Below are 57,671 nucleotides of genomic sequence, written 5' to 3'. Positions count from 1 at the left end.
CCGATGCCGATGGTGGCGAAGACGATGTGGAAGCCGAGGGCCATGCCCATGAGGGCGCGAGACGAGTTTACGGTGTCGAACAAGCGTTGCCCCCGAAGAGCGCGGTTGTTTGGATATGATAAGGGCGAGCCTTCGGAGCCGCAATGGCGGTTGCCACCAGCGCTCGCCTTACTATCAATATATCACGCCTGTCCAGCACCCCGACGGTTTGTCGCCCACGCGCGTCCGCTGCCGCTTTCGCAAGCGAACGCCTCTGTTCCCACCCGCCCGCCCACAAGGTCTCTCGGGAATCAGGGGGATACCCCCTGAAGCCCCCACTACCGGCAGGCAGACCCGTCAGGAAGGGCTTCGCCCTGCCTGCACTCTCCCGAGCATGCCTTGGAAAGAAGACAACGCTTCGGGCCTCGCCCGAGGCGTCTACCGCCTACTTCTTCGGCGCCTCGGGTCGCTGGACGCCTTCGCCGAAGCCCACGGCTGCACGCACGACACGGCCCATCGCGTTGTGCTGCCCGTGATAGCGGAACATCGCCCCCAAACCCATGATCTCCAGGTCGGTGTTCAGCACTTCCTTGTTCTCCAGCAGCCCGTGCGGCGGCACCTCCGCGATCTCGTCCGCCAGCTGGTCGACGGTCGCTTCGAGCTGGTCGGGCGGCACCGCCAGGCTCGCGAGGCCCCAGTCGGCGGCCTGCGCCCCGCTTATCGAGCGCCCGCTGAACAGCAGGTAGCGCGCCCGCTTCGGCCCGATGATCATCTGCCACAGGGGCATGCTGCTGACGCCGCCCCAGCGCTGCGCCGGGTGCCCGACAATCGCGTTCTCGGCAGCGACGGTGATGTCGCAGACGAGCTGGAGGTAGCAGCCGGCGGCGAGGCAGTGCCCGTGTACCTGCGCTATCGTCGCCTTCGGGAAGTTCCAGATGCGCATGTAGCGGGCCTCGATGGCGCGGAGGGTCATCAGGCTGTTCTTGAGGTCCCAGCGTTCGTGCCCCTTCGGGACGCTGATGTAGTAGCTGCCGCTGAGGTCGTAGCCTGAGCAGAACGAGGGGCCGTTCCCCTTCAGCACCACCACGTTCACGGAGTCGTCGGCCTCGGCGTGGTTGAAGGCGGCGTCGAGGTCGTCCAGGAGCTGGTAGTTGAGGGCGTTCCGCTTTTCGGGGCGGTTCATGATGATGTAGCCCACCTTGCCGCGGGTCTCGTAGTCGACGGTCTCGAAGTGCTTGCCCATGTGTGTCTCCTTCCATAGGGATGCGACGGCGAACTGCTGGTCTGTCTGTAGCACCGTTCCATCCGGCGGTCAAGCCGTGGCGGCAAAGAGCGAATTGCGTTTCCCCTGTTGCGGACAACGTTTAGTTGTGCTAGTTTCCAGCAGGTTTGAGTAAGTAGTTTCAGTTAGGGGACTCTACCTAGGGAGGATTCGTTTCCTCCCCGTGTTTCCTTCCGTAATCTATTGCGCGCTTCTGCTGATTTGTGATAAAAGGAACATGGAGATTGTGACAGAATGAACAAAGGGGGATTCTCCATCGTTTAGAGCGGCAGCAGGCGACTTGCCGCAGTGTTTGCACTAGCCATGATCGTGGAGGGTAGCTATGACGACACTGACCAGACGAGGTTTTCTTAAGCTTTCTGCCGCCGGCGGTGGAAGTCTCCTCCTCGCAGGCAGTCTGGGACTGGCGGAAGCCGAGGAATTCCCTCTCCATAAGAAGATCGGAGAGGGGTTCACCATCTGCCCTTACTGCTCCTGCGGCTGCGGCCTCATCATCGCCACCGACGAAGAAGGCCACGTGATCAACTCCGAGGGCGACCCCGACCACATCATGAACCGCGGCGCCCTCGACCCCAAGTCGATCGCAGTGCGCCAGCTTTCGACGAGCCCCCTGCGGCTTCGCCAGCCCATGTACAGGGCCCCCGGCTCCGACACGTGGGAGCCGAAGACCTGGGAATGGACGATAGCCGCGATCGCTGAGCGGATCAAGAAGACGCGCGACGAGACCTGGGTATCGACCGTCAAGGTCGAAGACAAGGATGTCGCCGTCAACCGCACCGAAGGCCTTGCCTGGCTGGGCGGCGCCGCCAACAACAACGAGGACTGCTACCTCTCGTCGAAGCTGGCGCGCGCCCTGGGGGTTGTCTATCTAGAACACCAGGCCCGTATATGACACTCGGCCACGGTGGCCGGTCTCGGCCCCTCATTTGGCCGCGGTGCCATGACCAACGACTGGGCGGACGCGAAGAACTCAGACTGCATCCTGGTAATCGGCGCCAACCCCGCTGAGAACCACCCCGCCTCCATGCTCTGGATCAACACGGCGCGGGACAACCGGGGTGCAAAGCTGATTGTGGTCGACCCGCGCTTCACGCGCACGGCCGCCACAGCCGACCTGTACGCCCCCATCCGCTCGGGGACGGACATCGTCTTCTTCGGCGCCTTGATGAATTACATTATTCAGAACAAGCTCTACAACGAGGAATACGTCAAGTACTACACCAATGCCCTCACCCTCATAAACCCCGACTTCAAGGGCCCCGCCGACCTGGACGGCCTCTTCTCCGGCTATGACGCCGAGAAGCGCAGCTACGACACCAAGAGCTGGCAGTACCAGACAGAGAAGAAGACCGTCACGGTGAAGGAGAAGGATCCCGAGACCGGAGTGGAGCGGGACGTCCAGAAAGAGGTCAGCGTCATCAAGCAGGCGACGAGCCTCGACGACCCCAACTGCGTGTTCGCGCACCTGACAAGACACTACTCGCGCTACACGCCGGAGATGGTCGAGCGCGTGTGCGGCACGCCGCAGGACAAGTTCCTGCAGGTGGCGGAGATGTACTCCGCGACCGGCGCCGTCGACAAGAGCGGGACGATCTACTACGCGATGGGCCAGACGCAGCACACGGTGGGTACCCAGAACGTGCGCGCCATGGCGATGATACAGCTTTTGCTGGGCAACATCGGAATGCCCGGCGGCGGCGTGAACGCCCTCCGCGGCGAGTCCAACGTGCAGGGCTCCACCGACATGGGGCTCCTCTTCCACCTCCTGCCCGCGTATCTCGCCAGCCCCACAGACAAGGACGTGGACTACGCGGCCTACTCAAAGACGTTCGCCAAGACGAGCTACTGGGACAACGGCCCCAAGTTCTTCGCCAGCATGATGAAGGCCTGGTTCGGGGCTGCCGCGACTAAGGAGAACGGCTACGCCTACGACTACCTCCCCAAGAGGAGCGGAAACTACTCCTGGATTGCGCTATTCGAGGCCATGTACGCCGGGAAGATAAAGGGCTGCTTCGCGATGGGGCAAAACCCGGCGGTCGGTGGCCCCAACGCCCGGCTGGAGCGCAAAGCGCTGGAGAAGCTTGACTGGCTCGTCGTCGCCGACCTCTTCGAGACGGAGACGGCGTGCTTCTGGCGCGGCCCCGAGGCCAACCCCGCCGACATCCAGACCGAGGTCTTCGTGTTGCCGGCGGCGGACGCTGTAGAGAAAGCGGGGAGCATCGCCACCAGCGGACGGCGCATCCAGTGGCGGCCCAAAATAGCCAACGTCCCCGGCGAGGCGAAGGAGGACCTCTGGATCCTCACGCAACTCGCGAACGCCCTCAAGGAGCTCTATAAGGGCTCGACGGAGGCAAAAGACCGGCCGATACTCGACCTCGTTTGGGACTACGGCGACCCGCCGGACGTGGAGAAGGTGGCGCAGGAGATAAACGGCTATGCTCTCGAGGACGTGAAGGACTCGACAGGCAAGGTGCTGGTGGAGAAAGGAAAGCTCATCCCCGGCTTCGCGACGATCGCCAGCGCCGCCGAACCCGGCGCAATTGCCTGCGGGTGCTGGATATTCTCCGGTTACTTCGCTGACGCGGACGACGGCGACGGCAACAAGATGCCCGCAGCCAAGCGCCGCGGCCAAAAAGACCCCGGCGAGATGGGCTTCTACCCCTACTGGGGCTTCACCTGGCCCGCCAACCGCCGCATACTCTACAACCGCGCCTCCGCCCGCCCCGACGGCACACCCTGGTCGGAAGAGAAGAAGGTCATCTGGTGGGACCCCGAGGCCGACTCGGGGACGAAGGACGCCCAGGGCAACCCCGTCCTCGGCAAGTGGGTGGGCTACGACGTGCCGGACTACGCGCCGACGAAGAAGCCGACCGCGAAGGCCGACCCGGCGAAGACGGGCCTCGCCGCCCAGTCGGGGACCGACCCGTTTATCATGCGGCCCGACGGCAAGGGCGGCCTGTTCGCTACCGCCGGCTGCGTCGACGGCCCCTTCCCCGAACACTACGAGGCGCTGGAATCGCCCGTCGCCAACCCTGTGTCCAGTGTCCAGACCAACCCGACGATCAAGATCTGGGATACGGATAAGGATGCGGAAATCGGCGACGCCGTAGGCACCCCGGATAAGTACCCGATCATCTGCAGCACCTACCGTCTCGTCGAGCACTGGCAGGCGGGCGCCATGTCCCGCACGCTGCCGTGGCTCGCCGAGACCCAACCGGAGATGTTCCTCGAGATAAGCAAGGAACTGGCGGAGGAGAAGGGAATAAAGAACGGCGACAAGGTCATCGTAAGCTCGGCCCGCGGGGAGATCGAGATGGTCGCCATGGTGACCGCCCGCTGGAAGCCGATGATGATCGACGGCAAGGTCGTCCACGAGGTCGGCATGCCCTGGCACTGGGGCTGGCAGGGCATCGCCACCGGCCCATCGGCTAACGAGCTGACGCCACACGTCGGCGACGCGAACACAATGATACCGGAGTACAAGGCGTTCCTCGTCGACGTGAGGAAGGCCTAGGGATAGCGGCAGGCGTTTCCGGAAGGATGGAGGGCTCAAATGGCAAAGTACGGACTCCTGGTCGATGAAACGAGGTGCACCGGCTGCCGCGGTTGCCAGGTAGCGTGCAAGCAGTGGAACGACTTACCGGGAGAAGAAACCCACCAGAGCGGCGAGTATACCAACCCGCCCTCTCTCAACGCCAACACCTGGCTCATAATCGATTTCAAAGAGGTCGAGGTTGACGGCGAGCTGAAGTGGAGCTTCCTTAACCGCCGCTGCATGCACTGCGAGCACCCGGCCTGCGTCTCGGCGTGCCCCGTGGGGGCGCTGAAAAAGCAGAACGACGGCCCCGTCACCTGGGACGGAGGGAAGTGTATCGGCTGCCGCTACTGCATGGTCGCCTGCCCCTTCAACATCCCGACGTTCACCTGGGATGAAGGACTCTTCGACGGCGGCACGAAGATCCGCAAATGCAACCTCTGCATCGACCGCATAAGCAACGGCCTGGAGCCTGCCTGCGTCAAGACGTGCCCCTCGGGCGCTTTGAGCTTCGGCACCCACGAGGAGATGGTCGCTCTCGCTGAAGAGCGCCTGGCCAAGAATCCCGAGAAGTACTACAAGGACCAGGGCATATACGGTTTGAAGGACGCTGGAGGGACCACCGTCCTCTATATCTCGCACATTCCTTTCGACATGATGGGGCTTCCCACTGTGCGTGAAGAGGCGATACCCGACGTGAGCGAGACGATCATGAAGAGCACGCCGATCGTCGCCGTTACCTGGGCCGGCATCCTCGCCGGCCTCTGGTGGGTGTTCGGGCGGCGAAACGCCATGATGAGCGGGAAGAAAACGGATAGCGGCGGGAAGGAGGATTAGTCAATGAGCGTCAGGGAGCAGAGTCTGGTCCGTACGTTATTCACGCCGGGTCACCTTATCCTCCTGGGGCTGATAGGCCTCGGCCTGGTTACGGCGATCGTCCGCTACGCCTACGGCATCGGAGCGATCAGTAACCTCAGCGACGACTACCCCTGGGGACTGTGGATCAGCTTCGACCTGCTGTGCGGCGTGGCGCTGGCAGCAGGCGCCTTCGTAACCGCCTCCGCCGTCTACATCTTCGGCCGCGAAGAGTTCCGCCCTATTCTTCGCCCGGCAATCCTCACCGGGTTCTTGGGCTACCTGATGGTCATATTCGCGCTGCTGGTAGACCTCGGTCACCCGGAGCGCATCTGGTACCTGATCATATTCTGGAACCCGCACTCAGTTATGTTCGAGGTAGGTTGGTGCGTGATGCTCTACACGGCGGTCCTGGCGATGGAGTTCAGCCCGCTCGTGTGGGAGAAGTTGCAGTGGTCGCCACTGCTGCGCCTGATCCGGAACATCACCGTCGTGCTCGTCATCCTGGGGACCGTTCTCTCCACACTCCATCAGTCTTCTCTCGGATCGCTGTTCAGCATCGTCCCCGATAATCTCAACGGCCTCTGGTACACACCGCTGTTGCCGGCGATGTTCTTCTTCACCGCAGTCGCGGTCGGCCCGGCCATGGTGATCTTCGAGTCAGTGATAAGCGGAAAGGTCTTCAAGCGGGCGCTTGAAACGGACATCCTCGGCAAGCTGGCCCTGGCCATCCCGCTGGCGTTCGCTGTCTACCTGCCGATGAAGTTCATTGACATCGCGGTCGCGGGAGATGCCGACCTCCTGTTCAAGGCCAACCTGTCTTCGGCCATCTTCTGGCTGGAGATCATCGGAGGAGTCGTCGTTCCCGGCGCTCTCATCCTGCTGCCCAGCGTGAGGCAGAGCTCGGGATGGCTGTTCGGCGTGGCGACGATGGTCATCGCGGGGGTCGTGCTAAACCGGTTCAACGTCAGCCTCATCGGCCTCGAGAGGCCCGAGGGCGCGTTCTATTTGCCGCATGTGCTCGAGTTCGTGATCACGATATCGATAGTCTCCGCCGGCGTGCTGGCCTACAGCCTTGTGGCGCGCTTCCTGCCGCTGTTCCCGAAGGAGCACTTGATCCAAGAGGGCGCAGCAGCGCAAAGTGGAATAAGGGCAACATCGGAGGCAACCGGGACGTACGTGCATCTGGAGCTTGAGCCTGAGAATGGTTAGTTATGACGAGATTCTGGAGGCTCTAAGGAAAGGGGCCGAGGAACAGCCACAACTCGCCGAGACGATAGACCTGTACGCAAAGATAGTAGAAGCGCAGGCCGCGACAGCCGCGGGTGAGGGCGTTTCGTCTCTGGAGCGCAAGGAGGCAGTGGCCCGCCTTAGCCAGGGCGAACCGCTGCTGTCGCCGGAGACGCTGCGGATCGACCCCAAGGCCTTCGCCGACCTCTGCAGCCGGGTCGGTTTCACCCTGGCGCAATGCCGGCGCGAGCTCGTGAAGCCGCTGGCGCGCATCCACGCCTGGCTTCGTGAGCATACCGACGAGATCGAACAGTTGGCCAAAGACTATCTGCGAGAGGGCCACGTCCGCAGAGGCGAAGAGACAGGGCTGGAGTCGAACCTCCTCTCTTTCATTTTTAACAACTCGCTGCGCCCTTTCCTGCGCCCGGTTGCCGAGGAGTACTCGGAGGTCATCAACGACAGCCTCTGGTACCGCGAACGCTGCCCTATCTGCGGCGGGGAGCCCGACCTGGCGGCGCTGGAGCGAAACTCCGGGCGGAGGCGTCTTCTCTGTTCACGCTGCGACTTCGAGTGGGGCTACGTGCGGGTCGCCTGTCCGTTCTGTCGCAACGCCGAGCCGGCGACCCTCGGCTACTACCCCAGCGACGACAGGGTCTACCGGCTTAGCGTATGCGACCGCTGCCAGCGCTACCTGAAGACGATCGATCTTCGCGAGGCTAAGGGAGAGCGGTTGCTACCCGTCGAGCGCGTGCTGACGATCGGGATGGACTTCGCGGCGCAGAAGGCAGGGTACAAAGCAGGTTGAAATGCTGGTAATACGTAACGGCTTTACCTATCTTCGCTATCAAGGAGAGCAGCGCGAAGTCGAGCACAAGCGCATGATAGGTGAGGCTGCCTGCTCGCTTGTGGTGAACGATCAGAAGTGGGTGACTTTTCTCTGCACCCCCACCGAGATCGACCATCTGGCTATCGGCTTTCTGTTCAATGCCGGCGTTATCAGCTCTATCGATGACGTGACAGAGCTAAAGGTCCTGGGCGGCGAGGATGACCTTCAGGTCCTGGTCGAGATCCGGCTCGCGCATGACACGCCCCTGCCGTCCCGGCCCACGCTGACCAGCGGGTGCAGCGGCGGTCTCACCTTCTGGGACATTGCCGCCACCCGGGAACCACTGCAGTCGACGCGCACTGTCACCCCCGCTCAGGTCTACGACGCGATGGGGCAACTTCTCGCGCTGAACGCCGGCCTCCACCGCGATGTGGGGGGCTTCCACAGCGCCGCCCTCAGCGATGGGGAGCGCCTGCTGCTGGCAGCGCACGACGTTGGACGTCACAACACTCTCGATAAGATCGCCGGAGCATCCCTGGCGACTGGAGTCTCCACCCGCGACCGCCTTCTCGTCAGCACCGGCCGCATTTCAACAGAGATGCTGGCCAAGGCCGCGCGCATGGAGACGCCCATCGTTATCTCTCGCAACTCGCCCACCGGTTTAGCGACGCATCTCGCCCGCTCCTGGAACGTCACCCTCGTCGGCTACGTCCGCGGCCATTCGATGCACGTCTACACGGTGCCTGAGCGCATAGAGTCCTAAACCTCTCTTGGACAGTTGAGCGAGGGGCCTGGGAACAACGGTGGGAAAAGGCCGTCGGGATGCTCCGGCAATTTATCGCCGGGGCGACTCAATCAAGGGGGGCAGCTAGGAAGCGGAACGGGCGCCCTTTTCCACGCCCGACTCGACGCGCCGCTCCCGCTCGTGCGCTTCCACCGGCATTTCTACGGTGACGACTGCGCCCTCGCCGGGACGTGATTTCAGCTCCAGGCGGCCTCCGAGGAGGCGCGCCCTCTCTTCCATGCCCGCCAGCCCAAGTTTGCCCTGCTTGGCGAGATCGCCCGTTCTTTCGGGGATGCTAAAGCCTTTGCCGTCGTCGCTTACGGAGATTCTCACGGAGCTCCTCCGGAATTCCACGAGGAGGTGGGCGTGCGTCGCCTCGGAGTGCTTCCAGACGTTCCGCAGCGCTTCCTGCGCGATCCGGAACGCGAGCAGCTCCACCTCCGGCAACAGGCGGCGCTCCTTCCCCGTCACTTTCATATCGACGCTGATACCGGACCGCTTCTGCATGTCGGCGGTCAGCCATTGCAGCGCCGGCAGCAGGCCCAGGTCGTCGAGCACCGAGGGGCGAAGGTCCTGGCTGAAGCGACGCACCCCGTCCAGAATTTCATCGATGCGGTCCTGTATTTCTTCCACCTTGCGGAGCGCACGCGGCGACTTTTCGATGGAGGCCAGCCTGTCCAGCTCGCGCGATAGGGCCACCAGCTCCTGGGCCGTATCGTCATGCAACTCGCGGGCGATGCGCTTTCGCTCCTCTTCCTGCGCCCTTGTCGCCTCCTGCAGATAGAACCGCAGGTTCTCCTCCAGGCGCTTTTCTTCGGTGACGTCGCGAGCTATGTGCTGAAAGCCGCGGGGGCGCTCGCCGTCGGTGATGAGGCTTGTGGTGAGCTTGACGTAGGCCAGCGAGCCGTCCTTGCGGATGAACTGCTGGTCATACGCTTTGTCGATTACTTCTCCCCGAAGAAGGCGCCGCTTGACCTCCCTCGCCACCTTCATCCCTTCCGGGGTCAGGAATTCGCGCACGTTCTTGGCAGTCAACTCGTCCTCGGTGTAGGCTCCGAGCCTGATGCCGGCGGCGTTGGTCATCACGATGTTGCCTTCCAGGTCCTGGATTATTATGGCGTCGTGAGCGTTCTCGAAGAGCTCGCGATAGGCCTTTTCGGAGCTTCGCAGGGCGTCGGCCGTCTCCCTCTGCTTCTGGTAGAGGCGCGCGTTCTCCAGGGCGACGCCGATGACGTTCCCCAGGGCAAGCAGGAGGTCGACTTCGCGCTTGGGGAAACGACGGAATCGGTTGCTCCCGACTGCGAACGTTCCCAGCACTTTCCCTTTCGATTTGATGGGGACGATGATTCCTACGGCTATCGATTCCTCCGCCGCGGACCGTTCCCGGAGTACCCGGCTGGCGCCCGGTCCCCCGATGAGAAGTGGTTCGCCGGTCAGGGCAACCTGCCCGTTCAACCCTTCGCCCAGCGCCAGCCCATGGAATTCGGCTGTTACCTTCGGCGATAGGCCTTCCTGCCGCTCCAGTACCAGGTCACCCGTCTCTTCGTGGCGGAGGAAGGCCAGGAAGATATCAACGTCCATCACCTCTCTGATCTTCGATGCCGCGCGCGCCAGTATCTCGCCTATCTCCAGCGACTCGGAGACGATGACGGAAACGCTGTTGATTGCCGCCAGCTCGGCCTCCCTCTTTCTTATGGTCTCAAGCTGCGATTCGAGTTGCTCCTGAGCTGCCATAAGATGGGAAAGAGCCCTCTCCCGCCGCCTGTGTTCCTGCTGGTAGGATTCAAACCAGATGTTGACGAGGACCCCGAAGACAGCGATACCTGCCGTCTCGAGGGAGGCATCGACACGGTATTCGGATATCCAGATATCACGGGGAAGCATGATGGCTACGGACACGAAGGTCACGAACATGCCGGCGCGCATCCCGAAGACAACGCCGGCATACATGATGGGCAGCAGGAAGAGCACGCGCTCGAGGGCATGTCTCTCCGTCCCCAGCAATGATTCCGGCGCGCGGTCGCCGATGAACAGGAGTTGCTGCGGGTACTGGAGGATGGTGACGATCAACAGCATGCACGCGACGATGTAGAAGTGCTTGCTGCCGATGAGCATCCTGGCGGTTCTAAACATCGGAGTGGTCGGCACCCTTCTGCCCTACCCGATTCTCAGTCTTCGTCCAGGGTAAGCCAGCCCTTTTTCAGCGCGAGGAGGACGGCTTCCGTGCGGGAGCCGACGCCCAGCTTGTTGAAGATGTTGCCGAGATGGGCCTGGACGGTGCGAATGCTCAGCGAGAGGTCGCCCGCGATATCCTTGTTGCTCTTTCCCTTGCCCGCCAGCCGCAGCACTTCCAGCTCGCGCTCGCTGAGGACTTCCCTCCCTGGCTCTTCAGCGACGATGGGGCCGCGAGCATCCCGGAAACGCTCCACGACTTTGCGCGCTATCTGGGGGTGAAGCACCGACTCCCCTCTCTGCACGGCGCGAACGGCATTTATGAGCTCGCTGCGACGAACGTTCTTCAGCAAGTAGCCAGCCGCCCCCGCTTCCAGCAGGGCAAAGATGTACTGCTCGTTGTCGTAGGCGGTGAGGATCAGGACGGCGGTTGTGGGAAGCTCCTGTTTGATCAGCTTCGTCGCTTCGATGCCGTTCACTTTGGGCATTGCGATGTCCATGATGACGACGTCGGGCCGGGAGCGCTTTGAGAGCTCGACCGCCTCCTCACCGTCTCCCGCTTCCGCCACGACCTCCATGTCGGGCTCCCGCTGTATCAACTCTCGGGTCCCTTCGCGCACTACCACATGGTCCTCGGCAAGCAGAACGCGAATCTTTTCCACGTAACTTCCTCCCTTTGCCTCGCTGACAACAGGATACCACTTTGGAAAGCGGCACAACACGGGGATTTCGCCGAGCGAGAACACCGGAGACCTAGTTGATTTCGCTTAGCGGGCCAGCAAGCGCTAGGTACATCTCTAGTTCAAAGATTCGCCTTATCTCAGATGGCAGCATTTTGGCCCGGGGCTATTCTGAAGCTGGAAACGGGAACGGAAAGGAACGGGACGATGGCACTGCTGAAAGAAAGAACAACCGGTCACGAAGAGCAGACGTTCGAGGGAAAGGGGGGAAAGACGATGCGTATCCTGGTACCGGTCGACGGAACGAGAGAGTGCGAGGAGGCGGTACCCCTGGCGGCGAGGATGGCCGAGTCCCTGGGTGCCGACATCTACCTGGTCCGGCTGGTCGAGGTGATTGACGCCTTCAGCCCCTACCGATACGACCCCGACGTCGTGAAGATCGTGGGTGAGACGAGGGAGTACCTCCACGACCTGGTCACGCGCTGGGAGCTGCCGGTGGAGAAGACTCAGTGCCTGGTCCAGCACACCGACAACGCTGCAAAGGAGCTGGTTGCCATCGCCAAGGCGCAGGAGATCGACCTGATCGTGATGGCGACGCACGGGAAGAAGGGGCTCAGGCGCCTCTTCCAGGGTAGCGTCTCTGACGAGGTCATCAAGACCAGGGCCTGCCCGGTGATGGTCGTTCCTCCCGCTGCGACCGTCGGAGCCCGCCACTGGTACGAGCGGCTCCCGGTCCCCGGTCGCGGCGAGCGGGCGAGAGCTCAGGCGACGCGCTAGCAGGCGGCCCCTACGGCCGCCTGCTAGCCCCGGCGGAAGAACGAAGACGACGAGACGAAACAAAACGAACGGTTACTTTTTAAAGCGGATAATCGCTCGACATACCGAAGGACAAGCGAATGGCTAATTACAGATTCGACGAGGCGCAGCTGGCCCCGTTCATCGCTTCCCTCTCCAAACACTACCAGGTCTTCGCCCCCGTACGGAGCGATGTGGTGCGCTTGCAGGAGGTGACGTCGGGCGCCAACATCGACCTGAGCGAGAACATCTACATACCGCCCAAGGAACTGTTCTTTCCGCAGAGCGACCCCCTCTTCCACTTCGATGGACAGAAGATGTCACTGCCGGCGGTAGCGGTCGCCCCGCGGGTGCTCTTTGGCATCCGGCGCTGCGACCTGAACGCCATCACCCATCAGGACATGCTCTACTGCCAGGCGCGCAGGGACCCGTCGTACGCGGCGCGGCGCGAGGCCACAGTCCTCATCGGCTATCACTGCGCTGAGCCGCCGAGCCCTTACTGCTTCTGCGGCAGCGTCGGGCTCAAGGACTGCCAGGACCTGATGTTCGTGCCGCGAGAGGGCTACTTCCTGGTGGAGACGGGGTCGGAGAAGGGCGAGGAGCTTGTGCACCGGTTCCCGCGCTACTTCCAGCCGACTTCGGAGAGGCTGCGCGATGAGGACCGCCGCACGCCCGGGACGGAACGGCTGGCTACCGATAATATCGCTCCGTTCTTCAATGACGAGCGGTGGGAGGAAGGGGTGCGGAATTGCCTATCCTGCGGCGCCTGCACAACTCTCTGCCCCAACTGCTACTGCTACGAGATAGGTGATGAGGTGGAGCTGGGCGACCTGAACCGCGGGACAAGGTGCCGCTACTGGTCAAGCTGCCAGTTGCGGGAGTTCACGCGGGTCGCCGGCGACCACATCTTCCGGAACGACCGGAGCGATCGCTTCCGCCACCGCATCTACCACCAGATGGAGTACTTCCGTGAGCGGTACGGCGTCACCCTCTGCACCGGCTGCGGCCGCTGCATCGCCTACTGCCCGACGCGGATCGATTGGGTGGACATAGTGAACCGGATGGTAAGCCATGCGCACTAGTGAAAAGGTACTGATCCCGATAGCGACAAAGGTACTGAGCGCCGTGAGGGAGACGCCGGACGGCGTTACCCTGACCCTCGATCTCCGCCTGGGGCACAGTCCGGGCCAGTTCCTGCAACTGTCCGTGGTGGGGATAGGCGAAGCGCCGATCTCCATCGCCTCCTGGGGCGGGGATACCACAACGGTGCACGTCAGAGAGGTGGGCAACGTGACGCGGGCGCTGGCCGCCTGCCGCGCCGGCGACACTCTCTACGCCCGCGGCCCCTACGGCAACGGCTTCCCCATGGATGCGACGTGGCGGCAGAGCCTCGTCCTGGTTGGCGGCGGCTGCGGAGTGGCGCCGGTGAGGGGCGTCATCCAGTACATACTGGCGCACCGCGGCGACTACGAAGACGTCGTCGCCTTCCTCGGCTACCGCAACCCCGCCGAGCTGCTGTTCCAGGCCGAGATCGAGCGCTGGCGCCGGGACATTGACCTGCACATCTCATTCGACAACATGGACGGCGGCTGCGATTTCGCCGCCACGCAGGGCTTCGTCACCGACCTGGTCCGTCAGAAAGAGATACCCGGCGGAGGCAGCACGGCCTTTCTTTGCGGCCCGCCCATCATGATGACCGTGGCGAGCAGGGTGCTAATGGAGAAGGGCATGCCGGAAGACAGGATATGGCTCTCGATGGAGCGGCTGATGTACTGCGGACTCGGTGAGTGCTGTCACTGCATGATAGGCGGGAAATACACCTGCGTGGACGGACCCGTGTTCCGGCTGGACACGATAAAGGAGCACATCCATGAGTGAGAGACAAATCGCCGTGGCGAAGAAGTTGAGAGTGGGCTTCTACGGCATCACCGGGTGCGCCGGCTGCCTCGAGTCCGTCATCTTCAACGAAGACGAGATCGTCGGCATCTTCAATCTCGTGGACGTGCAGGCATTTCCGTTCATCAAGGGCGCTAACTCACACGAGGACCTCGACGTGGCCTTCATGGAGGGCCTCGTCGCCTCGCCGCGGGACCTGGAGACGCTGAAAGAAGTGCGGAAGAACGCGCGCGTCCTGGTCGCCCTCGGGACGTGCGCCAACACGGGGTGCATCCCCGCCTACCGCCACTACACGCCGCTCGAGAACTACGAGCACCTGATAAAGGAAAAGGAAGACGACATCAAGGACGTGCCCCCTTCCCCCATCGACACGCACGTCCCGGTCGATTTCGCCATCCCCGGCTGCCCGCCGAACGGCAAGGAGATACTGGAGGTCATCAAGGCAGTAGCCGCGGGCAAGACGCCGCGTCCCTACACGGCTCCCGTCTGCATCGAGTGCCGGCGCAAGGGGAACTACTGCCTGCTCGAGTTGGGCAAGCCGTGCCTGGGCCCGATAACGCGCGGCGGCTGCGGAGCGGTCTGCCCCAGCGGCGGCTTCGAGTGCTGGGGCTGCCGGGGCCAGACGGAGGATGCCAACCTGCCGGCGTTCATCGAGTTGCTGGAGCAGAAAGGCTTTAGCTGGGACTTCATCAAGCGGCGCCTACGGACGTTCGTGGGACAGAAGACGCCGGACCTGGAGCCGCTTCGCAGAGCGCTTGAAGTGGAGAAGGTGTAATGAGCACGCAGATAGACCTTGAGGAACTGACGAAGATCGAGGGGCACGCTACCCTCAGGCTGCGGGTCGATGACGGACGGGTCGAACACCTGGAGATACGCTCGCTGGAAGGCAGCCGCTACTTCGAGGGGATCCTGCGCGGACGCCTGTACAGCGAAGCTTCGGAGATAGCGACGCGCATATGCGGCATCTGTAGCTGCGCCCACTGCCTGGCAGCCCATCAGGCCATCGAGAACGCGCTCGGCATCGTCCCCAGCGCGCAGACGCACGAGCTGCGGCGGCTCCTCAATCTCGGCGAAAGTATCCGCAGTCACGCAGCGCACCTGTATTTCCTGGCACTGCCCGACTATCTCGGCGTGCCGTCCACACTCTCGATTGCGCTCGAGCAGCGGGGGGCAGTTGAGAGGGCCATCCAGCTCATGAAGCTGGGGAACGACATGGTGCGGTTGCTGGCGGGGCGAGATATACATCCCGTGTCGGTGACTGTCGGCGGTCACCTGAAGATACCGACGCAGGAGCAACTAACGGGCATTCGAGAGCGGCTGGAGCAGCTCCGGCCGGCCGCCGTGGCGACGGCTGAGCTCTTCAACAGCCTCCCCTATCCCGAGTTGCACGTCAAGCTGGAACGCTTCTCGCTTTACAGCGACAGCGAGTACGCGCTAATAGCGGGCTCCATACGAAGCGATGAGCATGAATTCGAGCAGCGGGACTACGGGAAGTTTGTGAGCGAGTACCATTCGCCGGAGCAGACGGCGAACTTCGTGGTGCGCGAAGGGCACGCGTACATGGTGGGCGCCCTCTCGCGGCTGGCGAACAGCAAAGAGTTGTTGTCATCGGATGCGGCGGCGCTGCTGCGGGCGGGCCCCGTGCCCCAGGGTCTGGACAACCCGTTCTTGATCAACCCGGCGCAGGCCATCGAGCTGGTGCAGAACTTCGATGACGCGCTGGCGATCCTCTCGAACTTGCGGCCAGAGCCGGAGCCTCCGCCGGAGATATGGGTGCAGGCGGGGCACGGCATCGCCGCCGTTGAAGCGCCGCGCGGGGTGCTCTGGCACGAGTACGAGCTGGACGACACGGGCCACATCCTGCACGCGAACATCATCACTCCCACGGCGCAAAACCTGCGGGCGATGGAGGAAAGTCTCGCAGCGCTGTTGCCGGAGGTTGTGCATGAGGGGAAGGAGGCGGTGGTCGCCGCAGCGGAGAAGCTAATCAGGGCTTACGACCCGTGCCTCTCCTGCGCGGTGCACTTCTTGAATGTTGAATGGCTGTGATGACCCTCCACATCGCAGTCTTTTCCTGACGACGGCGGCCAGGTGAATTCGGCACCTGGCCGCTGTTTATCCTCTTTCGGGGTTCGACTTCAAGAGAGGGCGTCCGGCTTCGTGTCGTCGGGGCCCATGGCGAGCTTGTCGCGGGCGATTGCATCTGCTAGTATGACGAATGGTCGGGGTGTAGCGCAGCCCGGTAGCGCACCTGAATGGGGTTCAGGAGGTCGTGGGTTCAAATCCCACCGCCCCGACCATGAAGCAATCAGAAGGTCGGTTTCGAGGCTAACAGGCCGCGGAGCCGACCGTTTTTGTTCAGGTAGGACGGCAAAACCGACCTCCTGAATGAACAGGTCTCCCGGTCACGCCGCATCACACTTCATCACAGCCCATCACAGGGCCTGCTCGCTTCGCCCCCAGGCGTCGCATCTCGCCAGGAAGCCGTGATATAATGGTCATGATGACCGATTCGCGGGAGGTGCTCAGGTGACCAAGAAGATAAGCGCCGCCTACGGGTCGGGTGAGGATTGAAACGCCCCCTGTTGCCAGGGGTCTGTCCAATCGCCGCCGTTGCACCCGGCCTACGGGTCGGGTGAGGATTGAAACTTCAGGACTTGCGACGCGGCACCCGCACGCCCACTTTTCCGCGGCTCCGCGTCGAATCACCTTATCGGTTCGCGCCCGTAATTCCGCGCTCGTCTGAAGATGACCGCCCCAGCCGTCTGGTCAGCGCCTGCCAAGACGCAAGGCGGCTCCAGCAAGAACGAGGGCCGTTAGAGCAGCGGCCATAATGCCGACCCAGGTAGATGGGTGAGCGTGCCGCGGCCCCGGCGCAGCAACATGAGCGACTTCTTTCGCCGCCGGCTCGGCAATGCCGCCCACCGGCGGCCCGGCAAGCTCCACACGGGTATACGGGCTCGATAAATACGTCTGCCAGCCATCCACGACAAGGCCGTGGTTGGAAAAGAACTCGATGCTCGAGGCGGCCGGGTCAACGGGGATAGTGGCCTTCCACGCCCCCGCTTCGGCGTCGAATGTCATGTCCATCCAGTCCCCATCGGCGATCTTTTTCCACAAGAACGGCGCTGAGCCGCCCGGGGCGCGGTCGTAGATCCAGAACACGCGCCCGCTTTCGGGCTGCGGGCCGCTGTTGAAGGCGACGGTTATATGGAGCTGTTCGCCGACGAGCCGATGGCTTGATGCCGGGGGCTCCAGCATTGGACTGCCGTCAAAGAAATGCGTGACGAGAAGGGCGTACAGGTTTGTAACGTCGGTCTCGGCGGCGGGGTGCGGAGTCTGCGAGTGTCCACCGTTGGGCTGGTAATAAACAGGGATATGCGGATGTCGCTGGGCGCCCCACAGGATATCATAGGCGACATAGTCATGGGTTCCAGGCTGAAAGAGCACGTCGGCGCCCCGGTCCGTTATGTCGTCCCAATTCTCGGAGACAAAGAACTCAGCGGCTGTGCTGACTCCAATCTCGCGGATCTCTTCCCATGTCCAGCCCGCATCGAGGGCCAGGGTGTGGAGGTCCCTGCCTGAGGTGCCCCACGAGTTCTGCACATACCATTGCCGGCTGTGCTCGCCCGGGTCGATCTCGCCGGCGTCGAGCGCGTCGAAGAACCAGTCGTTGGCAGCGGTTACCGCGTCCATCGTCGCCTGGTCGTACAGGCGCAGAGGAGACGCGTAAGCCGGCGAAACACTCGAACAGATGGCCGTGAAGCGGTCATCGTGGATCAAAGCAGCCGCGGGCGCGAAGCCGTTTTTCGATCCCCCCGATGCTGCTATTTTGCCCACCTCGAAATACTCGGATTCAGCGTAGGCGGCGGTAGCCGCCCGCATTAGCGTCATCGGCCATATCCAGTAGACGCTGTAGCGAGCGTTATGGGTCTGGAGAAAGCGGTCGCTCATCTCCTGAGCGAGTTGCGCGCCGCCGGGCAGAGACTCGAGGGGTTGCACCACGGTGTGAACCAGACCCACGCCTCCTGCGAGTAGTGTCGCGCTGACGCCACCGATGGCAACATCACCGCCGAAGCTGTCGTACTCGTGACCACCGGTGATCCAGAACCCTTTCGCCCTTCCGGTCAGCGGCACTACCAGCCGCACCGGCACGCGGTAGTCCTGGCCCGGCCACCATTCCGCCACTCTGATCTCGATCAGCTTTTGCCTGCTCACCCCAGTGACCGTGTCGACGTGCCAGTCCTGCAGCACTACGACGTCAAGTGTGCTCTCCTCAAGAAACTCCGCCGGGTCGAATAAAGGCGGGTTGCTGGACTCGGCAATGCCCCGGCCGCCGCCGTCAAGCGAGCCAACCGGAACAGACGGAGCAAAGAGCGCAACGCTGGCTCCGGCGAAGGCAACCAGAAGGGCTATCCTGCGGGCGACACCTATTGATGGCATGACCGGAGTATAGTGGACACGCGGCAAGCCCGCAACGCGCCTCGCGCCGAGCCCCATCGCTACCCCCAACCGTCCGGCCGATGTCGTCCTGCGCGACCCTACGGCCGGACTACGTCGATCTCGATGAGGTCCACGGACGCTTCCTCGCGTGAACCCATCGTCCCGAAATCGCACGTCAAGAGACGCAGCGTGTGCTTCCCCTCCGACAACCCCGAGGCCACAACGAGCCGGTAATCCTCGACGAACGTGAAGCCCGCTGAAAAGCGTCCCTCCCGCTGCACCCGCTCGATGAGGCCGAAGCCCAGCGTGTGCGTCTCGCGAAAACGGGCGTCGCCGAGGACGAGCGACACCTTGTAAAAGCTGAGCGCGGGCGGCTTGACGGCCTGCCAGTACAGCCTCAGATGAAGGGTACCGCCCGCGGCCACCCGCTCTCGATCGATGTCAAAGCCGAGGAAGCGTACGCCGTCCATCTCCACGCCGACCGCGTGCTGCGGGTGCGCCTCCCCCAGGACAAACGGCGGGGGCTCAGTCTGGGCCCGATAGAGCGTGAGCGGGCGTCCACCCAACCAGGAGACATGGCGCGACGGCGCCGCCAGCACGGGCACGTACCACAGGTCCTGCGGCAAGAGCGCCTGCCCCTCCAGCCCCTTCGTCGAATGCCTGATTACCTCGGGCGCCGCCACAAGGTAGAGCGGACGGCCATCAAGCGCGGCCGCCGTAAAGGCATCAGGCGCTTCAAGCTGCGGGATGTCGACGCTCGGGCGCGGGTTGCTCGTCAAGTAGTGATGGAACAGGTCGAAGCCGGGAACGCCGGGCCGGCCGAGCAGGACGCTGTTCTCCGGCACGGCGCGGATCACCTCCTGATAGAAGTCTTTCACCGTCGTATCGCCTGAGCGGTCGTTTTGCGACCAGCCGCCGCTGACCTGGAGCGTCAGCGGGACAGCGAACAGCGCGCAGAAGGAGAGCGATAAAACGGCACGAGTCGCGGAGCGTCGCGGCACGACACCCGCCGTCGCTGTGAAAAGCCGGCGGACGCCGAACGCGACGAACACTGCGAACAGCAGGTGCGCGGGAATGAAGAAGACCGCGATATCGGGCACGTTGTACTGCGTGAAGTAGGCGATCTCCACCAGGTACGCTATGCCTAGGAAGCAGAACGCCTTCCTTTGCCGCCGGAGCATCTCCCACGCTCCGGCAAGCGCCAGCCCGCAGCCGACGATGCCGAAGTTCTCGCTCACCAGGCCGGCGTAAGTTGATAGCCTGTCGGGTAGCGCCGAGAGCGGAAACGCGAAACGGTCTTCGGAGAAGACGTTGAACACGTATGCGTAGATGCTGCCGGGATCGTCCGGTTTGTAGCGGAGCATCAGCTCATCGTTCAGGGTGTCGGCGCGTAGGGGCAGCCAGACGAACTGGCAGGCGGCCAGCGCGAACAGCCCCGCGCCCGCCAGCAGCGTCCGCGGGTCGAGGGGGCGAAGGCGACGCAGCAGGAAGACGTAGACCGCCAGCGCGGGCGCCAGCGCCAGGTTCGAGAGGTGCGTCCCCAGACTGAGCCCGAAGACCAGGCAGCCTCCACAGAAAAGCAAGCGGGCGGCGGTGTCCCGGCCCCCAGAGCCCATGCCGCGGCGAAGACGCTCGCCCCATCTCAGGAACAGGAAAACGGTCAGCGCGAACATGAAGGCGTTCGCCGCGTAGACTTCGGTGATGACGGCCTGCGACCACAACGCCGGCGAGAACGAGAAGAGAAGGGCGGCGAAAAGCGCGATCGGACGGTTCCTCGCCAGAAGAACAACGATGGCATACAGTAATGCGCACGCGCCGGCAGCTCCCGTCGCCGACATGAGGTTCATTCGGTAGGCCACGTCGCCGACGGGCACAAGCGTGAAGAGCTTTCCGAGCCAGGTGTAGAACGGGTAGCCGGGCGAGTGCAGGAGCCCCAGTTGATGGGGGACAGTCGCAAGCTCGTTGCCGTCCAGGCTGGCGTAGGTGAGGCCGGGAGCGAGCGTGAGATTATAGACAGCGAAGCTGACGGCGAAGACCGCGCCGGCAAGCACCCAGTCCCGCGCGCGGGCGGAAACGAGGGTAGCGGGCAGAACGCGCGAAAGACGGGCGCGGACTCCTTCTGCGGCGGCGGTCTCGATTACGGCGCTCATCACTCCTGAGCCTGAGCGTCCCGCCGGCGTCTGGCGCGAGGCGGTCGGCCGATCTGCTTCCCTGCGGCCGGGTACGTCGCTGATCAGCTTCGGCAGGAACGGGCCGCGTCTACCTGCGTCCTTTCACCTATTCGCGCCGGCTTCTCCCCTATAACTGACCGCTTGCCGACGGACGGTCGATGGCCTCTCAACGGGATAGAAGGCGGACAAGCGGATGCGGGAAGTCGCATGGGGAGACCGCCCGATGCATGGGGAGCCGGTGGGACGGAATCAGGGGAAACGCCTATCTTTGCAGTCCCGTGACCGGCCGATAGCTCTGGAGAGCGCAAAGTAAGGAGGCTTTGCTCTGTCCTCTCACTCCCCTGACCTCACCCGAGCGACAGCCGAGGAGCGGCAACTCGCCGGAGGCAGTCCCGGCACGGCGTCTTCCCTCCTCTCACGCGTCGTAGCGTCGCGGCGCGCTGCCACTTGCATACTTGCCGTGCTCCTCTTCGGCTTCGTTACCGCCGGCATGCTCGCCTGGTGGGACGTGGCCGATATGTACCACGCCCGTCAGGAGCGGCGCAGCCCCCGCGGGCCGCACGAGGACTACGTCGTCTTCTATTCGGCGGGACGCCTCGTGCGCGAGGGCCACGGCTGGCTGCTCTACGACGTGCCGACGGTCGCCGACGCCGAGGTGCGGTCGATGGGACGGGGCGTGGGCGGGACAGGCGTGCTTGCCTACTTCAACCCTCCGTTCGTCGCCGCCGCCTTCGCGCCGCTTTCCGCCCTCCCCATCGAGTGGGCCGCCGTACTCATCGGTATCAGTTGCACAGCCCTGGCGCTGGCGTCCGCGTTGGCTCTGGAGCGGCTGCTCGCCCTGGAGAGCCGCCGTCAGCGCCTGTTCTTCTGGCTCTGGTTCCTCTCGCTGCACTCCGTGACTTGGTGTGTCCTGCACGGGCAGCTCTCGCTGCTGATGATGATGGGATGGCTCTTCTTCATCGTCTTCCAGATGAAAGGGCGCGAGTCTCTCTCCGGTGCGGCGCTGGCGCTGCTACTGGTGAAGCCGCAGATGGCCGTGCTGCCGCTGGCGCTGCTGCTGTGGAAACGGCGCTGGCAAACGCTGGCCACGTTTGCCGCCATCGCCTGGTGTCTCGCCATGGTGTCTATCGCCGTGGCCGGCGTCTCGGTCGTCTTCGAGTACCCGCGCTTTCTCATCGAGAGCATGGGCTGGGAGGGCAAGTGGGGCGTGACGCCGCAGGGCATGTTCGGGTGGAGCGGGTTCGCGTCCCGCTTCCTGGACAATGGCAGCGCGGGACACCTGACACTGACTTGGACGCTGGACGCCGTCACGCTGCTGGGGGCGCTGTTCTGCTTGCGGGGCAGGTGGGAGCCTGCAAGGCCGCGCTTCCTCCTCCAGTGCGCGGCGCTGATTCTGGCGTCGCTTCTGCTGAACCCGCACCTCTACATGCAGGACCTGACGATGATGGCGCTGGCGGTCGTCCTGGGTGTGGCCTTCGCGCGACGCACGGGACAGGGGCTCCACCTCTGGATTGGGCTGGCGCTGTTGACGTGGGTCGCGCAGCTCTGGGGGTTGCGCCTTCTCGACGACGCCGGGGTGAACGTTCTCACGCCGACACTGGCGCTGCTGCTCGTCGCGGCGGCCGTCTCGTTGGAGAAAAGGCCGGTGGTTGCCGCGTCGCGGGGCGCCCGGCCGGAGAGCGGCAGGCCCGTCGAGGTGAATCTTGTGCTCATCCTGCAGGCGGCCTACGTCGCCTTTATCGTCGCCGCGTGCGTCGTCCGAAACACATTCCTGATGCCGGACGTCATCTTCCTGCTGCTGCTGCTCGGCTTCGTGTGGGGGCGACGGCGGATGCAGTTCGCCCGCGATTTCGCGCCCTTCGTCCTGCTGCTGCTGTCGTACGACGCGCTGCGCGGGTTCGCCGACGACCTCGCGGCGAACGTCCACATCGATTATCCGATCACGCTGGAGCGGCTCCTCTTTTTCGGACGCGTCCCGACGCAGATATTGCAGCGCTGGCTCTCCGATGAAGGGGTGACGCACTGGTACGACTCGGCGGCGGCGCTGATGCACGCGGCGCACTTCGTCGTGCCGCTGGCGTTCGCGGCGCTCATCTGGCAGTACCGGCGCGGACAGTACTGGCGGTTCATAACGGCGCTGCTCCTGCTGTCGTACGCCGGCTTCATCACTTACCTGCTGTTGCCGACGGCGCCGCCGTGGTGGGCGAGCGCGAACGGCCATCTCGAGGGGGTGAGGATCGTCCACCTGTCGTCGCACACCGCCTTCCTCTACGACAAGGTGAGCCCGAATTCGGTGGCGGCGATGCCGTCGCTGCACGCGGCCTACCCCTGGCTCTTCTTCCTGTTCGCCTGCCGGCTGTGGGGTAAGCGGGGCTGGCCTGTCGTCCTGTATCCGCTCACGGTGTTCTTCAGCAGCGTTTATCTGGGGCACCACTACGTGGTCGACATCATCGGCGGGGTCATCTACGCGAGCGTGGCGTATGCAGTGCTCTGCCCTATTGGCGACTACCTCGCCCGAAATAGGTGGTCACCCTTATTCCGCCTCATAAGGGTCAGGCCCAGAATAAGAGGCCTGGAGCCGGCGGGCGGCGAGGCGATCGGCGCGACAGCGAGGGTCGCCGAGGAGCGGGTGACCGCGCAGGGAAGGAGCCCGTAGGAATGCACGATCCCGGCGGCAAGTTACCGTTGACACGCATCGAGGTGGCGCTGTTCCTTGCGATCGCGGCGCTGGCGCTCCTGCTGCGGTTCTGGCAGCTCGACGCCCGCACCTTCCACGGCGACGAGGCGGTGCACGCTGGGTTCGCCTGGCAGCTTGCCGACGGCCGCGGCTACGAGCACAATCCGCTGACGCACGGGCCGTTCCAGTTCTTCGCCACCGCCCTCGTGTTCGTCCTGTTCGGTGACAGCGATTTCACGGCGCGCCTCCTCCCTGCCCTTTTCGGCGCGGCGCTGGCTGCCCTACCGTTCCTGTTCCGCGGTCAGCTGGGCAGGGTCGGTGCGCTTGTCACGTCGCTGATGCTCGCTGTCTCGCCGACGCTGCTCTATTTCAGCCGCTTTGCCCGCAACGACATCTACATTGCGCTGTTTACGTTTGGACTCGTCATCTGTATCTGGCGCTTCCTGGCGGAAGGGCGCCGCCTCTACCTGTACTTGACGGCAGCGCTGCTCGCGCTGAGCTTCGCGGCGAAGGAGGTCACTTTCATCACCGTCGGCATCCTCCTCGTCTACCTCGACCTGCTGGTGACGAGCGAGATGGGGGCCCAGATGGGGTGGCGCCCTGTGCTGCTGCCGAGGCAGTCCCCGCCTCAAGGGAGCGGCCCGACTGAGAGCCCCTACGCCGTGCTGGGGGTGCCGGAAGGGGCGCGACACCGCGACGTGCGGCGCGCCTACCGCCGCCTGCTGGCCGGACGCAAGAAGCCGTCGAAAGCAGAGACCCGACGCATCGAGAAGGCGTACCGGGCGCTGTCCGGCCCACGTCCACAGGCGGTCGGGGAAGGGGCCGTGCCTCCCGCCAGACCACAGACTCAGCCACCCGGCCCGGAGCAGCCGGCGAAGGCCCTTCCGAGCAGCCTGCCGGCCTGGGCGCTGCTCCTGCCGGTGGCCTGGCTCATCGTCGCTTTGTGGCCGTTGCTCGGCGGGCTGCGGCGCCGCCTGGGGCTTCACGTTTTCCCGCGCGCCGGGCATCCGCTCGCGCTCATGGGCTGCCTGTCGCTGCCGCTGCTGGCGGCGACGGTGGAAAGCCTGCCCTTCGTCGGCGACAGAGGGTATGACGTCCCGGCGGAGCTGGCGGTGATGCGGACGACGGTGCTTCTGCTGATCGCCGCCTCGTTCATTGTCGGCTTTCTCTGGCGCTGGCGCGTCTGGATGATATGCTCCGCCCTCTTCTACACGATCTTGATCTCGCTTTACACGTCGTTCTTCACCAACGCCGACGGCTTCTGGTCCGGCGCCTGGGGCTCGCTCGATTACTGGCTGGGACAGCAGGGGGCGCGCCTCGGCGACCAGCCTTCGTACTACTACTTCATGTTGCTGCCGGTGTACGAGTTCCTGCCGCTGTGCTTCGCGCTGGGGGCGGCGCTCGTCTACGTCGTCCGCGGAGAGCGACGGCACAAGCTGATCGCGGCGGCGGCGCTGGCAGCCGTGCTGGCGCTGGCGCTCGTCGGCGAATCGGTGCCCTTGTTGGGAGCGTATCGGATGCAAGTGGGCTTCCTCGCGGTCACCGCTGTGTTCCTCGTCCTGCCGATGGCTTCTCTAACGCGATTCCTCTTCTACTGGACGCTGGCGGCGCTCTTCGCCTTCACGCTGGCTGGCGAGAAGATGCCCTGGCTGAACGTCCACATCGCGCTGCCGCTGTGCATCCTTGCGGGGAAGACGCTCGGCGATCTCCTCGCCGGCATCGAGGTCCACCCATCGATACCGGCGCCGGGCCGCTGGCTCCTGCCGGCATCGGCGTTGGCGGGCGCTTCCGCTGCCATCGCCTTCCTCGTATGGAGGGGCGGAAGCGGAACGTTCGCGGGCTCGTGCCTGCTGGCGGCGACGCTCGCGCTCGTTGCCTGGTCGGCGCTCAAGGCGAACGCGGCGACGGCGGCCCGCGTGGCGACAGTGGCGGTGGCGGCCGGGCTGCTCGTTCTGACGGTGCGCGCCGGCGTCCTCTCGAGCTGGGGGCACCCCGGCCTGCTGGAAAACAGCGACACGCTGGCTTCGCGCGACCGCGGGGACACGCCGGTCGAACTGCTGGCATACGTACAACCGTCGCCGGACATTCTGCTGGTGCGCGATGCGATTGACAGAATCGCCGCCATCTCAGGGCAAGGGACGGAGCTGCCGATAGTGATCGACGCCCGCGACAGCTTCAACTGGCCGTGGGCCTGGTACCTGCGCAAGTACGAGAACCTGACGTTTGTGGAGGACGGGAAGATCGAGCCGCCGTCCGGCAGCGTGGCGCTCGTTAGCTGGCGCAACCGGGCGGACGTCGTGGCCGACCCGGCGCTGTTCGGCGAGGAGCTGCGCTACCATCACCGCTGGTGGTTCCCGGAGGAGTACCGCGGCTTCAGCTCCGCCGACATCCTGCGCCAGCTCTTCGACCTGGATTGCTGGGACAACTGGGCGCGCTACTTCATCGACCGGACGCCGCCCGGCGGCCTGCCCGCCGTCGACGCCGTCGCCTACTTCCCCCGCGACGACCGCGTGAGCGAGGTCCTCTCGTCAACTATCCACAAGGAGCGCTAGGCGCTAGAACCAGTCGAGGCAGTGAAACGGGGAGCTGACGGCGAAAAAGTTTGAGGCAACATCCAGCGCCCGCTCGTCGCGCACTTCAATCAGTCCCGCCCTCGCCGCCTCTCCCACCGGCAGGCGCCCGGCGTAGACCGCCGCCAGCGCGCCCACCTCGACCGTGAGGTCGGGTTCGGCTGCCGTCGGCTCTACCCTCGCCCTACCCTCGAACGCCTCCAGCCGCCACGCGCCCTCGTTCCAGCCGGCAGCGGCGTCTCGCACGCCGATTGTGAGTCGGCAGCCCTCGGCGATGGGGAGGCACGGCCTCGCTTCCAGGGCCCGCCGCACGTCGACGAGGCGGAGCGCGGTCTGCGGCCAACCGTTCTCCACCTTGACCTTCGAGGCGTCGTCAATCACGTACGGCAGCGGCTCCTGGCGGGAAGAAGGCCAGTCCACCCGGTCGTGCAGATCGTGGTGGAGCACGAAGCCCAGCAGCCCGGCGTAGGAGTCGCCGTCGAGGGCGACCAGCTCGCGGACCTGGAGAACGGACATCGGCTGGTAGCGCTCCGGGACGGGGAAGTGGCGGCTACGGTAGACGACGTAGCCCGTGACCGCGCCGTCGATCTCCCACAGGGCGAGGTCGCGCGCCTCGTGGCCGCCGCCCAGCACCGTCTCCCGCCACCAGGGCTCTTCGCGCGTGAGGCAGCCGTTATGTCGCGCTGCGTACCGCGCGTACACGGCATCGAGCGCAGGCCACTCGTCCGCGGCGGCGCGGCGGCAAGAGCCGGCGGCGCAGCGCGCCACGCGCGTCCGCCTAGGAGGGAAGGAGTAGCGCACGGAGTCGGACACGACCTCCCACCCATAACGCCGGTACAGATCGTAGTGCATCGGGTAGAGGGCGGAGACGGCCTGCCCGCGGCCGCGCATCTCGTTCAGCGCGTGTAGCAGCAGGGCTGCGGTCAGTCCCCGTCGCCGGTGCTCGGGCAGGACAGCAATGCCGCCGATTGCGCCCATGGGGACCACTCCGCCGTTCAGGTAGACACCGGCGGGAAAGAGGTGCATCCGCGCCACCATGCGCCCATCGAGGAATGCGGCGAATTTCGATTCCGGCGGGTACAGCCTGCGCTCGAGAGCGGCCGCTTCGGCGAGAGCTTCCGGGCTGCGGTCGCGGTCGAAGCCGTAAGCGTTGATGTAGACAAACTCGTCGGTCTCCTCTTCGTGGATGGGGCGTATTCTCGCGTCCATTGCGTCCACCTCCACTCACCCGCCTCACACGATCATTCTAAGGCGGGAAGGGAACAGCGGCGTTGACGCAGAGACACATCTTGTCTTCCGCTTCGAGGAGCGAGACGGCGGGAGCGGCGTTAGAACCAGTCGAGGCAGCGGAAGGAAGACCCGACGGCGAAGATGTTTCCGGCCTGTTCCAGCGCCTGCTCGCCGCGCGCTTCGAGGAGTCCCGCCCTGGCCGCTTCCCGCACGGACAGGCGTCCGGCGTAGAGGGCGGCGAGCGTCCCTACTTCCACCGTCAGGTCGGCCGTCGATGCTGCCGGCTCGGCGCGTAGCTGTCCGCCGGTCACTTCCAGCCGCCACGTGCCCTCGTTCCAGCCGGCAACCACGTCTCGGACCGCCATGGTCAGCCGGGCGCCGTCGGCGACGGGGAGACAGGGCCGCGCCTCCAGCGCCCGCGGCACGTCGACGAGGCGGAGGGCCATCTGCGGCCACCCTATCTCCGTCTTCACCTTCGACGGATCGTTCAGGATGTAGAGCAGCGGCTCCTCCGGAGAGGACGTCCACTCTATTCGCTCCTGCAGGTCATGGTGGAGGAGGTAGCCGACGAGTCCGGCGTAGGAATCGCCGTTAAGGGCTACCAGCTCCCGCACCCACAGGGTAGAGGCCGGCATGAAGCGTTCGGGGAGCGAGAAGCTGCGCGTGCCGTAGGCGACGTAGCCCCTCATCGCGCCGTCCAGCTCCCAGACGGCGACGTCGCGCGAATCACGCCCGCTCCCGAATACCGCCTCGCGCCACCAGAACTCGTCGCGGGCCAGCGACCCGTTGTGATTGGCGGCGTACTCCCTGTATACGGCATCGAGCGCCGGCCATTCATCCGCGGTGACGCGGCGGCATTCCCCGGGGGCGGGACGCGCGACGTGGACGTCATCGGGACTAAAAGAGTAGCGGACGGACGCGGAGACGATTTCCCAGCCGTAGCGCCGGTACAGCTCGTAGTGAAGAGGGTAGAGCGCGGAGATTACCTGTCCGGACTCGCGCATGTCATTCAGGCCGCGCTGCAGCAGGGCGGCGGTGAGACCGCGGCGTCGGTACTCGGGAAGGACGCCGACGCCTCCTATCCCGCCCGTACGCACCGCGCCGCCGTTGAGGTACATGTCGAAAGGGAGAAGGTGCATCCTGGCGACCATCCGGCCGTCGACGAAGACCGCCAGCCTCGATTCCGGCTTGTACCACTCGCGTTCGCGGGCGGCGGCCTCCTCGATAGCGGCGGGGCCGCGGTCGCGGTCGAAGGCGTAGGCGTTGATGTACACAAACTCTTCTATCTCATCATCGCGGACAGGTCGTACCTCGAAGTCCATAAGCTCCCTTTCCCGGCTTTGCTCCAACGACGGCCATTATAGCAGCAGTCCCGTCGTGCTTCCGATGGCGCGCTTCTCGCGTCACGCCGCCGCGCCGGACGCCGCCGTCGACCGTTGTTGAGCAGCGGGGCGCGGACTTATAATCGCCGTGCTCCATCGAACACAAAAGGAGGTGCCCGGAGTGACATCGTTCCAATTTAAGGACATCATCTATCAGAAGCACCACCGCGTACAGGGGGCAGCCTGGATCACGATTAACCGACCGCAGGCCATGAACTCGTTCACGGGCGAGACGCTGGCCGAGATGCGACAAGCGGTGGACGACGCCAACGCCGACGATTCCGTGGGCGTCCTCGTCATCACGGGCGCCGGCGACCGCGCGTTCTGCGCCGGCGGCGACGTGAAGTGGCTGGCGGAGGTCCAGCAGGAAGACCGGTGGGGCGACCCCGACTTCGATCCGCACGCCGGTATCGAGGACTTTCTTAAGCCGGTTATCGCGCGGATCAACGGGCACGCGGTCGGCGGCGGCAACCATCTCGCCTATTTCTGCGACCTCAGCATCGCCGCCGAGAACGCCACCTTTCGGCAGGTCGGGCCGCGCGTGGGGAGCCCGGCCTCAGGGCACTGGGTGTCCTTCCTGACGTGGGTCGTCGGACACAAGAAGGCGCGCGAGATGTGGATGCTCTGCCGCCCGTACACGGCGCAGGAGGCGCTGGCGATGGGGCTGGTCAACAAGGTCGTGCCGTTCGACAAGCTGGACGAAGAGGTCGACCAGTGGTGCGAGGAGCTGATGGCGAAGAGCCCGAGCTGTCTGAAGATCGTCAAGGCCACCTTCCGCTCCGTCTACGACCCGCTCCGGGAAGGTTCGCTGCGCGATTGGGTGGGCGAGTTCGCGCCCGACTTCTTCCAGAGCGGTGAAGCGGACGAGGGCAAGAACGCTTTCCTCGAGCGGCGCGAGCCCGACTACCGCAAGTTCCCGCGCAAGGGCGGCGTCTACACTCCGAAGGGAGGCTGAACATGGGCGAGCTGGAAGGACAGGTAGCGATCGTCACGGCGGCGGCGGGCGCGGGCATCGGACAGGCGGTGGCGCGCCGCTTCGCTGCCGAAGGCGCGGACGTGGTCCTCACCGACGCCCACGCGCGCCGCGTGCAAGAGCTGGCGCAGGCGATGGCCAGCGACTACGGGCGCGACTTCCTCGCGCTGGAGGTCGACGTGAGGAACAGCGAGCAGGTCGCGCAGGCGGTGAAGACGGCGCTCGAGCGCTACGGCCGCATCGACATCCTCGTCAACAATGCGGGGATCAACCGTCTCGAGCCGGTCTGGGAGATGAGCGACGAAACGTGGGAGCTCATCATCGGCGTGAACCTGACGGGCACCTTCCGCTGCACGCGCGCCGTGCTGCCGGCGATGATCGAGCGCAAGAAGGGGGCCATCGTCAACCTCGCTTCGTCCGTCGGCTGGATGGCGTCGGATGAGGGCGAGGCCCACTATTGCGCCGCCAAGGCAGGCGTGATGGCGTTCACACGGGCCGTAGCGGCGGAGGCGGGGAAATACGGCATCAGGGCGAACGCAATCGCCCCCGGCCTCATTCACAACCCGTTCCTCGACCGCATTTACGCGCCGGAGTACTTCGAGGGCTGGAAGCGGCGCTCGCTCCTCGGGCGGCTCGGCAAGCCGGAGGACGTGGCCGATCTGGTGATGTTCCTGGCGACTGACAGGTCGAGCTTCATCACGGGAGAGGTCTTCTGCATCAGCGGCGGCGCCTACGTGCGCGGCTAGGAGACTGCGCGAGCGCGCGCGGTCAGAGGTCGAGGCGGAAGCCGCGCCCCCTGACGGTGACGATGAGCACGTTGGAGGCGCCGGCGGCCCGCAGCCGCTCGCGCACGCGGTGCACCAGCGCGTCGAGCGCCTCATCGGAGACGCCGGCGGCGTGGACCTCCGGCCAAACGTGGTTGATAATGTCGTCGCGCAGGCACAGCTTCCCAACGTTCTGGTAGAGGTACTCCAGGAACGCGTACTGCTCGCGTGAGAGCGGCGGCGACATCTCTTTTCCGCTGACGAAGACGCGCTGGTTGACGGTATCGAGATTGAGCTCGGGGATTGCTACCGGCGCCGATTCCGCCGCAGGCGCCGGGCCGGCGAAGACCGGCTGCGCGGCGCGACGGCGTCGTCGCAGGACCAGCGTGAAGGCCCCCGCCACCGAGACGGCCCCCGCCAGCGACGCGATGGCGATGAGGGTAGCGCCCACGCCCCCTCCTTCCGACGGCTGCTCCGTCGGCAGCCCTTCCGCCAGCACCTCGACGGGCTCCTCGCGCGTCCAGAGCAGACCCTCGCTGCGGATGGACAGCTTCGCGGGCCCGGCGTCCGAGATGGTCATCCGGGCGGCCGCGAGACCGTCGTCCGTCTTGGCGGCAACACTCTGCACCGCGCCGTCCGCCGGTTCCAGCGCGAAGATTACCTGCGTGCCGTCCGGAACGCGGTGCCCGTTGACGGCGAGCAGCGGCTTCCGGAGGGAGACCTGGAACTCGTGCCCGGCCGTCGGTTGCGGCGGCTCCACCGCGGTCTCCAGCGACTGCGCAGGGTCCGCTTTCACCATCTCGCTCAGGTCATGCAGCACGTAGTCGCCGTAGATGTAGTCGACGGGGAGCCTGCCGCCGGCGCCGCCGTCGTGGAAGATGGTCGGGTCGTGAAAGAGGAGCTTCAGCGAAGCCCGCAGCGAAGGCTCGATCTTGCTGTAGGCGGCGACAAAGAGGGTGACGTTTCGGAGCTCGCCGGCGTCGAGATGGTACGGCGAGTTGTAAGCGAAGACTACGGTCTTCTTGCTCCTGAGGTCGAACAGGCTGGAGCCCCTTCCCAGGAAGTCCTTCAGCACATCGGAGGCGGGGTAACGGCTGGGGTCGCGCTCGAGGAAGGCAAAGACAAGCCAGTCGGCTTCTTCCACCATCCGCCTCACTTCCCCATCGGCGCTGCCCGTGAGCACCGATCCCAGCTCGCTGAAGCTGATGGTGCCGAGACGCTCCTCCGACACGCGGCCGGGGAACATCTCCGTGGCGAGGCGGGCGAGGGTTCCCCGCGGCCACAACGGCGGATAGCCCTCCTCCGCCGTGGGCGTGGAGCAGGAGGCGTCGTCCCAGCACTCGACGAAGAGCACTTGCTCGGCGGCGGTGGGCGCGGGGACGTTCGCGAGCGCCTCGTCGAGGGTCGCCGGCTTGATGAAGGTGAGCGCCTTCTCCACGAGTGAGTTCACTTGCAGAGCGCTCTCCGAACGGCCGACCTCGTCCTCGTACCAGAGGGACGCCGTCACGCTAGTCGGGTCCAGGCTCCCGTAGAGCCGCTCTTTGAGGCGAAGGACGCGGAGCACGGCGTCGTCGACGCGGGCCTTCACTTTCTCGTCCCCCTCGTAGCGGCTCACCAGGTAATCGACCGTCGCTTTGAGGTCCGACCACTGCCAGGGACGGATGACCGGCAGGAGGTCGTTGCCCGCCATCAGCGCTTCGAGGGCGATATCGGCCTGGCGGAACGTGCCGTACTTCTCCTGCGCGTACGACTGCACCGCGCCCGAGGCCAGGTCATCGGCGACGGTGATGCCGCCGCTCTCCCGCCATTCGCTGAAGGGAGCAAGGGCGAAGAACGTTTGCATGCAGGCGGGACTGAACGTGACGGGGATGCCCGCCTCGCACCCCGGAACCTCGGGATAGCTCAGATGCGAGTTCATGATTCCGTCGGCGATGCCCTCCTCGCCTGGCTCGCCCCCTGAGACAACGGCGAAGGGCAGCAGGTCGACCTGCGCCAGCACCTGAAGGTTCTTCCCGACGACGACGGGTATGTCTTCGTAATCCACCCAGCGCGTGCTCCTGCCGTGCCCGGGGAAGTGCTTGGCAATTGCCGCCAGCTTTCCTTCGCCGCAGCGCTGGATGCCCCGCACGTACGCCTCGCCCATCTCGCCCACCCAGCGCGCGTCGCCGCCGAACACGCGGATCCCCTGGTCGCCGGGCCCGCCCGAGCGGGGTGAGTCGAGCACGTCGAGGTCGGGCCCGAACAGCATGTTGACGCCAACGGCGGCAAGTTCCTGGCCCACGATGCAGCCGATCGCTTCCGCCTGCGCCGGGTCGAACGTGGCGCCGACGGCCATGTTGCTGGGGATGGGCGTGAAGCGGTTGATGAGGCGGGTCGCCGGCCGGTCGTCGCCCTCGTGGTCGATGGTGATGAACATGGGCAGGCAGTAGGGCACGCCGTCGATCTCGCCCCGCGTCGCGTCACAGGAGGCCTGCTGCAACTGCTGAGTCAGCGCCGCGACCTGCGCCGGCGTATCGGGGTCGCTCTCTTCGGGGAAGCCGCAATGAGCGGGATCGTGACGCGTGCCGTTGACGACGTTGCAGGTCTCGCGGGCGAGGTATACGCCGCCAATCTTGTGTTCAGCGATGAACCGTCGGGCCTCATCGTTCAGCTCCGGCCCCTGGACGCCCGCGATGAAGAGCTGTTCTATCTTCTCGCGCGGGCCCAGCGATCGGGCCAGCTTTTCCGCCAGCTCAGGTGCGTCCTGCCGGGTGGCGTCCGCCTCTGCGGAGTGGCCTCCGAAGAGCGCAGCGAGGGAGAGCAGGATCGCGAGCAGAAGGGGTCTCATGAGGGGGAGTATAGACGTTCGGACGCATGTCGCAAAAGAGGATGAGACGCGTCCGGGCAGACGATGGCTGTTAGCCGCCGCGTCCGACAGCCGCGTCGTCGCGGGCGGCGCTCGCTCCCGCTTCCTGCATCGCCCTGAGCTGAGGCATCAGCCAGGCGGCGACGAACTCCGCCCCCGCGTCCGAAAAGTGGACGCCGTCGACGAGCATGTCGCTGTCGTTCACCGTGTAGCCTGCTGACAACAGGAAAGCGTTGAGGTCGATGAGCTCTGCCCGGCGAGGCCACTGCCGCGCCGCCTCCCGGAAGAGCGCGTTGAGGTGATCGACGTTCGCGGAGTCGAAGCGGTCGTTATCGTACGCGATGCCGAGGCCAAGGTCGCGCGCTTCATAATAAGGCGCCGTCAGCACCACGACCTTCGCGCCCTGAGCAGAGAACAGGTCGATGGCGTGGGATAGCTCCGCCACAAGGTAGGCGTCGGCCTCCGGCGTCTTGAAATCGAAGGTCTGCCCCCCGTACCTGAGATCGAAGACGTCCCAGGCGCCGAAGAGGAGCACTACGACGTCGGGCCTGAAGCGCTCGACAACGGAGGGCCAGTCGTTCCACCACTCCCAGCAGGCGGGGCGCGTCGGCCGCCAGACGCTCTCGATGAGCAGCTCGTCCGAGCGGGCAAAGCCGCAGCCCAGCACCGATTTGTTCCAGACGAGCATGTTTTCCTGCGCCTCCCTTCGGTCCAGCCCGCGGCCGAGGGTCGCGCCCACAGAATCGCCGACGAACAGCACCCGCAGGGCCGGCGGCGAGCCCTCGGTCGCCCCCAGGGGAGCGGGAACCGGGGGCAGCGGCTCGCCGATGGAGGCGGACACGGAGAGAACGGGGGCCGGCGGACGGGGAGCAGTCACCAGCAATACGGCAACCGTTACGGCGGCTGCACCCGCGGGCGCCAGCGCCCACGACGGCCGCCACCGCCAGACGGACGCGCGCCGCAGCGGCCGCTCGATGAGAAGATAGGAAGCGATGGAGACCGCCAGCGTCAGTCCGACGCGCATCGCGAACAGCGGATAGCCGTCCCAGCCCGTTCGCTCCGGCGTGAGCATGAGGTACACCGGCCAGTGCCAGAGGTAAACGCCGTAGGAGATGATACCGAGGCCGCGGAGGGGCGCGAACGACAGGGCACTGCGGATGATCCCCCGTGGCTGCACGGAGGCGACGATAACGACGGCTACCGCGGCCGCCAGCAGGAGAAATCCGCCCCGGTACAGCGATTCGCTTGCGCCCGTTAGCGTCGCCCAGTTCCAGGCGAGGAAGGCGACGCAGACAACGGCCAGCCCCTCCAGCGCATAACGGGGGAAGGGACGAAGCGCGCTTCCGTTTGCAAGGCACACGGCGAGGACGGCGCCCACCAGCAGCGATTGCGCCCGCGTATCGGTGCCGTAGTAGACGCGCGACAGGTCCGCAGGGTCGTGGAGCGCGGCCATCAGGATCGCCGAAGCGCAAAGCAGCGCGAGGGGCGCGAGCAGAAGGAGACCGCGCCCTTTGCGGAGCCAAAGGAGCCCCAACAGAAGCGGCGGCCAGACAAGGTACCATTGCTCCTCGATCGCCAGCGACCATGTGTGGCGCAACGGAGAGGGCACCGCGAACTGCTCGAAATACGACTCGCCGGCAAAGACGGGCCGCCAGTTGGCGACGTAACCAATCGTGGCGAGGGCGTCGGCCCGCAGCCTCGCGAGTTCTTCGCTCCCGGCGAAAGCGACCGCATACACGGCGACGCCGCAGAGCATGAGGAAGAGCGCCGGCAAGAGACGCCGCGCCCGCCTGCCCCAGAAGGCGATCAGGTCGATGCGCCCGCGGGCCCGGTGCTCGATGAGCAGGAGGGTGGTGATAAGGTATCCGCTCAGCACGAAGAAGGCATCGACGCCGAGGAAGCCGCCGCGGGCCCAGGGAAGCCCGGCGTGATAAGCGAGGACGGCGGCGACGGCGAGGGCGCGGATGCCATCGAGGGCAGGCTGATAGGCGAGGGCGTGACGGGTCGCCTGCTTAGTCTCGGGTCTCGGGGTCGCGGTTGATCGCGGCTGGCCCATGATCGCCCGTAGAAGTCGTCTCAGCGGACAACGCAACTTTACTCTCGTTATCGGCGCCCGGTCAACCTATATGCCGGCCGATTGACCGCAATATCGGTTTGGATTAGATTCCGCGCAGGACGGGCAGCCAGAACGGAGCACCAAGATGTTCTTTCTCGTAAAACGAGGCCTTTTCCTCTTTGCCCTGCTTGCCGCCGGCCTGCTGATCGGCTGCGGCGGTGGCGATGGGGAGGAGCCGGGAGGCCCAACGCCGTCGGAGACAAAACCCGCGGACGGGGCCGCGACGGTACAGGGCGTGACCGACAGCGAAATCCTTCTTGGCACGCACTACCCCATGAGCAACAGCCCGGCGGCCGTGTACGCCAACAGCGCCTACGCCATCCAGGCCTACTTCGAGTGGACGAACGACCAGGGCGGCGTCAACGGCCGCAAGCTGCGCCTGCTCATCGAGGACGACCAGTACAGCCCGCCGCTATCCATCGAGGCGGTGAGAAGGCTCGTCGAGCAGAACAAAGTGTTCGCCATCGCCAACGGACTCGGCGACCCCACGCACTACTCCGTCTTCAAGTATCTGGAGGAAAAAGGGATACCAGACCTGTTCCTTGGCGGCGGCATCCCCGCCTTCAGCGACCCGCCGGGCAAGCTCCGCTTCGTGAGCATTCCTTCCTACGACACAGAAACGATGTCCACGCTCGCGTACATCCAGGAGCATTTCGCGGGGAAGAAGCTCGGGCTGCTCGTCCAGAGCGACGAGGCGGGCAAGGGCAGCGAAAAAGTATTCCGCGAGAACCTCGAGAAGTACGGCATCGATGTCGAGATAGTGGGCCGGGAGTACTACGACTTCACGGAATTCGATATGACGGGCCAGGCGCAGCGCCTGAAGACGACAAACCCCGACCTCGTGCTCTTTATGTCGACTCCAACGGCGGCGGCGAACTTCGCCAAGGTCGCCCGCGAACTCCTCAACTGGGACGTGCCCTTCATGTGCGCGCTCGTCGCCGGCGGCGACTTCTACATCGCGCTCGCCGGCACGGAAGTGGCCGAGGGAACAATCTGGATGAGCTACGGCCCGCTCCTCTACACGCCGGGCGCGGAAGGGGTATGGCAGCAGCACCGTGACGTGATGGCCCGGTACAAGCCGGACGTCCAGTTGAACAGCCAGACCACCTACGGCTGGGGCGTAGCGGAGATGATAGTCAGGGCGCTACAGGACGCGGGCCGCGACCTGACGCCGGAAAGCGTCGCCGCCGCTGCCGAGAACATCAAGGACTGGTGCTGCGACCTCTGCTTCGCGCCCATCAACCTCGGGCCGGACGACCACAGGCCGAGCGAGGTGCTGTTCTTCATGGAAGCGAGAGACGGCAAGTGGGAGTTCACGGGCGAGTACGCGAGCGTCGAGACCACGCCCGGCGAGCGGACGATTTGCCCTTTGGCCGAGGAGATAATACCGAACCTGAAGGAGATCCCCGTGCCGCGGTAGACGACCGCCTGTTCTCGCAGCGACCGCCTAGAGCCGCCCCCGCTCCGTGAGGATCGTCTCGTAGGCCGCCAGGTAGTCGCCCACCATCCGGCCGACGCTGAACCGTTCCGCCACCCAGGCGCGGCAGTCCTTCGGATCGATCTCGCCGACGTGTTTCACCGCCTCCACCATCTCGTCCACTGATTCGACGATGAAGCCGGTCTCGCCGTCGACGATGACTTCGGGGACGGAGCCGTTGCGGATGGCGACGACAGGAGTGCCGCAGGCCATCGCTTCCGCCATCACCAGGCCGAAAGGCTCCGGCCACTGGATGGGATAGAGGAGACACTTTGCGTCCTTTACAAGGCGCGCCTTCGTCCGCACGTCGACCTGGCCGATAACCTCGACGTTGTCGCCGATAAGAGGCTCGACCTGCTCCTCGAAATATTCCACCTCGGACGGCTCGACCATTTTCACCACCATGACCAGCTTCTCGCCGAGGCGGTTCGCCACCTGCACCGCCTCGCGGACGCCCTTCTCCGGGTTCATGCGCCCGAGGAACAGCAAGTAGTCCTTCTTTCGCTCCTGCAAGGGGTACCAGTCGAGCATCACAGAGTTGTAGATTGTGCCGACGTAATTGAGCTCGGGGAAGCAACTGCGCTGGTAATTGCTGATGGCGTTGAAGAAGACGCCGTGATTGAGGCTGGCGTAGAACTTTTTCACCGGCTCCGTGAACGGCCCGTGCAAGGTGTGGAGCATGGGTGTATCGATAAAGTTGCCGATAGCCGGCCCGCACATCGTGTGGTCGTGGATTATGTCGAACTCGTCCGCCTGGCGGTAAGCGGGCATCAGATGGCAGATCTCGCGGTCGATCTTGCCTATCTCCGCCGGGGCGCACTCCTTGTAGACGAAGGAGAGCTTCCCCTTGGTCTTGGAGTCGCCGGTGGCGAATACGGTGACGTCGTGTCCGGCGTCGACGAGTCCATCGGCGAGCAAGCTAACCACGAGCTCGATCCCGCCGTATCCCTTCGGAGGTATGGGGTACCATGGCGGAGCTACCTGTGCGATCTTCAAGCGTCTCATCGAGTCTCCTGTGTGGTCAGGTTTTCCACATATATGCTCTCATCACCGGAGTTATCGGTCAAAGTGTGGAACCGCTGCACGGACGCTTTTCCCGGCGAACAGAATGCGCGTAATCCGCAGACGAGGGCGAAGCAGACGCCTCGTAAACCGCTGTTGGAGTATCATTGGGCTACATTACGGGCCAACTGGAAGGGGGCTTCCGATGAGTCTATCTCTCACGGACGTTATCAAGCGGACAGCGAGGCGTCTGGGCGCCGTAGAGGTCGGCGTGGCCTCGAGAGAGAACCTCACGGGGCCGCCGGAAGCGGACATGAGCTACGTCATGCCTGAGGCGCAGAGCGCCGTCGTCTTCTTCGTGGTGCTGGATGAGTGCGCGATCACGAAATACCTGAGCAAAGAAGACCCGTGGCCCTATCGCAACCATTTCTTCGAAAATATCCAGCGCCTGGGCGACATCGGCCGCGGGGTAGCGGAAGCGCTGCGCGCAAATGGGTTCAAGGCGGCGCCCCAGTCCCCGAACGCCGTATACCGGCCGGGGAGCAACCTGGTGACCGGTCTCCTGCCGCCGTTCTCGCTCCGCTACGGGGCCTTTGCGGCCGGGCTCGGCACCATCGGGCGGAGCGGGCTCCTCCTGTCGCCGAAGTATGGAGCGCGGGTCCAGCTCGGCGGCGTGATCACCGACGCTCCGCTCGCGCCCGACAGTCCGCTCACCGAGAAGACTTGCCGCGACTGCCTGATATGCGTTGCCAGTTGTCCCACCGGCTTCATGTCGCGAACGGAGACGGTGACGTTCACTTTGGGAGGCCGCGAGATAACGCACGCGAAGAAGTCGGTGCACGCGCGCTGCGCCGTCGCCTGCGGGGGACTCACGGGGCTCAGCAAGAGCGGCAAGTGGTCGACCTGGTCAACGGGCCGCTGGGAGATAGAGGACGACGACGGCGACTTCCTGCGAAAGGTCGTCAAGCCCCGGTTCGACGAGATGGCGGCCGGCCAGGGCGGCGCCCGCGGCTACTCGACGTTCACGCGGATGTTGCAAGTGGACGGCTACGAGCAGCCGGGCATCCTGGCGCGCTCGCGAGAGGACACGCTGGTGACGTGCGGCAATTGCTCCATCATCTGCGTCGGCGACGAAGCGAGGACGAAGGCGCTGTACCGTATGCTGACCCGCTCGGGGGTAGTCATCGAGAACGAGGACGGCGAAGTCGTGGCGGTGCCGCCGCAGGAAGCTAAACGCATCCTCGCCGAGCGCGAGAGGGCGAGCGCCGGCAAGTAGAGGTGAACGGCGCCGGCGCGTCGGGGGGAAGAAGTTCCGGTTCATGCAGTCCGACAGTAGATGTGATTTCAGGAGGAACAATGGCCGAGCTACTGCGCACACCAGACGAACGCTTTCAGAACCTGCCCGGGTACGACTTCGCGCCCCACTACGTCCGGATCGGCGCGGCGAGGCTGCACTACATCGACGAGGGCAGCGGCGAGACGGTGCTCATGCTACACGGCGAGCCGTCGTGGTGCTACTTGTACCGGAAGATGGCGCGACCGCTCGTCGCGGCTGGGTACCGCGTTGTGGCGCCCGACTTCATAGGCTTCGGGCGTTCCGATAAGTACGCGGCGGTGGAAGACTACACCTATCAGATGCACGTGGACACCCTGTGGGCGTTCGCTCAGGAGCTCGGCTTACGCGACGCCACGTTCGTCATGCAGGACTGGGGCGGGCTCATAGGGCTGCGTGTGGCGGCAGAGCATCCGGAAACGGCGGCGCGGCTGGTTGTGATGAATACCGGGCTGCCCGCAGGCGAGCTCGGCCCCACGCCTCCCGACGACGCTCCTGACAGCGACAACGCATTTCTGCGCTGGCGCCGCTACTCGCGCGAGACCGAAGACCTGCCTGTGGGCCAGCTCGTCCAGGGGGCCACTGTCAGCGAGCTGCCGCCCGACGTCGTCGCGGCCTACGATGCCCCCTTCCCGGACGTCTCGTACAAAGCGGGGGCGCGGGCCTGGCCGTCGCTGGTGCCCGTCTTTTCCGACATGCCGGGAGTGGAAGAGAACCGCCGGGCGCGAGAGGTGTTCCAGCAATGGCGTAAGCCCGTGCTCACGTTGTTCTCCGATTCTGACCCGATAACCCGCGGCGGTGATCGCATGTTCCGCGCCCTTATCCCGACCGCGCGAGACGAGCCGGAAATAACCATCCGCGAGGCCGGCCATTTTCTTCAGGAGGACAAGGGCGAGGAAATAGCGGAGCACATCATCGCTTTCATGAAGCGTAGGCCGTTGCCGCGTTAAGCAGCGGCATCACGCCGCTCCAGCAGTCCGCGTATCTCCGCAGCGAAGCGGGCGCTACCTTCGTCGGGCGTCACCAGCTCGATCTCTTCCGGCGACTTCGCGCCCAGTCCCAGCGCAACCGCCCGCGCGATCTGCGCCTGATTGAAGACCGGGCCTTCGCTTACGGCGGGCGTCGTACCGAAATGGCGCAGGATCGCCACGCCCGCGGCGTCGATGGCGACGCGATCAGTCCCCGCCAGGACCACGTTTGTCTGGACTTTCTTGCCGCTTTCCGGCCCGCCCTCCGTGAACGCCTCCACGCCGTCCACTACTATTAACGCCGGGCTGTACGCGACATTCGCTTCGGCAATCATCTCCAGGTGGTGGCCGGACGTGTGCAACTCGCGCATGTAGTCGTACGCCTTGCCCGGGAGCATGCGTGCGAGCAGCCCGATCGTGTTCTTGAGCGAGAGGGAAAAGTCGCCGCCAAAACGGTGCGTCTTGAGGTTGCATGTCTGGACTACGGCATCGACCTCGAAAAGCAGCCGCGGCACCGCGAATCCCTGACGCCAGTGAGTGTTGTCGGGTTGAAGAAGCACCCATTCGGCATCCGGAAGCTGATCGAACGCCAGCGCCGTGAATCCCATCTCCTGCGCTAAGTGGAATACGCCCTTCTCCGCCATAACGCGGCGCGTCATGCCCATGCCGCTGCGGTCTCCGACAATAATCTCCGCTGCCCCGCGCTCGCGTAACCACTGAACGAGAGCGCGAAGCAGATCGAGATGGGTGGAGCCAGGCGTCGGGTCGGCGCTGTTGAAGTTTGGCTTGAGGAGGACTCGCTTCCCGGCGAAGGAGTTCAGCTCGATGAGGTCCGTTGCCTGCTTGAGCCCCCGCACGCGATCGTCAGTGTGGACAACGGCAATTCTCGACACGTGGCGCCCCCTCCTTGCGCTGGCGACCGCGATGCCGTTAGTCAGTCGCGACCGTCCCGCTTTGACAACACATGCCGCGATGGCGCTGACTCCACCCTGTGAATCGCCGCGAATCAGCCGGTCAAGAAACCCGGCGGCTAGCGTTTCAAGGCCAATGACGGCTGTTTCCTACGGCGGGAAAAAGAGGAGTCTTCACAAATCATAACATTGTTGTCAAGTCGCCGCGATGCTGGGGCCGAACATAAGTAACTCCGATCTTGGCAGAACGCAGGACGACAGCTATACTTTGCGCCACATTAGACGGCGCATCTTCAGGGACTCCGCATGAAACGCGGCCACGTTGCTGCGTAGAAAGGGGCGCGCAATGCTTTCATCCCGCAGCCTACCGGTCTTTTCGAGGCGCCTTTCGCGGCGGGGCGTGCTCAAGGCAGCAGGAGTGGGAGCGTCCTCCCTGGCGCTGGCACGCTGCGCCGACGGGCCGGCCGAGAACGAGTCAGGCGCTGCCGACAGCGACAGGCAGGACTTCCTGACGCCGCGCGGCCAGCCGGAGACGCCCCAGTACGGGGGCCGCTTGAACGGCGGCACAGCGACCGTCTTCAGCGGTCTCGACCCCCAGTTATGCGTCGACTGCTACGCTGTGGGCGCGAAGTTTCACGGTTACCTCTTCAGCGTCGACCTTCGCAATCAGAGCATCGACCTGCAGATGGCGGAGAGCTTCGAGCGCGTCGACGAGTTGACCTATGTCTGGAAGCTCAGGCCGGGGATCAGGTTCCAGGATATCGATCCGACCTTCGGGCGGGAGGTGACAGCGGAGGACATCGTCTACAGCATGTCGCGTCGCCGCGACGAGCCGAGCGGCCAGAACGATAAGCAGCTCCTGAGGGACTACACTACAAGCTTCGAGGCGACCGACAAGTACACGTTCCGCCTGCAGACGAGCAGGCCGTACGCGCCGACGGTCGATGAAGTGGGCAACCCCTCGTACGCCATTATTCCTCGCGAGGCAGTGGAAAAATGGGGCGACCTGCGCCAGAACGCCGTCGGGTGCGGCGCCTACATACTCGAGGAGTACGTTCGCGGCGAGCGGGTCAAGATGCGCAAGAACCCTGACTTCTACATGGAGGGGCGTCCTTACATCGAGTACCGGGACGTCCTCGTTATCCCCGACGAATCGACAATTACGCAGGCGTTCAACACGCGGCAACTCGACTACTACGGGGGTTCGCAGCCAAACCGGATGAAGGTCGATCAGTGGAAGAACATCGAGGGGATAGTCATCAGAAAAGGCGATAACCACTGGCACCGCACGTTCATGCTCAAGGTGGACCGCCCGCCTTTCAACGATATCCGCGTCCGCAAGGCGCTCGATCTTTCGCTTGACCGGCAGGACCTCATCGATAAGATGGCGTTCGGCGACGGTAAGGTGGCGGGCCCCATAGTGCCCGATCTCAGACCGTGGTCGCTGCCGCAGGAAGAGCTGCGCGAGTTCTACAAGCTTGACCTCGAGGCCGCGAAGCAATTGCTGGCCGCAGCAGGCTATGAGGACGGGCTGGACGTTGAGCTGAAGGTGCAGAACGTGGCCGATCTGAGCAGGCTGTGCGAGATCGCGAAGGGCCACCTCGCCAAGGCGGGCATAAGATGCACCCTCGCCCTGCAGGAGCTGGGCGTCCATCTTGCCCAGACCCTTTATCCGGGCAACTTCACGATGACCTGCTACTACAACCTTCCTTACACCGAACCCGACCGTCCGCTCTGCCAGTGGTTCAGCAAGGGGCAGGCCGGAATCTCTTTTTCCGGGTACAACAGCGCTGAGGCCGATGAATGGATATGGAAGGAACGGTCGGAGTTCGACCTGGACAAGCGCGTACAGATCGTCCACGAGGCCCAGCGGTTTTTCATGCGGGAGCACGGGCCGCAGATCAGCACGATCACGGACACAGGGTACGGGGCTTACTGGGAGTGGCTGCGCGGCATCGACGAGAACCTGGGCAGAGGCAGCTTTCTTCTGTTGGGCGTGCACGATTGGCTGACGCCGCGGTCGTAGCGGGAGAGCGGCTGTCGCGCGGAATGGTGGCCTGGCCGCTTTTCGTCATTTCGCAGGGCGGCGAATGCTATAATTGCCGCAGTCGAAGGTCTGGCGCTGAGGAGCCTCAGGCATGAAGGGTGATGGAAGCTGGTATTCGAGCAGGTACTCGCCTGAAAACGCGTCCGACGTCCTGCAACTGCTGAACAAGACGCGCGGGGAGAAGGAGCCGCTTTCGCCGTCGTACCTGGACTGGCAGTTCGAGAAGGGGCCGGGCGGAAGCGCGATCGGCGTCGTCGCGTGGGAGGACAGGACGGGGAGGGCAATTGGACAGGCGGCGGTCCTTCCCATAGGCGTCAGGCTGGGAGGCAAGACAACGAATGCCGGACTCGTGCTCCCGCCCACGGTCGACCCTGAGTCCGCGGAAGACGGCCTGGGCGCGCATCTCCTCGACGAGGTTGTCGCGCTTGCGAAACAGGAAGGGCTTGCCTTCTGCTACGCCTTCGCCGACCAGTCGTCGTTGCCCGCTTTCCTCGCTGATGGGTTCGAGAGGGCGATCACCCTTCCCCTGCTGATACGGCCCCTCAATCCGGAGCGCCTCGCGGCGAAGTCGAGCGGGGGGCGCAGCCTGGCGCGCGCGGCGTCGATTGCCCGCATAGTGTGGCGGATGCCGGCCGTGACAGGGCGGCAGGAAGAGGTGCCCGGGCTGGAGATCGAAGAGGTGGACTCGTTCGACGAGCCGTTCGCCGTGTTCTGGCATCGCGTTCACCAGCGCCTTCCCATCATGGTCATACGCGACCCCGCATACCTCAACTGGCGCTTCATCGACCGGCCGGACCGCCGCTACGCCGTCTTCATCGCGAAGTCGGAGGGCAAGATTCGGGCCCTGATCGCCGCGCAGGTGGCCAACCTGGGACGATTCTCGACCGGGGTCATCGTTGATCTGCTGGTGGAGGCGAGCGGCGAAGGCCGGGCGGCGGGCCGCCTTCTGGTGGACCACGTCGACGCCTATTTTAGAGGGCTCGATCTCGATATGCTCGTGACGGTGGCCCTGCGCCACACCGACGAATTCCGCATCTTCCGCTCGCGGGGTTTCTGGGTGCCGCCGCGGTTCCTGGAGCCCCACCCCTTCCACCTCGTTGTGCGCCCGCAGACAGAGGGGGCGGACAGCGTGTATGCGCTCCGCAACTGGTTCCTCACGCTGGGAGACTCGCAGATAGCTTGAAGCTCGGCGGGGGCAGAGCCTGCTGCGATAGGCGGTTTCGTCGCGCCTAGCCGGGGACACTCACTTCGATGGTTGTACCTTCGCCGGGCCGCGAGCGGATCTCCAGCGTCCCGCCGAGGAGCCGCGCGCGCTCTTCCATACCGATGAGCCCCAGTTTGCCGCTGGCGGCGGCGCTCTTGCTCTGGGGAACGTCGAAGCCCTTGCCGTTGTCGGCGACCGCCAATCTGAGCTGATGGTCACGGAAGTCGACGATGAGTTCGACGGCCGACGCCTGTGCGTGCTTGCGCACGTTGTTCAGGGCCTCCTGCGCTATGCGGAAGAGCGCAAGCTCCGTTTCGTGCGGCAGGCGCCTCGGCTCCCCCAGCATGCGGATGTTGGAGGCGATTCCGTCCTGCTCCTCCAGGGCGATAACGAGCCACTTGAGGGCAGGGAGCAGGCCGAGGTCGTCGAGCACGGGTGGGCGGAGGTCTTGGCTGAAGCGCCGCACGCCGTCGAGGACGGTGTCCGTCTGCTCGCGCAGCTCTTCGAGGCGGCCCGCGATTTCCGGCGGGATCTCTTTGCTCGCCGACGCCAGCATGTCGAGGCGGCGAGAAATGCCGGTGAGGGCCTGAGCGGTGTCGTCGTGCAGCTCGCGGGCGATGCGCAGCCGCTCGCTCTCCTGCGCCTGGAGCACCTGGGACACGTAGTAACGCAGGTTCTCCTGCATCCGCCGCTGCTCCGTGACGTCCCTGACGATGGCCTGCATGCCTACGGGCTCGCCGGCGCGCATCACGAGGCTGGGCATAAGCTCGACGATCGCCTCGTTGCCGTCCCGCCTGCGCAAACGCAGCTCGTAGGGGCCTTCAGTGGGCTCGCCGGCAAGCTCGCGCTCGATGATCTCCTGTTGTTCTTTGAAGTTCTTCGGCACGAGGAAAGTGGCGATATCCATGCCCACCATTTCCTCGCGGGTGTAGCCGGTCAGCTTCTCGCAGGCGCGGTTGGCGGCGATGATCTTGCCGTCCAGGCTATGGACGAAGATGGCTTCCGTCGCCGTCTCGAACAGGCCGCGATAGTTCTCTTCCGACTGGCGGAGCATCTCGTAAGTCTCCCGCTCCTTCTGGTGGAGGCGCGCGTTCTCGATCACGACGGCGATGGCGTTGGCGATGGAACCGGCAAGCTCTATCTCAGCGGCGTCGAAGTCGCGCGGGCCGCTGGTCGCGGCGCAGAAAGTGCCGAGGACCTTGCCCTTGGATTTCATGGGCACGATGAGTTGCGCCTGGATGTTCTCCCGCCGGCCGGCCTCCGTGCGGAGGGCGGGGCTTGTCGCCCCTTCCTTGACAACGAGGGGCTCCCCGGTCTCCGCTACCTTGCCGTTCAGTCCCTCGCCCATCTTCATCGTGGCGACCTGGGCGGCGAACTCTCTGGAAACGCCCTGGTAGGCTTCAAGCGTGAGCTGACGCCTTTGCTCGTCGAGGAGGAAGAGGAGCGACTTCTCCACCCGCATGACGTCCATCACTTTTTGCAGCGCCAGCGTGAAGATCTCGCGCAGCTCGAGCGGCTCGGCGACGACGCTCAGGACGGCGTTGATGGCGGAGAGCCGTCTCTCTTCGTTCTCCACCGCCTGAATGTGCGAGCGGAGTTCCCGCTGCGCCCACTCCAGCGAAGCGATGGTCCGCCGGTGCTGCGACTTCTCCCGATTTTGCACGTCGATAAGCCAGGTGACGAAGCCGCCGATGAAGGCGAAGGCGGCCACCTCTATCACCGCTTCTTCCGCTTCCGCCGCGAAGAAGACCCGCGGCAGCAGCAGCCCGGAGATGGCGATGGTGGTAAGAAAGCCGCCCGGCAGGCCGAAGACGAAAGCCGCGTAGGCCACAGGCAGGATGGAGAGGATGCGGTGTACGGAACGCCGGGCGAAGTCGACGCGGAGACCGGACTCGAGCTCGTCAACAAGAGGAAGAGAATCGGCATAGTAGAGGATGGTGCCGCAGGAGATGATGAATACGATGATCCAGAAGTGCGGCTCCTTCAGGGCCTGCAAGAGCCGCCCCGTCCAGGCCGCGGGCTGGCCCGCCTCAGGTCGCACCCCCGTTTCGGTCAGGAGACGTGGTCCAGAGATATCCAGCCCTCTTTCAGAGCGCATAGGACTGCCTCAGTGCGGGAGTTCACTCCCAGCTTGTCGAAGATGTTTGCGAGGTGCGACTGAACGGTCCGCACGCTCAGGGAAAGCTCAGCCGCGATCTCCTTGTTGCTCATGCCCTTCGCCGCCAGCTTGAGCACTTCCAGCTCGCGGTCGCTGAAGTGCTCCGGCAGCTTTTCCATCCGCTCGCCCTTGCTGAGGGACGAGAACCAGCGGACGACCTTGCGGGCGACGTGGGGGTCGAGCACGACCTCGCCCGCGTGCACGTCGTGGATGGCGTCGACGAGCTGGCGGCCCTGAACGTTCTTTAGCAGATACCCGCTGGCGCCGGCCTCGAGAACGGCGTAGATGTACTGGTCGTTGTCGTAGGCGCTGAGGACGAGGACGGCTGTCGCCGGGTGGGCCTCCTTGATCTGTTTGGTCGCGTCGATGCCGTTCAGCCTTGGCATTGCGATATCGACGATCGCAACGTCCGGCTTGAGTTGGGTAACGAGCCTGACGGCTTCCTCCCCATTCGACGCCTCGCCCACGACTTGAAAGTCGTCCTCCCGCTCCAAGCGCTCCCTGGTGCCCTCTCGGACGAGCGTATGATCGTCGGCCAGGATGATGCGGATCTTCTCCATGTGTTCCCTCTTCTCGCCGGAACAACGCCTTCGCCACAACCGGCCGCTGTTCCACTTATAGATTACTAGTAAACGTCTTATCCCGCCAGTTCTTTCATGTGCGGTGTCATCCGCCAGATGCGCGTCCGAGGGTGCGCATCTTGCCTACGAACGCGCGTTCCCGCTCCGAAATTCGGACGGGGCCCGGCGATAGGTTTACCGGCCCGACTCGTGCATTCTTTCACATTTTCGTGCCTGCTTTCGGCGGGCAATTGCCTAAGAATTGCGTCGCAACAGGCGGACGACGGACAAGGCAGCAAGGACTAGCATTTGGGTGAAGGAAATACAGGGACCCTGAGCAGAAAGAAGGGGGCGAGAACATGACAACGATGAGCTACCGCCACGAAGGTACTCCGGGAACCGTTCCGGAGGGCTGCCGCGCTGCCGGCTACGTCAGGCAAGACTTCGGGGAGATGGGGAAAAAGTGGACGCGGCCCGACAGTCAAAAGGCGAGGATCTCCAGCTGCGCCGAGGCGCACGGATGGGAGCTCGCTTGCCTGTATGAGGACATCGGCTGGACCGGCGAGTGCCTCAACAGGCCGGGGCTCGTTTCCCTGCTCGGCAACCTCGACTTCCAGGTGCTGATCGTAGACCGCACCGACCGGTTGGCCTGCCGCAAGGAGGACCTGGACTTCCTGCTCGCTCTGCTTGAGGAGCGGGGTGTCACCTGCGTGCCTGCCACCTGGTCGTGGGAGCCGCTCTCCCAGTACATGCGCTGGTGGTACCGCAGCAGGGGAAACCCGGTGTACGCGCAGCTCGACGGCGAGCCGGCGAAGGTCAAATAGGGCGAGGCAAGACGGGTAGTTGCGAAGCAAGTCAAGGATTGCGCTCAGGGAGGAAAGTCTAAAGGCGACAACGGTCGACTTGAAGCGCAAAGGAGAAGCCAATGCCCTCGAGAGAACACCTCTGGAACATCCACTTCGGAGACCTTGTCTACCCGATCGGGTTCCTGGTAATCGCGATAATCGCCTTTGCCATCTATCGGCGCGTCCGGCTATGGACGCTGGGCAGGTCGGATGACAGGCTGAGCAACCTTCCGGGCAGGTTCTGGAACGTCTTCGTCAAGACGAAGGCGGACGCCCTCTGGCATCAGCGGATCATGCGTTCCCCCTATGCAGGAGTGATGCACGCGCTGATCTTCGGCGGCTTCGGTCTGCTCCTCATAGGCACCTCTCTGGACGCGCTGAACACGCACGTCTACCACTTCCTGGAAGGGAACCTGTATCTGGGCTTTTCCCTGGCCACGGATACGGGAGGGTTGCTCGCGCTTGCCGGCATCGGCATGGCCGCTTACCGCCGATACGTTCTCAAGCCTTCGAAATTGAACAACGTGCTCGATGACGCCATGGCACTGTCGCTGCTGGCGCTGATCCTCGTGACGGGCTTCATGGTAGAGGGCCTGCGAATCGCAGAGACTGAACTCGAGGCGCACCCCGGCTGGGCCCCCTGGTCGCCCATCGGGTTCGTCTTCGCGCAGGCTTTCAGCCCCCTCAGCGAGAGCGCGACGGTATACATCCACCAGGCCCTCTGGTGGGGTCACATGGGCATATCTTTCGGCGGCATGGTCTACGTGTTCCTCAGCTTCACGAAGCTCGCGCACATCCTTACCGCTCCTCTCAACATGTTCCTCCGCTCACAGAACGGACGCGGCGTATTGCAGCCGATAGATCTCGAAGCGGAAGAGATCGGGACGCTGGGAGCGGCGAAGCTGCAGGACTTCACGTGGAAGGACTTGCTCGACCTCGACGCCTGCACCCGCTGCGGCAGGTGCCAGGATGTATGCCCGGCGGCACGGACCGGCAAGGCCCTCTCGCCGAAGAACGTGATCCAGGAGTTGAAGGCCCACATGCTGGAGCAGGGCCCGGCGCTGACGCACAAGGGCAACGGCCACAAGGACGAAGAGGCGGCAAAGACGCTCATCGGCGAGACCATCAGCGAGGACGAGTTGTGGGCGTGCACGACATGCGGCGCCTGCGAAGAGGTGTGCCCCGTCTACATCGAACCGATCCGCAAGATGATCGAGATGCGCCGCAACCTGGTCCTGGAGCAGGGGAATATACCGGCGACGATGATGGCAAGCCTCCGTTCCACGCAAGACCGCGGACACCCCTGGAAAGGCGCCTCCGCCTCGCGTACGGACTGGGCGAGCGGGCTTTCCGTCGAAAACATATCGAACAACGGCGACTCCGGACTGCTGTTCTGGGTCGGTTGCACGGAAGGTGTGCAGGAGACGACGATGAACATCCCCATCGCCCTGGCGAAGGTCTTCGAGAGGGCCGGCGTGCAGATAAGCTTCCTCGGCCACGAGGAGTCGTGCTGCGGCCACTTCGCGCGGAGGATGGGTGACGAGTACCTGTTCCAGTGCCAGGCGCGGCAGAACATAGAGACGCTGCAGCGCCACAACGTCAAGAAGATAGTCACCGCCTGCCCACACTGCTACCACACGCTGAAGTACGAGTACCCGCAGTTCGGCGGCGAGTTCGAGGTGGTGCATCACACAGAGTTCATCCTGCAACTGATCGAGGAAGGCAAGCTGCGGTTCACAAACGAGATGAACAAGACGGTCGCTTACCAAGACCCCTGCTACCTTGGCCGCTACCACGGGATCTACGAGGCGCCGCGCAAGATCCTCGCGGCGATACCGGGGGTCAAAGTGGTGGAGATGGAGAGCTGTGGCGCGAACAGCCTCTGTTGCGGCGCGGGCGGCGGCCGGATGTGGATGGAAGAAGAGCCGGAGCAGCGGGTGAACATCATGCGGTCCAAGGAGGCCGTGGCGACGAAAGCGGACATGGTAATAACAGCCTGCCCCTTCTGTCTACAGATGTTCAAGGATGGCCTGGGCGGTCTCGGACTGGAAGAGCCGCCGGAGGTCCTTGACCTGGTAGAGCTGCTGGAGCGTGCAACATCGGTGCCAGCACCTCCAGCCAAGGTTGCGCCGACGGAGGCCGGAGTGGCCGACGAGGCCCTCACGGAGGTCGGCGGCAACTAACTGTTTTCCTCCTCTTCGACAAGGGGCAGCCCGGGCGGCCGGTCAATGACCGGCCGCCCCCTCTTTTCTGCGCGAGAAGCAAGAGGCGAAGGGCTTGTTCTCCTCCGCCTCTTCCGGGCAGCGGCCCTTTGTCTACCGGTCGGCGCGCACCCGCCGCATCGACACCAGGACGAACAGCCAGGCGAGCGCCATGCCACCCAAACTCATGCCCACCAGCAGGAGGATGCTGTTGTCCACGCCCGCAATCCGGTTCTGGCTGCCGCCGTTGCCGGCGCTGGGCAGGCCGCCAGCGGTTTCGCCGTCCGGCTCATCAGCGGGCCCTGAGTCGTCCGCAGGGTCAGGTCCGTCAGCGGGCTCAGGGTCGTCGGCGGGCCCGGGCTCATCGGCAGGCTCGGGCTCGTCAGCGGGCGCTGGCTCGTCAGCGGGTTCGGGGTCGTCAACGAGCTCAGGCTCATCAACGGGCTCGGGCTCATCGGCGTCGTCCGGCTCGTCCACGTCACAGAGGGCAGGGTTGATGACGCAGATGTCGAGGATGCCCCCACACAGGTCGGGATGCAGCTCGCAGAAGCCCGCGGGCTCGATCCCCGGGACGGGCTCCGCGCCGTCCTCGCACAGATCGGGGTTCAGCGCGCAGAGGTCGATCATTTCGCCGCAGATGAAGGGGTTGGCATCGCAGACGCTAAGCAGAGCGCCGATATCCGGCTCCACGGGAGGCGGGTCGTCGAGCGGGATTTCCAGTATGTCCTCGATATCGAACGGCAGCGGCGGGCCGGCGGATGCCGTGTCCACATTCGTCGCGAAGAACGCCGCCGTCACCAAGAGGACGAGACCACTGACCGTTGCTATGCCTTTCATTCTGTTTCTCCTTTCGCTTTCTTTCTTGCCGTCGCTCCTATGACAGCCGGCGGCGCGATTTCTTACACGGACCGCACGGTCTCCGAAGAAAGACGTGCGCGCACTACCGTGGGAGAGAGGAGAGGCCTCTCCGTAAGAACAAGGACGGCTCCGGTGATGAACGGGCTATAGGAGCGGGGGAGTGATTGTGGGCGTCTGTGTCGGCGTCGGCGTAGGTGTCGGCGTTGCGGTAATCGTTGGGAAGGGCGAAGGCGTGGGCGTCGCGGTGGGCGGAGGCGCGGCAGTGGACGTCGGTGCGGCCGTGGGTAGTAACGTCGGCGTTGCAGCGGGCAGAGTCGGGGACGGGATAGGCGTGTCGATGGCAGCAGCGGCAGGAGTCGCCGTGGGTTCGCCCCTCGGGGAAGGCGAGGGCGACGGCGTCCGCGTCTTCGTTGGAAGCGGCGTCGGCGTCCGCGTGGGCCTCGACGTCGCCGTCGGGGTCGCCGTCGGCGAAGCGCCCTCCCCCGACCAGAGCGACGGCGCGAAGAAGAAGACCGGCACGAAGGCGATAACGGCGGCCACGACGAGCGCCGCGAAGCCCCGGCGTCGCCGGCCCCCGCCGAGGAGACGCCTCCAGCCATCGTCGCCGCCGCCTCTGCCGCCCGGGGCCGCGCTTTGCTGAGCAGAGTACGAAGCAGCGACGCCCGGCCACTGCCTCTCGAGCTCCCCCCACACCCGCTCCTTGAGCCCTACGGGCGCGGGCACGCACGCGAAGGCGCCCAGCACTTCCAGCGGCGAGAGGAGACGGCGCCGCGTGCGCTCGCAGACGTCGCAGCCGCGGACATGACGGTCGACGGCGCGGCGGACTCCGGGCGTGATGGGTGGAATCACGAAGGCGGACAAGATTTCGCGCAATCGCTCGCACTCCCGGCTGCCGCGCCGAGCGAGCAGGAAGGCGCCGATGGCCTCCTCCACCGACTTCTTCATCCGGTTGAGCATGGTGTAGGCGTTCCCCTTACTCACGCCCAGCACCTCCGCGATTTCGGCGCTCTCCAGCCCCTGGCGCACATGTAGATCGAGGACGGCGTAGGTGCGGGGGTCGAGGCTTTTCGCCGCTTCCCAGACCAGGTCGGCGGTCTCGTGCGCCTGCGCCGCCTGCTCCGGGTCCACCAGCCGGTCGGTATCCACCTGAGACAGCAGCGGGTCCGACAGCCCGCCATCTTCTCCGTCGCCATCCTCGGCCGGGGGCGTCGCGATACGCTTCTGCCGTTCGAGGCGGTTCAGAGCCTGGTGGTGGGCGATGGAGAAGAGCCAACTCTTGAAGCTCGCGGGACTGGAGAGGGCAGGGAGGTTCTCCATCGCCTTGAGGAACGTTTCCTGAACAAGGTCGGCCGCCTCGTCCGCGTTCCGCATCGTGCGGCGAAGGAAGTCGTAGAGGGCGGGGAAGTAGCGGTCGTAGAGGCTGCCGAAGGCTTCGCTCTGCCCCTGCAGTGACAGCCTCACGAGCTCGGCGTCGCTTCGCTGGACGGACGACATCATGCCCCCACGTTCCATCGGGCGGTCTGGCAAAGTCTAACATTCATCTTGCTTCCTTCACCAGTTAGACAGCCGAGGCCGCGAATTCTTACGTGTTGGGAGACATGGAGAAACGGGCAGACACGGCACGGAAGGCAGGGAGTCGCCCGGCGGCGCTCAGGTCACCGCTGCCGGGAGGCTCAAGCGAGAGGATCGCCATCCAGTCGACGGCCGAGCTCCATCAAGCGCTGACGCAGCGCGGCCACCGCCAGGAGATGCAGGTGAAGGTCTGCGCCGGAAACGTCGCCGCTCAGTCCGGAGAGCAGCGACGCCACTTGACGGCGCACCAGCTGCAACTCCGCCTCCAAATCGATGGCCGCGCGACCGGCCGCTTTTGGAGCACGCGCCTCCTCGGCTGATTGCACGCGTCCGGCCAGCGTCTCGATGCGGTCGGACAACTCCCGCAGACGCTCCTCGACTGAGGACATGTCGGGCCGTTGTGCGGACTCTCGTTTTTCCTCCGCGGCGATCAGCCCTTCCAGCGCCCTGGCCAGGGACTCCAGCCGCGCGACAAGCTCGCTGTTGTCTCCGGCCGCGTGCGCTTTTCTTGCGGGTTGCTTCGCCGCGACGCGCCGCTTGGGTTTCAGCACACGCGCCGGCCCACGCGCGACGCCTCTCCTCCGGAGGCCCGCGGCCGCGCGTCGTTTCGCGCGAGCGATACGGGGGGTCACCAGCCGTTCGGAGCCCGGCGGAACGGGCCCGGAAGGCGCGGGGCCTTCGCCGCCCCCCGCCGACGGCCCAGTAACCGCGGAGGGGACGGAGACGCGCTCCTGCTTTGCGGCCGGCTGCGGTTGCCTCCTGATCTCCTTCTCAAGCGTCGCCGCGCCGGGCTCGGAAAGGACCATCGCGACGAACACCGCGAAGAGACCAGAGAAGGCGAAGACCGCCCAGATTTGTCGCAGAAACACCATTTCGAGGGGAACGAGCGCGAAGAAGACGGCAAGGGCCGTAATCACGTTCGTGAGGATGGGGCTGGAGGTGCGCTCGCTGAGGAGGATGAGGGCGGCGCCTCCCAGCAGGAACGCGGGCACGACGGCGGCCGCGGCGACGAGCAGTCCCACGCCGCAGCCGTCATCGCCTTCCCGGCAGCTCATCCAGCTTACGACGAAGCTGGTGACGATGGCGACGCAGGAGAGCGCAGCGGCGGCGAGGACGCCTCCCAGACGCCTCCGGACGCTCGTCCTCCGCCTTTCGTGTCCGATTCCGTTCTCCAACTCGTCGCCCCCTCGCAGACCGGCGATGATTAGAGGAAGAGACGCCTGTCGTCGCGCTTGGAGACAGGCAAGGACGGAATTCGCCGGCGGGAACGTTACTGGCGGGGGACTGCCATGTCAGGCACGTATTATATCACTTCTCTTCGCCGTCAACGGCAGAATAGAATCACATCGCCCGAACAGGAGGGGGCCGGCCTGGAATCGTTTCGTGATATCATCAGGGCAGCGCTGACTCGACGACAGGAGGTATCAACATGACGCAGGGACTACAGGCTACCCTGAGGGCGGCGATCGAGGACGGTGACGGCATACTGCGGCTGGCGCCATGCTGGGTGCCGCGCTCCTTCCTCATGCCCGGACGGCGCCTCAAGCTGCATCCCGACGACTACTACGCCCTCGGCGCCCACCGCGGCGGCATCGACGAGCGCTGGTTCGCATCGACGACGGAGGCGGCGAACGAGAACCGCCAGCCGGATGAGGGACTCAGCTACGTGGTGCACGGAAAGGAACGCTTCACCCTGCGCGACGCCATCGCGCTGGACGGCCCGCGCCTTATCGGAAGGGAGATGTGGGAGCGCTACGGCCGCTGGCCCGTCTACTCCAAGTTCTTCGATAACCTCGGCCCGATACCCCATCACCTCCACCAGAACGACGCCCAGGCCGCGCTCGTCGGACAGGAGGGCAAGCCGGAATCGTACTACTTTCCTCCCCAGCTCAACAACACGTCGAACGCCTTCCCCCACACGTACTTCGGCCTCGAACCCGGCACGACAAAGGAAGACGTGCGCCGCTGCCTCGAGGACTGGAACAAGGGCGACAACGGCATACTCGACTACTCGAAGGCGTACCGGCTGAAGGTGGGGACAGGCTGGCTCCTTCCCCCCTGCATCCTGCACGCGCCCGGCTCGCTGCTGACCTACGAGGTGCAGTGGGGCAGCGACGTCTTCGCCATGTACCAGTCGATGGTCGAGGGACGCTACGTGCCCTGGGACCTGCTGGTGAAGGACGTGCCGCCGGAAAAGCACAACGACCTCGATTTTCTGGTCGACCTCATCGACTGGCCGCTCAACACCGACCCTAACTTCAAGGACAGCAACTACCTGGAGCCGGTCCCGGCCGCCGGCTCGCCCGACGAAGGATGGGCCGACCGCTGGATCGTCTACGGGCGCATCGGAGGCCGGCAGTACTTCTCGGCAAAGGAGCTGGTCGTGCAGCCGGGCGCTCGCTGCGTGATAAAGGACAGTGGGGCCTACGGCCTGATCGCTGTGCAGGGGAGCGGGCGTATCGGCAAATTGCGGCTGCAGACGCCGGCAATGGTCCGCTTTGGAGAGATGACGGAGGACGAGGTCTTTGTGTCGCACGAGGCGGCAGCCCAGGGGGTGACGTTCGAAAACACGGGCAGCGAGCCGCTGGTGACGCTGCGTTACTTCGGGCCCGACGCCAACAAGGACGCGCCTGAAGTGGGCGACCACAGAATCCAGGCAAGCGATAAGAGCGCGAGAGGCGACTGAATGCCAACCGTAGAATTCCCCCGGGACTTCACGTGGGGATGCGCCACCTCCGCCTATCAGATCGAGGGCGCCTGGAACGAGGACGGCAAGGGCGAATCGATCTGGGACCGCTTCTCCCACGATCCCGGCCGCATCAAGGACGGCGACACCGGCGACGTGGCCTGCGACCACTACCACCGCTACAAGGAAGACGTGGCGCTCATGAAGGAACTGGGGCTGAAGGCGTACCGCTTCGGCATTTCCTGGCCGCGCGTCTTCCCCGAGGGCAAAGGCCTGCTTAACGAGAAGGGGCTCGATTTCTACCGCCGTCTCATCGATGAGCTGCTGGCTGCGGGCATCACGCCCCTGCCGACGCTCTACCACTGGGAGCTGCCGCAGGCGTTGCAGGACGTCGGCGGGTGGGCGAACCGGGACGTCGCCGGCTACTTCGCCGACTACTGCGCCACCGTGGTCGACCGCCTTGGCGATCGCGTCGACGCGTGGCTCATTTTCAACGAGCCCTTCGTCTTCACCATCCTCGCCTATCTCACAGGCGCGATGGCCCCCGGCATCCGCGACACTGCCCTTGCATTACAAACGAGCCACATCGCGAACCTGGCGCAGGGGCTGGCGGTGAAAGCGGTGCGCGCGACGGGCAAGGCGAAATCGGTAAGCTCCGCCTTCAGCATGAGCGGCTTCACTCCTCAGACCGATTCAGAGGAAGACCGGCAGGCCGCCGAACGCTTTCATGCTTTCACCAACGTATGGTTCCTGGAGCCCGCCCTGAACGGACGCTACCCCGACGCCTACCCGCGCGCACTTGACCCCGAACGCTTGGCCGTCAGGCCCGGAGACATGGAAACAATACGTGCCGACCTCGACTTCATCGGCATCAACCTGTACACGCGCACCGTCGTCGCCGCCGACCCGGATGACCCGAACCTGGGGCTGCGCCGCGTCCCGCAGGAGGGCGCGGAACAGATGGACAACGGCTGGGAAGTGTACCCCGAAGCGATCCACCAGGTGATAACGCGCATCTGGAACGACTACCGGTTGCCCATTGTGATAACGGAAAACGGCTGCGCGTTCAACGACGGGCCGGACGAGAGCGGCGCGGTCTCCGACGACCGCCGCGTCAGCCTGCTCCAGCGCTACATCGCTCAGGTGGGACGGGCCATCCAGGAGGGCGCCGATGTCCGCGGCTACTTCCACTGGACGCTGACCGACAACTTCGAGTGGATACAGGGGTTGAGCCAGCGATTCGGCCTGATTTATGTCGACTTCGCGACGCAGCAGCGCATCATCAAGAAGAGCGGCTACTGGTACCGCGACCTCATACGGTCGAATCGCATCGAGTACTGACCGCCGCGGGCGCTAGCGACCCTTGAACTCCGGCTTCCGCCTCTCCAGGAACGCCTGCACCCCCTCGCGAAAGTCCTCGCTGTTGAAGAGGGGCACGAGCTGCAGGTAGGCGTGATGGACGTTCGCCTCGAAGCTCTCCTCCAACCCCAGACGCATGAGCCGCTTCGCGCCCTGCACTGACATCGGCGCGTTGGCGGCGATCTCCGAGGCCCAGGTCCGCACTTCGGCGGCAAGCTCTTCGTGGGGCACGACCTTGTTGACGAGGCCGATGGCCAGCGCCTCTTCGGCGCTCAAAATGCCGCCCCGAAACACGAGCTCTGACGCCCTGGCCCAACCCAGGAGCCGGGGCAGTATCCAGGTGCCGCCGCTCTCGGGCAGGATGCCGCGCTGGGTGAAGATGGCGCCCAGCCTCGCCCGGTCAGAGGCGATGCGTATGTCGCAGAGCATCGCCAGGTCGAATCCGTAGCCCACAGCAGCGCCGTTCAGCCCGCAAACGACGGGCTTGTCGGTGGTATGGAGGACTATGGGCGGGCTGCCGGCAAGGTCGAAGCGGCCGCCCGCGCCGATTACACGCTCGCCATCACCTCCGAAGCCGCCCTTGAGGTCGAGTCCGGCGCAGAAGCCCCGTCCGGCGCCGGTGATGACGATGACACGCACCTCTGGGTCGCGGTCGGCGTCGCGGAGGGCGGCGGAGAGGCTGACGAGCATCGGTATCGAGATGGCGTTGAGCCTGTCGGGACGGTTCAGGGTGATGGTGGCGATGTGGTCGCTGGTCTCGTAGATCAGGTCCTGGTACTCCATGGAATTCCCCTTTCAGTCGGTAGGCGTTCATGGCGAGTATGGCATCGAGCGCGGAGAGGGTCAACGGCAGCAACGACCGGGCCGGCACCGCGGCGTCGCTTCTCGAGAAGGACGAGTGTCGCTCGCGGCCTGACGGCGCTTCAGCAGAAAGACGGCGCCTGCCTGCCTACCGACAGGCAGGCTTGCGGCCCGGCGGCGCTTCAGCAGGTCGACCGGTAAACATGACGCCTGCAGGTTTATCCTGCAGGCGAAAACCCGCGCCCCTAAGACAGATAGCGGCCCCTCCTTATCCCCACCTTCGGTTCCCTGCTGCTTGGACCGTCGGCCTACTCTCCCTTCACCCCGTTCTGGCTTCTCGCCGGCGATTCCGCCGGCAGCCGGAGGCTGGCTCGACCCATCCGCTTATCCGCTCTCTATCCGTTGACAGACCGCTGTGCTCGTTCAGAAACATTCCGTACACCATAATGCCACGTGGGGAGAGGAAGATATGGAGTGCCTATGC

General features: G+C 64.8%; 41 protein-coding genes and 1 tRNA gene (1 of these 42 running past the window's edge). 24 read left to right on the top strand and 18 right to left on the bottom strand.

What is annotated here, in order from left to right; genetic code table 11:
• Positions 1-83: the start of a cytochrome ubiquinol oxidase subunit I gene (locus tag QME71_08975; GenBank protein ID MDI6858431.1), read on the bottom strand. Its footprint begins 1,258 nt before the window's first position; 83 of the gene's 1,341 nt are visible here — the first part of the coding sequence; its start codon is at positions 81-83; its stop codon lies off the left edge, out of view.
• Between the two features lie 341 nt (positions 84-424).
• On the bottom strand, positions 425-1,222 hold the full coding sequence (locus QME71_08970) for an enoyl-CoA hydratase-related protein (GenBank protein MDI6858430.1): 798 nt from the start codon (positions 1,220-1,222) through the stop codon (positions 425-427).
• A gap of 361 nt (positions 1,223-1,583) precedes the next feature.
• On the opposite strand from QME71_08970, the gene fdnG reads away from it, so the two are divergent.
• Genes fdnG through fdhD form a run of 5 tightly spaced genes read left to right on the top strand, consistent with a single transcriptional unit; the run spans position 1,584 to position 8,470 of the window.
• Entirely contained in the window at positions 1,584-4,775 is a 3,192-nt protein-coding gene (gene fdnG, locus QME71_08965; protein ID MDI6858429.1) for a formate dehydrogenase-N subunit alpha, read from the top strand.
• Positions 4,776-4,814: 39 nt separating this feature from the next.
• Positions 4,815-5,633, top strand: a complete 819-nt coding sequence (locus tag QME71_08960) for a 4Fe-4S dicluster domain-containing protein (GenBank protein ID MDI6858428.1) — start codon at positions 4,815-4,817, stop codon at positions 5,631-5,633.
• 3 nt (positions 5,634-5,636) lie between these two features.
• On the top strand, positions 5,637-6,863 hold the full coding sequence (gene hybB / locus QME71_08955) for a Ni/Fe-hydrogenase cytochrome b subunit (protein MDI6858427.1): 1,227 nt from the start codon (positions 5,637-5,639) through the stop codon (positions 6,861-6,863).
• Positions 6,856-7,686: a formate dehydrogenase accessory protein FdhE gene (locus tag QME71_08950; GenBank protein MDI6858426.1), complete on the top strand. Its 831-nt coding sequence runs from the start codon at positions 6,856-6,858 to the stop codon at positions 7,684-7,686. The genes hybB and QME71_08950 overlap by 8 nt, the downstream gene beginning before the upstream one ends.
• 1 nt (position 7,687) lies before the next feature.
• Complete coding sequence (fdhD, locus tag QME71_08945) at positions 7,688-8,470, top strand: formate dehydrogenase accessory sulfurtransferase FdhD (GenBank protein ID MDI6858425.1); 783 nt, start codon at positions 7,688-7,690, stop codon at positions 8,468-8,470.
• 105 nt (positions 8,471-8,575) lie between these two features.
• On the opposite strand, the gene QME71_08940 is transcribed toward fdhD, so the two are convergent.
• Positions 8,576-10,624, bottom strand: coding sequence for a PAS domain S-box protein (locus tag QME71_08940; GenBank protein MDI6858424.1), 2,049 nt, complete (start codon positions 10,622-10,624; stop codon positions 8,576-8,578).
• A gap of 35 nt (positions 10,625-10,659) precedes the next feature.
• Positions 10,660-11,325, bottom strand: coding sequence for a response regulator transcription factor (locus QME71_08935; protein ID MDI6858423.1), 666 nt, complete (start codon positions 11,323-11,325; stop codon positions 10,660-10,662).
• Positions 11,326-11,550: 225 nt separating this feature from the next.
• Between QME71_08935 and QME71_08930 the strand changes: the two genes are divergently transcribed.
• The 6 genes from QME71_08930 (at position 11,551) to QME71_08905 (ending at position 16,334) form a co-directional block, all read left to right on the top strand.
• Entirely contained in the window at positions 11,551-12,120 is a 570-nt protein-coding gene (locus QME71_08930; GenBank protein ID MDI6858422.1) for a universal stress protein, read from the top strand.
• Positions 12,121-12,239: 119 nt separating this feature from the next.
• Positions 12,240-13,220 carry a 4Fe-4S dicluster domain-containing protein gene (locus QME71_08925; GenBank protein MDI6858421.1) on the top strand — a complete coding sequence of 327 codons (981 nt, stop codon included), beginning with the start codon at positions 12,240-12,242 and terminating at the stop codon, positions 13,218-13,220.
• Entirely contained in the window at positions 13,210-14,016 is an 807-nt protein-coding gene (locus tag QME71_08920; GenBank protein ID MDI6858420.1) for an FAD/NAD(P)-binding protein, read from the top strand. The genes QME71_08925 and QME71_08920 overlap by 11 nt, the downstream gene beginning before the upstream one ends.
• Positions 14,009-14,809 (top strand): hypothetical protein, encoded by an 801-nt coding sequence (locus QME71_08915; protein ID MDI6858419.1) that lies wholly within the window; start codon positions 14,009-14,011, stop codon positions 14,807-14,809. Before QME71_08920 ends, QME71_08915 begins: the two co-directional genes overlap by 8 nt.
• Positions 14,809-16,083, top strand: a complete 1,275-nt coding sequence (locus QME71_08910; GenBank protein MDI6858418.1) for a Ni/Fe hydrogenase subunit alpha — start codon at positions 14,809-14,811, stop codon at positions 16,081-16,083. The genes QME71_08915 and QME71_08910 overlap by 1 nt, the downstream gene beginning before the upstream one ends.
• A gap of 174 nt (positions 16,084-16,257) precedes the next feature.
• Positions 16,258-16,334 (top strand) — tRNA-Pro (locus tag QME71_08905).
• Between the two features lie 469 nt (positions 16,335-16,803).
• Here QME71_08905 and QME71_08900 read toward each other — a convergent pair.
• On the bottom strand, positions 16,804-18,477 hold the full coding sequence (locus tag QME71_08900; GenBank protein ID MDI6858417.1) for a hypothetical protein: 1,674 nt from the start codon (positions 18,475-18,477) through the stop codon (positions 16,804-16,806).
• A 98-nt stretch (positions 18,478-18,575) separates the two neighbouring features.
• Positions 18,576-20,627: a DUF2723 domain-containing protein gene (locus QME71_08895; protein ID MDI6858416.1), complete on the bottom strand. Its 2,052-nt coding sequence runs from the start codon at positions 20,625-20,627 to the stop codon at positions 18,576-18,578.
• Positions 20,628-21,108: 481 nt separating this feature from the next.
• On the opposite strand from QME71_08895, the gene QME71_08890 reads away from it, so the two are divergent.
• Both QME71_08890 and QME71_08885 read left to right on the top strand, forming a co-directional pair.
• Complete coding sequence (locus tag QME71_08890) at positions 21,109-23,304, top strand: bifunctional glycosyltransferase 87/phosphatase PAP2 family protein (protein MDI6858415.1); 2,196 nt, start codon at positions 21,109-21,111, stop codon at positions 23,302-23,304.
• A 2-nt stretch (positions 23,305-23,306) separates the two neighbouring features.
• A complete protein-coding gene (locus QME71_08885; protein ID MDI6858414.1) occupies positions 23,307-25,877 on the top strand; it encodes a TIGR03663 family protein in 2,571 nt (856 codons plus the stop codon).
• Between the two features lie 3 nt (positions 25,878-25,880).
• Here QME71_08885 and QME71_08880 read toward each other — a convergent pair whose 3' ends face one another.
• Together QME71_08880 and QME71_08875 are read right to left on the bottom strand one after the other, a co-directional pair.
• On the bottom strand, positions 25,881-27,104 hold the full coding sequence (locus tag QME71_08880; protein ID MDI6858413.1) for a GNAT family N-acetyltransferase: 1,224 nt from the start codon (positions 27,102-27,104) through the stop codon (positions 25,881-25,883).
• 119 nt (positions 27,105-27,223) lie between these two features.
• Entirely contained in the window at positions 27,224-28,447 is a 1,224-nt protein-coding gene (locus QME71_08875; GenBank protein MDI6858412.1) for a GNAT family N-acetyltransferase, read from the bottom strand.
• A 181-nt stretch (positions 28,448-28,628) separates the two neighbouring features.
• Between QME71_08875 and QME71_08870 the strand changes: the two genes are divergently transcribed.
• Both QME71_08870 and QME71_08865 read left to right on the top strand, forming a co-directional pair.
• Entirely contained in the window at positions 28,629-29,462 is an 834-nt protein-coding gene (locus QME71_08870; GenBank protein ID MDI6858411.1) for an enoyl-CoA hydratase-related protein, read from the top strand.
• Between the two features lie 2 nt (positions 29,463-29,464).
• Entirely contained in the window at positions 29,465-30,226 is a 762-nt protein-coding gene (locus QME71_08865; GenBank protein MDI6858410.1) for an SDR family NAD(P)-dependent oxidoreductase, read from the top strand.
• A 22-nt stretch (positions 30,227-30,248) separates the two neighbouring features.
• Here QME71_08865 and QME71_08860 read toward each other — a convergent pair whose 3' ends face one another.
• The gene (locus tag QME71_08860; protein MDI6858409.1) at positions 30,249-33,071 is read right to left on the bottom strand and encodes a glycoside hydrolase family 3 N-terminal domain-containing protein; all 2,823 of its coding nucleotides are present in this window, start codon (positions 33,069-33,071) and stop codon (positions 30,249-30,251) included.
• A 70-nt stretch (positions 33,072-33,141) separates the two neighbouring features.
• Positions 33,142-35,181 (bottom strand): acyltransferase family protein, encoded by a 2,040-nt coding sequence (locus QME71_08855; protein MDI6858408.1) that lies wholly within the window; start codon positions 35,179-35,181, stop codon positions 33,142-33,144.
• A 109-nt stretch (positions 35,182-35,290) separates the two neighbouring features.
• Here QME71_08855 and QME71_08850 point away from each other — a divergent pair, with 109 nt between their 5' ends.
• Positions 35,291-36,625 (top strand): ABC transporter substrate-binding protein, encoded by a 1,335-nt coding sequence (locus QME71_08850; protein MDI6858407.1) that lies wholly within the window; start codon positions 35,291-35,293, stop codon positions 36,623-36,625.
• Positions 36,626-36,652: 27 nt separating this feature from the next.
• On the opposite strand, the gene QME71_08845 is transcribed toward QME71_08850, so the two are convergent.
• Entirely contained in the window at positions 36,653-37,687 is a 1,035-nt protein-coding gene (locus QME71_08845; protein ID MDI6858406.1) for a glycosyltransferase family 4 protein, read from the bottom strand.
• A 202-nt stretch (positions 37,688-37,889) separates the two neighbouring features.
• On the opposite strand from QME71_08845, the gene QME71_08840 reads away from it, so the two are divergent.
• Both QME71_08840 and QME71_08835 read left to right on the top strand, forming a co-directional pair.
• Positions 37,890-38,960 carry an epoxyqueuosine reductase gene (locus tag QME71_08840; GenBank protein ID MDI6858405.1) on the top strand — a complete coding sequence of 357 codons (1,071 nt, stop codon included), beginning with the start codon at positions 37,890-37,892 and terminating at the stop codon, positions 38,958-38,960.
• 80 nt (positions 38,961-39,040) lie between these two features.
• Entirely contained in the window at positions 39,041-39,967 is a 927-nt protein-coding gene (locus QME71_08835) for a haloalkane dehalogenase (GenBank protein MDI6858404.1), read from the top strand.
• On the opposite strand, the gene QME71_08830 is transcribed toward QME71_08835, so the two are convergent.
• A complete protein-coding gene (locus tag QME71_08830; protein MDI6858403.1) occupies positions 39,964-40,878 on the bottom strand; it encodes a DUF362 domain-containing protein in 915 nt (304 codons plus the stop codon). The genes QME71_08835 and QME71_08830 overlap by 4 nt on opposite strands.
• 436 nt (positions 40,879-41,314) lie before the next feature.
• Here QME71_08830 and QME71_08825 point away from each other — a divergent pair, with 436 nt between their 5' ends.
• Together QME71_08825 and QME71_08820 are read left to right on the top strand one after the other, a co-directional pair.
• Positions 41,315-42,922 (top strand): ABC transporter substrate-binding protein, encoded by a 1,608-nt coding sequence (locus tag QME71_08825; protein ID MDI6858402.1) that lies wholly within the window; start codon positions 41,315-41,317, stop codon positions 42,920-42,922.
• A 112-nt stretch (positions 42,923-43,034) separates the two neighbouring features.
• Positions 43,035-44,126, top strand: coding sequence for a GNAT family N-acetyltransferase (locus tag QME71_08820; protein MDI6858401.1), 1,092 nt, complete (start codon positions 43,035-43,037; stop codon positions 44,124-44,126).
• 46 nt (positions 44,127-44,172) lie between these two features.
• Here the strand turns inward: QME71_08820 and QME71_08815 are convergent, their stop codons facing one another.
• Positions 44,173-46,188, bottom strand: a complete 2,016-nt coding sequence (locus QME71_08815; protein ID MDI6858400.1) for a PAS domain S-box protein — start codon at positions 46,186-46,188, stop codon at positions 44,173-44,175.
• 11 nt (positions 46,189-46,199) lie between these two features.
• On the bottom strand, positions 46,200-46,865 hold the full coding sequence (locus QME71_08810) for a response regulator transcription factor (protein ID MDI6858399.1): 666 nt from the start codon (positions 46,863-46,865) through the stop codon (positions 46,200-46,202).
• Positions 46,866-47,224: 359 nt separating this feature from the next.
• On the opposite strand from QME71_08810, the gene QME71_08805 reads away from it, so the two are divergent.
• Together QME71_08805 and QME71_08800 are read left to right on the top strand one after the other, a co-directional pair.
• On the top strand, positions 47,225-47,689 hold the full coding sequence (locus tag QME71_08805) for a recombinase family protein (protein ID MDI6858398.1): 465 nt from the start codon (positions 47,225-47,227) through the stop codon (positions 47,687-47,689).
• 101 nt (positions 47,690-47,790) lie between these two features.
• Positions 47,791-49,893: a heterodisulfide reductase-related iron-sulfur binding cluster gene (locus tag QME71_08800; protein ID MDI6858397.1), complete on the top strand. Its 2,103-nt coding sequence runs from the start codon at positions 47,791-47,793 to the stop codon at positions 49,891-49,893.
• 132 nt (positions 49,894-50,025) lie between these two features.
• Here the strand turns inward: QME71_08800 and QME71_08795 are convergent, their stop codons facing one another.
• The 3 genes from QME71_08795 to QME71_08785 form a co-directional block, all read right to left on the bottom strand.
• The gene (locus QME71_08795) at positions 50,026-50,748 is read right to left on the bottom strand and encodes a procyclic acidic repetitive family protein (protein MDI6858396.1); all 723 of its coding nucleotides are present in this window, start codon (positions 50,746-50,748) and stop codon (positions 50,026-50,028) included.
• A 165-nt stretch (positions 50,749-50,913) separates the two neighbouring features.
• A complete protein-coding gene (locus QME71_08790; GenBank protein MDI6858395.1) occupies positions 50,914-52,266 on the bottom strand; it encodes an RNA polymerase sigma factor in 1,353 nt (450 codons plus the stop codon).
• A 176-nt stretch (positions 52,267-52,442) separates the two neighbouring features.
• Positions 52,443-53,516 (bottom strand): hypothetical protein, encoded by a 1,074-nt coding sequence (locus tag QME71_08785; GenBank protein MDI6858394.1) that lies wholly within the window; start codon positions 53,514-53,516, stop codon positions 52,443-52,445.
• Positions 53,517-53,770: 254 nt separating this feature from the next.
• On the opposite strand from QME71_08785, the gene QME71_08780 reads away from it, so the two are divergent.
• Positions 53,771-55,027: a hypothetical protein gene (locus QME71_08780; protein MDI6858393.1), complete on the top strand. Its 1,257-nt coding sequence runs from the start codon at positions 53,771-53,773 to the stop codon at positions 55,025-55,027.
• Positions 55,028-56,368, top strand: a complete 1,341-nt coding sequence (locus QME71_08775) for a GH1 family beta-glucosidase (GenBank protein ID MDI6858392.1) — start codon at positions 55,028-55,030, stop codon at positions 56,366-56,368. It abuts the gene before it with no gap.
• A 12-nt stretch (positions 56,369-56,380) separates the two neighbouring features.
• Here the strand turns inward: QME71_08775 and QME71_08770 are convergent, their stop codons facing one another.
• Positions 56,381-57,169 carry an enoyl-CoA hydratase-related protein gene (locus QME71_08770; protein ID MDI6858391.1) on the bottom strand — a complete coding sequence of 263 codons (789 nt, stop codon included), beginning with the start codon at positions 57,167-57,169 and terminating at the stop codon, positions 56,381-56,383.
• Between the last annotated feature and the right edge of the window lie 502 nt (positions 57,170-57,671).

The sequence above is a fragment of the Dehalococcoidia bacterium genome, from assembly GCA_030018455.1.
Taxonomy (GTDB): domain Bacteria; phylum Chloroflexota; class Dehalococcoidia; order DSTF01; family JALHUB01; genus JASEFU01.
This window is presented reverse-complemented; position numbering and strand designations above follow the sequence as displayed.

What these genes read in the sequence shown, in the direction of transcription:
- QME71_08970 (MDI6858430.1), bottom strand. Translation starts at nt 1,222, where the DNA reads ATGGGCAAGCACTTCGAGACCGTCGACTACGAGACCCGCGGCAAGGTG.
- QME71_08960 (MDI6858428.1), top strand. Translation starts at nt 4,815, where the DNA reads ATGGCAAAGTACGGACTCCTGGTCGATGAAACGAGGTGCACCGGCTGC.
- hybB (MDI6858427.1), top strand. Translation starts at nt 5,637, where the DNA reads ATGAGCGTCAGGGAGCAGAGTCTGGTCCGTACGTTATTCACGCCGGGT.
- QME71_08950 (MDI6858426.1), top strand. Translation starts at nt 6,856, where the DNA reads ATGGTTAGTTATGACGAGATTCTGGAGGCTCTAAGGAAAGGGGCCGAG.
- fdhD (MDI6858425.1), top strand. Translation starts at nt 7,688, where the DNA reads ATGCTGGTAATACGTAACGGCTTTACCTATCTTCGCTATCAAGGAGAG.
- QME71_08940 (MDI6858424.1), bottom strand. Translation starts at nt 10,624, where the DNA reads ATGTTTAGAACCGCCAGGATGCTCATCGGCAGCAAGCACTTCTACATC.
- QME71_08930 (MDI6858422.1), top strand. Translation starts at nt 11,551, where the DNA reads ATGGCACTGCTGAAAGAAAGAACAACCGGTCACGAAGAGCAGACGTTC.
- QME71_08925 (MDI6858421.1), top strand. Translation starts at nt 12,240, where the DNA reads ATGGCTAATTACAGATTCGACGAGGCGCAGCTGGCCCCGTTCATCGCT.
- QME71_08920 (MDI6858420.1), top strand. Translation starts at nt 13,210, where the DNA reads ATGCGCACTAGTGAAAAGGTACTGATCCCGATAGCGACAAAGGTACTG.
- QME71_08915 (MDI6858419.1), top strand. Translation starts at nt 14,009, where the DNA reads ATGAGTGAGAGACAAATCGCCGTGGCGAAGAAGTTGAGAGTGGGCTTC.
- QME71_08910 (MDI6858418.1), top strand. Translation starts at nt 14,809, where the DNA reads ATGAGCACGCAGATAGACCTTGAGGAACTGACGAAGATCGAGGGGCAC.
- QME71_08900 (MDI6858417.1), bottom strand. Translation starts at nt 18,477, where the DNA reads ATGCCATCAATAGGTGTCGCCCGCAGGATAGCCCTTCTGGTTGCCTTC.
- QME71_08895 (MDI6858416.1), bottom strand. Translation starts at nt 20,627, where the DNA reads ATGAGCGCCGTAATCGAGACCGCCGCCGCAGAAGGAGTCCGCGCCCGT.
- QME71_08885 (MDI6858414.1), top strand. Translation starts at nt 23,307, where the DNA reads ATGCACGATCCCGGCGGCAAGTTACCGTTGACACGCATCGAGGTGGCG.
- QME71_08880 (MDI6858413.1), bottom strand. Translation starts at nt 27,104, where the DNA reads ATGGACGCGAGAATACGCCCCATCCACGAAGAGGAGACCGACGAGTTT.
- QME71_08875 (MDI6858412.1), bottom strand. Translation starts at nt 28,447, where the DNA reads ATGGACTTCGAGGTACGACCTGTCCGCGATGATGAGATAGAAGAGTTT.
- QME71_08865 (MDI6858410.1), top strand. Translation starts at nt 29,465, where the DNA reads ATGGGCGAGCTGGAAGGACAGGTAGCGATCGTCACGGCGGCGGCGGGC.
- QME71_08860 (MDI6858409.1), bottom strand. Translation starts at nt 33,071, where the DNA reads ATGAGACCCCTTCTGCTCGCGATCCTGCTCTCCCTCGCTGCGCTCTTC.
- QME71_08850 (MDI6858407.1), top strand. Translation starts at nt 35,291, where the DNA reads ATGTTCTTTCTCGTAAAACGAGGCCTTTTCCTCTTTGCCCTGCTTGCC.
- QME71_08845 (MDI6858406.1), bottom strand. Translation starts at nt 37,687, where the DNA reads ATGAGACGCTTGAAGATCGCACAGGTAGCTCCGCCATGGTACCCCATA.
- QME71_08840 (MDI6858405.1), top strand. Translation starts at nt 37,890, where the DNA reads ATGAGTCTATCTCTCACGGACGTTATCAAGCGGACAGCGAGGCGTCTG.
- QME71_08835 (MDI6858404.1), top strand. Translation starts at nt 39,041, where the DNA reads ATGGCCGAGCTACTGCGCACACCAGACGAACGCTTTCAGAACCTGCCC.
- QME71_08820 (MDI6858401.1), top strand. Translation starts at nt 43,035, where the DNA reads ATGAAGGGTGATGGAAGCTGGTATTCGAGCAGGTACTCGCCTGAAAAC.
- QME71_08810 (MDI6858399.1), bottom strand. Translation starts at nt 46,865, where the DNA reads ATGGAGAAGATCCGCATCATCCTGGCCGACGATCATACGCTCGTCCGA.
- QME71_08805 (MDI6858398.1), top strand. Translation starts at nt 47,225, where the DNA reads ATGACAACGATGAGCTACCGCCACGAAGGTACTCCGGGAACCGTTCCG.
- QME71_08800 (MDI6858397.1), top strand. Translation starts at nt 47,791, where the DNA reads ATGCCCTCGAGAGAACACCTCTGGAACATCCACTTCGGAGACCTTGTC.
- QME71_08795 (MDI6858396.1), bottom strand. Translation starts at nt 50,748, where the DNA reads ATGAAAGGCATAGCAACGGTCAGTGGTCTCGTCCTCTTGGTGACGGCG.
- QME71_08790 (MDI6858395.1), bottom strand. Translation starts at nt 52,266, where the DNA reads ATGATGTCGTCCGTCCAGCGAAGCGACGCCGAGCTCGTGAGGCTGTCA.
- QME71_08780 (MDI6858393.1), top strand. Translation starts at nt 53,771, where the DNA reads ATGACGCAGGGACTACAGGCTACCCTGAGGGCGGCGATCGAGGACGGT.
- QME71_08775 (MDI6858392.1), top strand. Translation starts at nt 55,028, where the DNA reads ATGCCAACCGTAGAATTCCCCCGGGACTTCACGTGGGGATGCGCCACC.
- QME71_08770 (MDI6858391.1), bottom strand. Translation starts at nt 57,169, where the DNA reads ATGGAGTACCAGGACCTGATCTACGAGACCAGCGACCACATCGCCACC.